Below are 57,671 nucleotides of genomic sequence, written 5' to 3' on the forward strand. Positions count from 1 at the left end.
GTTCATGGACATCAATACCCCGTTCTCGAAACAATCTTACCGCAGCAGGGCGTACTTGCCATTCTACAAACTCCCCTAGACGATTACCTAACTTACCCAGTTGTTGACTTACCTGTTTAATCTGCTTATCAGTTGCTTGAGCTTGCTGTTTAAGAAACCGCTCAGTTTCTTGAGATCGTTCTTTTAATAACCGCTCAGTTTCTTGAAATCGGTGTTCTGTTTCTTGAAAGCGGCGCTCTGTTTCTTGAGCTTGTTGTTTAAGAAACCGCTCAGTTTCTTGAAAACTGCGCTCAGTTTCTTGAAAGCGGCGCTCTGTTTCCTTTTGAGCTACAATCAACTCACCTAATAAGCGCCAAACATCATCAGGTGTGTAAGTCATGGTTTATTCGAGAGGGTATAGCACCATTATAATACCTAAAGCATAATACCTAAAGCGATCGCCCGGGGCTGAAAAATTGCGTTTGATGCTACACGGGTAACCGGGGGTTATAAACCCCCGTCTAATAGCTAAAGTCAGATAAATCTGACTAGAAGATCATCTATTTAATTATCTGGACAAGATGCGATCGCCACCCAGGGAGGCCTGACAAACCCCCCTCTCAAAGCCATCGAAAATAAACCTTTGCGTACCTTTGCGCCAACCTTTGCGCCCCTTTGCGTTTAACAACAGATATAGTCGCCAACCAGGGAGGGATTAAAAACCCCAGCGGCGTAAGATCCCCGACTTCTTCTGGGATAATTTAGTTTCAGAAGTCGGTGATCTGTAAGGCGATCGCCCTTTGGCTGTGCTATTAATTAATATCTTTATTGGGTTTTCTGTTGTCAACGCCAATTACTAAGCTGATTATTGATTCTCATTTCCCGATAACACGCCAAAGTTCTTGATTCTCTTGTGGTAATTGCACAGAATTAATCATAGTTTCTTCTACAGGTTTTAGAAACTTATCATAATCTTTTTCTTCGGCGCTATAAGTCAGTACATAGACTTTTTGATCACCCATGATCCAAATTTCCATAACTTTAAATCCAAAGTTATTCTTGTCATTTTGTCGCATATATAGGACTCGATACGCATCTCTATCAGCAACTTTTATAGTTTCCGGTTGAATATTTTGGTGAATGCGGTTTTTAATGGCAAATTCCCTATAATCCTCTAAGGTTTCATCGGGGGCTAAATGTTCTACACTAAGAATGAACTCTGGGGGTAAGCCAGTTTGGGAGACATTTATAGGGGAAATCCGCACAATGGTATCTGTTGTATTTGCTGGTTGGGGTTGCCAATTTTGGGGATATTGAATCTTGATTTTAGAGGTTGGATCTTCAAAAGATATGGTACGAATGGAAAGAGAGGGAGAAAAGACTTTGACAACACCAATACTCAGCAAAGAAATTACAGTTATGAGTAGAATTAAAGGTATTGGTCTTTTACTACCTTTTATGTAGTTAATAAGTAGAGTGAAAAAGTTTGGCCGTAGGGTTTCACTCAAAGCTTTAATCACATCCTCTGCTGACTGATATCGCCTTTTAGGATTAGGTTGTAGCATCCTATCTAAAATATCAGCTAGATGGTTACTGACAATCCCTGGATATTTTGTTCTCCAATTCCAGCGGTTATCATTGTTACGGATATACTCCAAAGAGTCTCTTGTCAGTAATTGAATACAAGAGGCCGCCAGTGCATATAAATCACTGGATGGATCAACTTCTTTCCCTGCTATTTGTTCTGGGGGCGCATATACTCGTGAACCAAAAACAAGGGAAGTTTGTAGATCGGTTTTTCCTTCCACTACTTGCTTAACAGCGCCAAAGTCGATTAAAAACAGTTTTTCTCCCTCGCAAATTATGTTGCTGGGTTTAATATCCCGATGAATAGCATGGTTTTGATGAATGAATTGTAAAACCGGTAGGATTTTTAATAACAACTCTTTAATCTTCTCTTCAGAAAAGCGCCCCTGTTTCTGAAGTTCTTGATTCAAATCCTGGCCTGCAATATATTGTTGGGCTAAATACTGTAACTCTTGTTGAGGATATAACTGACCCTGGGATTCAAAGGCGGGAGCCGTGAAGGAGAAATAATCATATAATACGGGAATGTTAGCATTTTCACCCAAGGTGAGGAGAATTTTGGCTTCCCGTTGAAAGGCTAGTTGGATTCCTTCAACTAGTTTAGGGTCATGAGTTTGAATGTTTAACCGCTTGATGACACGATAGGTTGTCACACCTTGATTGTGTAAGGGTAAATAAATAGCTTTAAAGGTGGAGCCAAATCCTCCGGTTCCTAAAGGTTCTACAGGTAGATAGTTGTTTAGTAAAATTAATGGCATCCCGCAGGCTTCACAAACCAGTTCTGGGGTGGTGGTGTCTGTCACATGGTTTTCGGGTTTGAGGCAGCCCGGTCTGGTACAATGTATTTTCATTTGTCATCATTTATGGGTGAGAGTTTATTTGTCAGTATTTATGTGTGAGCATATCAAATATGTAGCCACTATACAGCCAAGGAGCGATCGCCTTTTAATTCTCTCATAAAATCTAGGTGATTTGTCATACATTGCTTTGACTATTAACCGAGGGAGAGTGAAATTAACTGTACCTATCGGCAATCACCAAACACAACAAAGGGATTGTTAATATTATCACCAACAGTAATCAGAATGCGTTCGTTGATTTCTTTGCGATCGCCATCATGTTGGAAGCTAATAGTTTTATCCTTAGCAAATACGTCACTAACCGGGGCGTTACCAGCGTCTAAGTCCTCTAGAAATCCCCGAATTTCCAGTGAAGTAGTAACCGTTGGCTGACGACGGAAGACTGATACTAAAACTTGAGTGGCTTCATAGGATAAAACAGCATTGCGATTGACACTCCCCAACCAGTAATTCTTAGTCTCAGCAATAAAGCTTTTTGCTGCACATTGTGGGTGCCAGTCAACAGCCAGAAACAGTTTATTATTGAGATTTGGCAAACCGCCAGAGGGGCTGATAATTGACTGGTCGTAGAGGGGATTGGAACCTAAAACTATTTTTTTACCTGCATTAGATTTAATCACTTCTAGAGAGCGATCAAAAGCTTTCCTATCTTTATTTCTACCATCAGGAATCACAATTAAAGCCGTGGCATTGGCAACTTTTTTTAAAGCTTGTCCGGCGTCGAAATCATCAGCATCTAAATCAAATTCTTGCACAAGTATTGTTTTTGCCTTCAAAGTTTGCTTAAATCGCTTGAATAAATCCAGACTGAACGGGTCTTTTGGCCGGTAAAAAATTGCCACAGTTGAACCAGGATTCCCCAGCCCTAACTGCTGCAAGTGATTGACCAGGGTTTTGGCTTCGACCTTGGTGGATGCAGTTGTTCTAAAGAAGAAAGATGATCCGCAGGCTCCGCGCAGATATGCCTGGGTACTTAGGGGGGAAATGACTACCAACTCAGCCTGATTATAAGCAGATTTGAGAGCTTCGCAGGTGCTATGGCTCAGATAATGACCAACCACAGCCAGAATCTTGCGCCCATTCCCATTAGGTTGAGAGATAGCCTTGGCGACGACTTTAGCTCCTTCAGGATAATTGCGATCATTGGCAATCACCACCTCTAAATTAATCGGCTGTTTGGGGTCATTCACAGCCTTGTCTTGAGCTTGAGCAATACCAAAGAGCATTTGTTGACCAATATTGAATTGTTGCCAGTTACTATTGGTGAGGGGAACAGCAGCAGCAATGGTGTAGATGGGTTCCCCGGACTTGTGTCGCCGTCTGACTTCGGCATTGTTTTTGTAGATTAGTACCGATGGGTCTTGTAATGCGGCAATCGCTTGTTTATAAGCGAGACTTTGGGGATCACGGGCAGAGTCCTCACGCTCCTGTTTAGCCCAGCGACGAATTTGGGCAAATTTGTTTAGCGCCACGTCATATTTTTCATTTTTAAAGGCTTCAATGCCTTTGTTTTTCAGATCTTGATATATGGTATCGAGTTGGGGGCTACCCTTAAGGTCTGTGTCTCCGACGCTGATCAGTTGCTTTACCTGTCCCGGTTCTACATTCTGTTGCTTTATCTGTAAATATCGCCATATACCCCATCCTGCCAGTCCTATCAAAGAAATTACAGTTATGAGTAGAATTAAAGGTTTTGGGGGTGGTGGGGGTGGTGTGGGTTCATTTTCCAAAGCTTTAATCACAGCCTCTGCTGACCGATATCGCCTTTTAGGATTAGGTTCGAGCATCCTATCTAAAATATCAGCTAGATGATGATCACTGACAATCCCTGGATATTTTGTTCTCCAATTCCAGCGGTCATCATTGTTACGGATATACTCCAAAGAGTCTTTTGTCAGTAATTGAATACAAGAGGCGGCCAGTGCATATAAATCACTGGATGGATCAACTGGTTTCCCTTTTATTTGTTCTCGGGGTGCATATGCTGGTGAACCAAAAACAAGGGAAGTTTGTAGATCGGTTTGTCCTTCCACTACTTGCTTAACAGCGCCAAAGTCGATTAAAAACAGTTTTTCTCCCTCGCGAATTATGTTGCTGGGTTTAATATCCCGATGAATAGCATTATTTTCATGAATGAATTGTAAAACCGGTAGGATTTGATCTAACACATCTTTAATCTGCTCTTCAGAAAAGCGCCCCTGTGTCTGAAGTTCTCGACTCAAATCCTGGCCTGCAATATATTGTTGGGCTAAATACTGTAACTCTTGTTGAGGATATGACTTACCCTGGGATTCAAAGGCGGGAGCCTTGAAGAAGAAATAATCATATAATACGGGAATCTGAGGATGTAGACCTAATTGATTGAGTATTTGAGCTTCCCGTTGAAAGGCTTGTTTGATTCCTTCAACTAGTCTAGGCTTCTCATTCTCAGTTTTAATGTTTAACCGCTTGATGACACGATAGGTTGTCATACCTTGATTGTGTAAGGGTACATAAATAGCTTTAAAGGTGGAGCCAAATCCTCCGGTTCCTAAAGGTTCTACAGGTAGACAGTTGTTTGGTAAAATTAATGGCATCCCGCAGGCTTCACAAACCAGTTCTGGGGTGGTGATGTCTGTCACATCGTTTTCAGGGTTGAGGCAGCCCGGTCTGGTACAATGTATTTTCATCTGTAATCATTTATGGGTGAGAGTTTATTTGTCAGTATTTATGTGTGAGCATATCAAATATGTAGCCACTATACAGCCAAGGAGCGATCGCCCTTCAATTCTCTCATAAAATCTAGGTGATTTGTCATACATTACCAGGCAGTACAAGAAAAATGTATATCACCATACATAAGTCACATATTACTATGAAACCTGGAGAGCAGAATTTAAAAAGATGTTCCCCAGGCGATCGCCTGGTAATTATTGTGTCAACTTTACAAAAATATACAGTTATTTTTTATACAAAGAATCTCTGCAAGTATGCTTAAAGGTGAGGCTCGGATTCCGGGTATAAGCTGGTATTTTCAGGATTTACGGATATTTTTCCATTGTTGCAGTGACACAAGATTGGCAACACAGGGAAGAATACTATACTAAACTCTATTATATTTATAGTATATAATCTATCTGTCTTTGACAGTTGCCCATAGTTAATTATTCAGAGATCAGAAAATTTCAGCCCATGTCATAACTAAGTATCTGGTAGTACGGCATCCTGTAGATAAGAGTATCAAATCAATGCAAATCAAACTTATTTCCCAAAATCAGTTGACAGAGGAGCAGGAAGAGCAGATTTTTGATCTTCCAGTAGCTATAGGGCGAGATATCAGCCAACTACCCCAGGGTATGTCTCCTGTAGTTTTATTAGACTCAAGTAAGCAACTTTCCCGGTTCCATGCTGAGATTACCTCAGACAACAATCAAGTTTACCTGCAAGATAAGAGTGCTAATGGTACTAAACTCAACGACGAAAAACTAAGGGGAGAACGTCGCCCTTTAAACAATGGCGATAGAGTAACAATCGGTAACTATACGATTACCGTTCTTCTGATTCCCGATGGTTCTACTGAGCCTACAGTCGTAGCTGAAAGCACATCTACAATTTTTCTTAATCCCCAATCTGAGGTGACCACAACATCAACATCAATTGTTGAAAGTTCCCAATCATCGATTATTTTTAACCCCAATACGGGGATTTTAGAACAGCAACTCACTCCGACGACATCAACTCCCTCATCAGAGTTTCCCCATAATCTGGATTTTTGGCACGGAAAACGGGTTTCTTTAGAAGCCATTGATAGAAGTGGTTTTCCCGTCAGGGAAACAGAATATGTGGCCTGTGGGGGAGGAATGGGCAGTTTTGCTTGGGTGGATATGTTAAGAATTGCGGGAGTTAAAACCGAAAATATTCAGGTTTTGAGCATTCAAAACAAACCTTATCACCGCTATGAAACCTTACTGCGCAATTGTCAAATTCCCCGGTATAAACGCATTCGTTCAGGGTCAGATTCTTGTCCCGATAATATTTGGGGATGGCCAGGATATGCTCTGCGAGATGCTTGGAGAGCCTTATTTTCCGGACAGGTTGGCGCAGCGTTAGGATTTTTATGGCAGGTATTTGCAGAACCCATTCACGCAGATACCTATACCCCCCGCGCTAGAGATGTGTTTGAGTCCATGGACCGAGAAGCCCAACGCATAGGTTGGAATAAAATGCTAGAACCCGGTAGTATTCTCAGTCTGCGTCAAACCGAAGATGGTCGTTATTGTATTGCTTATTGTGCTGACCCGCAAAATAAGAGACATCCCCGATTTGTCATCGCTCAATATGTCCATCTCTGCACAGGTTACCCAGGGATTAAACTACTACCAGATTTAGAAAAATATCGTCAAGACTACCCGGAAGAAATAGGAGATGCTAGAACCGTAGTTCAAGGCTATGAACCCCATGATCATATTTATGAGAAATTAGAGAAACAAGGCGGTACTATTGTCCTGCGCGGTTCGGGAATTGTAGCCTCACAAGTATTAGATCGGTTGTATAAAGCCCGTCAAGTCAACGCTAATATTAAAGTGATTCATTTAAACCGAGAACCCCGCAAAGGCAATGAATTTGATCGCGCGCAACGGTATGTAGAAAATGATTGGGAATTTCAACCTTACAACTGGCCCAAAGGGACTTGGGGCGGTGATCTGCGCAGAATGTTAGAAGCAGCTGACCCTTTGCGAAGACGGGAGTTATTACAAGACTGGGGTGGAACCACAACAGCTAGCCGTAAGCAATGGCGACAGATTATTAAAGAAGGAAAAAAACAAGGATGGTATACAATTACCTATGGTTTAGTCACACAACTAGAACGTAATCCTCGCGGTGGGGTTATGACCCATTTAGTCAGTAGCGAAGGTTTAAAAGAGGTTAGTGCTGATTTTGTCATTGATTGTACAGGGTTAGTTTCAGACCCCTTACAAAGTCCTTTTTTGCAGGATTTAATTACTCATTATCAACTAGAGTTGAACCCCCAAAAGCGGTTCCATGTAGAAAATAACTTTGAAATCAAAAAGTTGAGAAATCAGAGTTCTCGTATATATGCAGCGGGGATTATCACCCTGGGTGGTCCCTATGCACCTGTGGACACATTTTTAGGCTTACAATATTGCGCCCATCGTTCTGTGGAAGCCTTAGCAGCGGCTAAAGCTCCGGGGGTGCGCTATATAGAGGGTATTTATTCTCTCTGGCAATGGTTGAAATGGGCTTTAAATAACAAACCTTAATCTATCCTTAAAATATCATGACTCCAACTTTATTCGGTCGCTGGCAAACGCGAATCTTTCTGTTAGCAACGGTGGGAATTTTAATTTCCCTCCCTTTCCATTGGGGATATTTCGGCCATGAGTCTAATGTTTACTTTTGGGTGGTATTTTATGTGGGCTTATTGGGCATAGGTTGGGATGTCTTGTATGATTTTCTGCAAAAATATATGTGGGATCATGACTGGCCTGGAGTATTCCAATTTTATGCAGGAGTTGTAGAAGGGTTGGTTTTGGCTGTAATTATTGCCAATATCGGTTTACCTCATATTCCCAAGACTGAATTTGATCTAATCACATTTATTCAACATTATGGTTTAGTTTGGTTAGGGGTTTATTTATCCTCTTGGGTGGTGATGCGATTGTTGTTTCCCCGGTGGCGGTTTCGTGGGGGAGAATGGATAGGGAATTGGCCGAGAATTTCTTAAAGATTGACTGATAAAACTGTTGTGGTGTGGGCATCTTGCCCGCCCTTGTACCTACTCAGAGGTAATGTGCTGTATATTCCCACTATAGAGCTTTAAAACTATGAATCACCAAAATTTTAATATATTCATCACATCTTCACTGTTAATAGTGGGATTGGGGGGGTGTTTTAGCCCCAGTGCAAATGTTGAAACGGTTATTCCTAACCTTGAATCTCCAGCTAATGCTCAGAATGTCGCCTGGGTATTTGATGCGGAAAATGCGATCGCCTTGAAAGGGTATGACCCCGTTGCCTATTTTCAACAAGGAAAACCAATTGCAGGTAGTTCTAACTTTACCCATAAATGGGCAAATGTCAATTGGCGATTTTCGACTGCGGGAAATCGAGATTTATTTGCTAAAAATCCCGAAAAATACGCCCCTCAATATGGTGGTTTTTGTGCTTGGGCTGTCAGCAGGGGATATACTGCACCCATTGACCCCAATGCATGGAGAATTGTCGAAGGGAAGTTATACTTAAATGCTGACCAGAGGATTCACAGACGCTGGGAAAGAGATATCCCGGGACATATTCAAAGAGCCAATAGAAATTGGCCTGGAATAGCTCAGAATATCCGCCGCAGAAATTAAACTTAATTAAGAAATCATTGACATAGTGCGGGCATCTTGCCCGCTATAATCAGCAATGAGAGCATACCCAAAGGAAAAAAGGCGAACAAAGTTCGCCCCAACATGATCTGCTATAACTCAGCCAAACACTTAAATTTTTGCCTCTTCCTTAACTAACTTATCCCAACCCAAATCTTTAAGATTATTATTGCGGCGCAGGGGACGGGTCACCAACTCCAGAAGGTCACGGGCGTTAGTAAAACCGTGAATTTGCGCAAAGGTGAACTCTACTGACCACTTAGTATTAATACCACGGGCTTCTAAAGGATTAGCGTGAGCCATACCAGTAATTACCAAATCTGGTTTTAATTCATAAATACGCTGCACCTGATTGTAATTATCTGGTTTCTCGATAATCTTGGGCAGAGGTACACCCATTTCGTGACAAGTTTTTTCTAATAGCGCCAACTCAGCAGCTTGATAACGCTTATCCATATAGGGGATACCGATTTCATGTACGGTCATTCCACAACGTACTAAAAACCGAGCTTGGGAGATTTCTAGTAAGTTATCACCCATAAAGAAGACAGACTTACCGCGGATGATGTTAACATAATCTGCCAAACTTTCCCAAATTTGCGCTTCCCGCTCATCTAAACCCTTGGGAGTAATACCAAACACAGAGCAGATTTTCTCAACCCAAGCGCGAGTACCATCAGGGCCAATGGGGAAAGGTGCACCAATAAGTTTACACTTGCGGCGACGCATTAAGGTAGTGGCGGTGCGACTGAGGAAGGGGTTGACACCAGCCACATAATACCCTTCTTCAATCACCGGTAATTCAGTAAACCGCTTTGCAGGTAGCCAACCAGAAACTTTTATCCCTTGTTTCTTGAGTTCCAAGGTTAACTGGGTGACCACAGGATCAGGTAGAGAACCGAACAGCACCAGGGGAGGATGATCTACATACTCGGATTCTTCTTGAGCGACTTCTTCTTTCTTTTTGCCAAAGTTGAGCAGCTTTTGAATCGCATTACCTTCATTTTTATCAGTTGCTGCTGGTGGTGCTTGAGTGGGACAACGATTAGCCATAGATGCTAATACGGTATCTTCCCCTTGGGTAAAGGCATAATCTAAACCATTAGCACGGGCGACAACAATAGGAATACCAATTTCTGATTCTAACTTGGGTGCTAAACCTTCTAAATCTGTTTTAATAATTTCTGTAGTGCAAGTACCAATCCAGACAATTACACTAGGATTGCGATCGCGCTTAATTTGCAAACACAACCGCTTTAACTCCTCATAATCATTCAGCTGTGCGGAAATATCCCCCTCTTCTAATTCTGCCATGGCATAGCGAGGTTCAGCAAAAATCATCACCCCCATGGCATTTTGCAAGAAATACCCACAAGTCTTAGTACCAATCACCAGAAAGAAGCTATCTTCAATTTTCTGGTATAACCAAGCCACACAACTAATGGGACAGAAGGTGTGGTAATTGCCAGTTTCGCACTCAAATTTTAAAGTGTCTGGTTGTTGAGCGATAGTCATTTGTATTTTTCTCCCCTTAGTATTTAATAGCAGATGAATATAGGGCGGGCATGGGGGGATGATACTTCCCCCTGAGTAACCCATTTTGTGTTATAATCAGTCAATTGTCGGTACTTGATATTCAACAAAAACGGTAACAATTAAGGTTTAGGGAACAGACGCGCAAACTCTGATTCATCAAAAACATCCTCTGAGAGTTCTTCCCCACTTTTTTCTAATCCGCTTTCTTCCTCCCAGACATCTGATAGTATGTCTTTTGTCTGGGAATCATCCAGGATTTCTTGAGATCCAGGTGTTGTTGCAAAGGAAATCCCACCAAAATCATCAGCTACCATAGTGGGTGATGATTTAGACACAGTTTTCAAGTTATTTTGTCCTTTCTGAGATGCGCCCCTCAAGTCATTGACATGAACATCATCTTTCCGGTTCTGATTCACATTCCGCATCTGTTCTGTGGGATTGGGGCGATAACCCAGAACAATATCGGGGTCAAAATCCAACTCCAGCACCTCAATCAGAGTATCAGCGTCAGGATTCAGTTTGGAAAAAGGCATCATTAGCTGTGCTAATTGGGGTTCTAGAGCATTGACAACACCCAAGATGAGGTATGAACTTGGTCGCTTTCCGCCATCTGGAGTAGAAACCGACTCGGCTATCATATGCAGAACAATCCACTCACGGTTTGTCTCAAAGAATTCTAACCACTTTTGTCTGATTTCATCTGTAAAGCTATTAAAGAAAGCCATATTTTTCCCCATCCTGGAACTTGATGATGCTATACAATCATCAAGTCTAGTTCTTCTTCCAAATTCGTCACCTGTGGTTTAGCTGGATTTAGATAAAAATCAGACAACAAAGAGAACAATTCCCGATCTTGAGCATCTTTAGGCACAACACCCTCTGGACGTGCCAGAATCTGGTCAGCGATATTCAGGTAGTAATCGCAAACGTAGCTCAGAGAAGGGTCATTTTCCGCCATTTCAAATAAAGTTTTACCCTTAACACGAGAAACACGAATATCTTCAATTAAAGGTAACACTTCTAACACCGGCATAGGCACTGCTTCTATATATTTCTCGATTAAGTCCCGCTTAGAGGTGCGATTACCAATTAAACCCGCTAAACGCAGGGGATGAGTGCGGGCTTTTTCCCTCACTGAGGCTGCAATGCGATTGGCGGCGAACAGGGCATCAAAGCCATTGTCAGTCACAATCATACAATAATCTGCATAGTTGAGTGGCGCAGCAAAACCACCACATACAACGTCACCCAGGACATCAAACAGAATTACATCGTACTCATCAAAGGCGTTGAGTTCTTTAAGTAATTTTACTGTCTCTCCCACTACGTAACCGCCACATCCAGCACCAGCAGGCGGTCCACCAGCTTCTACACAATCTACACCACCATAGCCTTTATAAATTACATCTTCTGGCCAAACATCTTCATAGTGGTAATCCTTTTCTTGGAGAGTATCAATAATTGTGGGAATTAAAAACCCTGTGAGTGTAAAGGTGCTGTCGTGTTTGGGGTCACAACCGATTTGCAGAACCTTTTTACCCCGTTTGGCTAAGGCGACGGATATATTACAGCTAGTTGTAGATTTACCAATACCACCTTTTCCGTAAACTGCTAGTTTCATTGTTATTTACCTCTAATAATTTTTTATCAAACTCCTGGCGGAAGCTTTTACCTTTACCTAGCCGGGGGATGTCTGAGCTATGTGATTTTGATTATTGACGATATTCCACAGAAAAGAAAGGGGGTGCAAATATGAAAAAAGTATCTATAAGATGTTTTCAGCATTAAAACAGATTATTTATGAATTTTTTAGGCTGTAAATCTTAATATTAGCTTTAAAAGCTCATAAATTGCTGTTTTTTATCCATTTTTTATAAAATAGTTACAAAAGACAAAAATAACTCTATGTACTTTTGTATATAGTTTTTATGGCGGAAAACTAACATCAGCCACACTGATCCCCTGGGAAAGGGGCTGAGTTTGAAACCTCAATAGACAGATTAGCTATGCAATCCCCAAGGGGTATATTCACAAATACACAACACTGGGAAGAATATCTCAACTATGCTTTTCATCCCTTAGTGATTGGTTTGTAATAAATTATTAATTTTAGGTTTTAGCTGATATTTAGGTTTCTCGTGCTTCAATTTCCTGTAAAGATTGCCAGCCAGCTTTCCACTGAGAGTTATCTTGTAACAATTTTGCGTTTAACCAAAAGCGGACATTGGGGTCACAAGCTGCAACCATTTCGGCATATACCCACTTACTCTGATTTTTCCGGTTAACGACCTGGAAGTGTCGCCAACCATCTATTTTTTTCTGTGCTGTCCACTTAGAACCCACTAGGTGAGGAAATTTTTCTTTTTTACGCATTGAACACACCGAACACACCGAAACACACCGAACTTGGTGTATACTTCATTAGCCTCGGAAAGGCCATAACACCATATCAATAATTATACAATAAACACTAAGAAACTTGTTTTAACACCAATGGGAATTAATCTGAATTCCTCGTTTTTCCATAGCCTGCATAAATAAATCTGTTGGTAGTGCTGCTTCTACAGGTGAAACCCCAGGTTTTTTCAGCTTCCCTGCTAATAATAATTCTGCAATGCTACCAGCACCACAGCCAGAAGCTACGGCGGTATTTTCATGTACTACGGTAGAACGGTAAACACCGATTTCACCATTTTTTTGACCTGTGACTTCTGAACGCACTGCTACCCCAATTCCACTAAAATTATTAGTGAAATCTGTCATTAAATGACTCACACGGGCTAAAAATTCAATCATGTAACGACGCTGCATTAACCACTTGGGTAATATATGGGCTGCTGTCCAGGTGAGGTGGTTGTAAAAGTCGGGAATCGAGCCAAATTTGGTAACTACGGTTTTAACTGATGGGAAGGCTTGGGGTATTGTAAAGGTTTCTGGCATATCAAACCAGTAAACCCCATGGAGTCTATAGGGAGCGGGAAAATCAACTACTTCTCTTTGACTGTAAGGCTCGATTATTTGCCATTTTCTATCTATCCAGGCCTCAAAAGGATATTGCAACCCTAAAAATGTGGTGCGCATGACTGTGATTCCCGCGCCTCCAGAACCACATACTAAGTAACTTAAATGTATTTCTTCTGGTTGGTCAAATTGCTCCGCACACTGACGCACCATGCTATTAGAGATACCAGGGAAAATTCCCGTATTAACAATTGCCGTCACACCCGCTGCAACAGCTTGTTGATGATAATTTAGCGCCTTGGTAGTATAAGAACGATGGTCACTGACATCTATATAGTTTACCCCTTCTTGAATACAAATTTTGAGAACATTAGCATCTCGGTAGTGAAACGGTCCCGCACAATGGATAACTAAATTAGAATTAGCGATCGCCTCTCTCAATTTCTCAACTTCTGCCAAGTCTAACACCAAAAACTGAACATTTTCACCCAAAGACAACTGAGAATTACTGTGTGTTTCCGGTGAACGCCCAGTAATGGTAATTTCTGCACGGGTGTGGGTAGCTATATCTAGAGCAACATGGCTACCAATCCGCCCTCTTCCACCCAAAATCAAAACGCGATCTTTCATTACTCCAATATAGACAACACCAATTACTATTTATTGCACCAGTTTTTGGCCTGATTTGTCATCGGTTGTCAGTATGAATTTAATCTGAATGCAGAGTAACTGCAACCCAAAGCCGCCAAAGCTTTACCAGGGTAGGGTTAGAGAGGGTAAACTAAATTGACAGCTTCACAAAAAATTAGTGTGAATCATAACTTGAGTCTTTAATATGATCTGATGCTGTAGAGAGACGTTTTACTAGTTGTATAGAATTACTATCGAATGTAAATACAAGATTCCAGTGCGGTATTACTGAGGGTATCATAGCCAATTAAAAATTGAGAATACTGCCAGATTTTGTATTGATTTCATGGAATTACCGGGCTATTTAACAATTTTGCTGCTGTAAACGCAGGAGATCCAAATGAAAGCAAACAAGAATGTAAGTTTCTTCAAAATGCTTGTTAACCTTGTGGGAGTAGCTGGTATCAGTGCTTTGGTGAGTGTTCCCGCATTTGCATTCACCAATTTAAACACATCTACAACTGGTACCTTACACTCCCAAGTACAACCACCAACAGATGATACTACCACTGAAACACCAGAACAACGACAAGAACGAGAAAGACGAGAACAACAAGAAACAGAAAGACAACAACAACAACAACAAGAACCACAACAACAACAACAAGAACCACAAACTTAGGAAGTTTCTCACTAACAGAAAATGATTTACACCCACAGAATATATTTTTTTTGAGTTTTATAATATATTCTGTGGCTTTTTGCAGTCCAATGATTTATCTACCTGACTTAAAGCAATTAAATCAATCTTGATAACTTTAATTATCAGACTGAGAAATGAGGAAAATATGGTTAATCAAAATCATAAATATGCAGTGGGAGTATTTACCAAACATCAACAAGTAGAAGCAGCAATCAATCAACTGAAAACATCCGACTTCCCCATAGAGCAAATTTCTATCATTGCTAAAGATGTAGAATCAGAAAAGCCCTTGGGTGAGGCGCAGGTCAGCGATCGCATTGGTGAGCAAAATGTTAATGTTACCAAGCCAGTGGGGGAAACACTGACCGCTACTACCTGGGGTAGTCTGTTAGTTGGTTTGAGTAGTTTGGCTATTCCCAGTTTAGGAGTGTTATTAGCCGCTGGTTCCGTCGGTGTAGCCTTAATTGCTAGTATGGCGGGTGTAGCCGTGGGAGCAGTCGCAAATCAAAATTTAGTTCAGGCCTTGACTGATTTAGGTATACCCGAAAACCAAGCCAGAGTTTATAGCGATCGCCTGCAGCAGAGTGATTATTTACTCATCCTCAATGGCACAGATAAACAGATTCATAGTGCTGAAACCATTTTACAAAATCAAGGTATTAAAAATTGGGGTATATATAGCATTTCCCATGCTCCCTCGTGAGGTAAACAGCTTTTTGGTTTTAGGGAATAGGGAACGGGTAACAGGGAATAAATTGCTGTGCACTTCTTAGTTAATTCCTCTGAACTTTCCTTAGCAATTAACTATATTTATCAAGGTCATATGATGAATTTATTACCCGACAACTCAGGAAAGAAAATTACTCATCTCATCGCAACTATGGGGTTTACTAGTGCGATCGCGATCACCGGATATGATCAGATTCATCAAGAAGCGATCGCCCACACAACATTTAGTCAATATACTATACTAGAGGCTCAAACTGCACAGATCAGTCAAATGGACATGATGTATGTGCAAGAAGCATTTCAAGCAGGAATCGGAGAACTGGAACTAGCAAACCTAGCTTTGGAAACATCAAAAAACGAAAATATCAAACAATATGCTCAACAAATGATTCAAGACCATACACGTTTGAATCAGGAATTAATGCAATTAGCTCAACAAAAGGGAATGAATCCACCCACTAATATTAGTCCCAAATATCAAGCCTTAAAAACGCAACTATCAAAACTGTCTGGTGTCAACTTCGACCAAGCATACATCAATGAAGCTGGCATTAATGGACACATGGAAAATTTAGTTATGCATACCCGTCAGATCCAACTAGGTGAAGATCCAGACCTACAAGCCTTTGCGGCTAAAAATTTCCCCATTCTAGAGACACACTTGCAATTAGTGGAATTTATATTAATGGTTAAGATCCCCGACTTCTCACATTATCACAGGTAATCTAGGATAATTTAGCTAGAAGTCGGGGATCTGTGGGGCGATAGCGAAGCGCTGCTGCAAGCAGATCGCCACCCAGAGGAACCGGGGGTTAGAAACCCCCGTCTGAAAGCTAAAGTCAGATAAATCTGACTAGAAAATCATGTATGTGATTATCTTGAGACTAGTTAAAGGCGATAGCGAAGCGCTGCTGCAAGCAGATCGCTCTGACGGTATCTGGGAGGGGTGCAAGATCCCCGACTTCTCTCCCAAATATTCAATAAGTCCCTAGGTTATGGAAGAAGTCGGGGATCTGTGGGAGGGGTGCAAGATCCCCGATTTCTTAGATCATTAGAGATAGTCTAGAATAACTTAGCTAGAAGTCGGGGATCTGTGGGGTATAATTTAGCCAAACCCATTAAAAAATATATGAATTCAACCCCAACTAATCATAGTCACCAGGAAACCATCAACCCAGACCTTACACCTTTAGAATCTTGGGCTTTTGTTGTTCATGACAATAACGTTACCATTGGAGGGCATACTTTTTTATGTATTGATGGTCAACACCTGAAGGACTACAAAAACAAGGGCGTATCTACTAGCAAGATTGTTGATGGTAGACTAGTGTTACAAGTCCTCAAAGGACCTGATGAGAAAAGGGCTAGAACCTTACTCTCTGTAGTCGGTGAACTCACCCCAGAAAACAAGGTAATTAAACTGGATAGACCTAAGAAAATGGTGGAAGTGCATGACCCTGTAAGTTATGCTGCTTACTTACAAGCTAACCCCCAAGAGTTTACCAATGTAGTCCGTATGATTACCGGCTTTATCATCCACACAAATCTAGAATAAAATAGATACATTCACAACTTCTGGAGTTTTACCCGTGGGCTTATTTGATGATTTGAGTCGGTTTCTAGAAGACCGTTTAGAAGAATTCTTGCGTAATAATCCCCATCTGGAATTAGAAGCGCTGTTAGAACAGTTGCGACAGCAAGAAGAGGATACTTTAAAACTGATTGCAGATTTAAAATTACAAGAAAAGCGATCGCAAGATCAAATCCTATCCACCGCCCAAGAAATTCAGCGTTGGCACATCCGGGTACAAAAAGCCCAAAATGCAGGTAGACCGGATTTAGCCGCAGCAGCACAAGCAAGGGAAGCCGCCCTATTACGGGAAGGTAACCAGCGCTGGGGACAAATGCAGGGGTTAAAAGAACGCATCACCCAATCTCAAGAACTACTGCGGAAAATTCAAGCCCGCCGTCAGGAGGTACAAGCCAAAGCCACAGAAGCCCGAACAGCGCGCGATCAAAGCCAGCAGCATTTAAAAAACGACGGCTGGTGGAATTATACTAGTAATTATACCACAGGATTCGACGATTTAGAAGAAAAGTTTCGCCGTTGGGAAATTGAAGACGAGTTAAAAACAATGAAAGATAATTTAAAACATCCATAATTATCAGCGGTTGGGGATAGAACCTTGCCAAGTAATTGTTTGCTTTGTAGAATGTTACCCTAAGAAGCTTCTTATTAAAACCTTGAGCAATCACGGTATACCTCGCTGGTATCACTACGTGATGACGTTTTTTTCTAAATTTCATCTCATCGAATCATAAAAAAGTGGTTCTGTAGATCACAAAACCACAAAATCACAAAAATTTCCCAAACAAAAATTAATTATCTCACCTAACGAACTGCACCATGGGTAGAAACAGTATCAATGGGTTTTATTAAGTACAAACGCAAAAACTGCCACCCATGAGAGATATAAATGGGCATTTTTTGGAAGAATTGTAAGAATTTGGGCGTTTTAGAGTTAGCGATCGCAGTTAATTTTTCATTATTCTGGATACACACATCTAAACGCTGATAAAATTCTGGGTTATCTACATCCAGCATCAGGGGGAAGACTCGACCCGCATTTTCATTAGTCTTTTTAATCACATAGATGTCGTATTCTCTGGCATCCAGACCAATAGAGGCATAAAAGTCTTTACGCTGAATGTCATTCAGATACATAGTAGCAAATACTGACAACAAGAAAAAGCGGCTCCACAGTTTGGCTTTCCAGTCGTTCAACATTTGCGGCTGGGATCTCATAATAGCGTCAAAGAAATCCCCATGACGGTTTTCATCTTGACACCAGTTTTCAAAGAACCGGAAGATTGGGTAGATTCTATCTTCAGGATTTGCTTCTAAATGACGATAAATAGTGATATAACGCCAATAACCAATTTTTTCTGAAAGATAAGTAGCGTAGAATATGAATTTTGGCTTAAAAAAGGTATAAGCGCGGCTCTTAGTCAAAAAGCCCAAATCTAGGGACAGATTGAAGTCTGACATAGCTTTGTTCAAAAACCCTGCATGACGAGCTTCATCTCGCGACATGAGGTTGAAGCACTCAGCTAATACGGGGCTTTTTCCCTTTAAACGGCGACCCAGTTCTTTGTACAGTAAAAATCCCGAAAATTCTGCTGTACAAGAACGTTCTAGGAATTCCACGAATAATCGGCGAGTTTCCCCGTCAATATGCTCCCAGGACTGCTCAAACTCCCCATCTCTAACGAAGTGATGGCGGTTGTAGTCAGCACGGAACTCTTCTAGGATGGCTTGTAACTCGTCTTCATTAACTGAGATGTCCATCTTAGCCATCTCATCAAAATCGGTGGTGTAAAAACGGGGTGTTAATAGGGTTTCTTTAGCCGGGACTTTTACCCCTGGACGGATTTCTTCAAAGCCTGGTTTTTTGAGGGAATCTACCATGTTTTAATTGCTCTTTTGTCTTTAGGATCTTGATTACAAAGCCTATACCAATTTTTTGGTGAAAGTGAGAATACATCTGGGTGTCCAGACGATTATATCTGTTACCCAGTCTGAGTCAATTGGTATCGGGGTCATGCTCTCGCAAGGCGCAGGAGACCAGAATAGTTTATTTGTATAAAGTTCAGTCTACCAATATGCAGCCTAAAATTTAGTATATAAAAAGTTAAGAGTTGCAACAATATTTGCTGCTGGGGGGAACTAATCATCAGCAATTGGTGGTCAAATCAATTAATATTCCCTATCCTGGTGAATGAGTTTGTTAGAGTGTTGTGAGGATAGCACACAGATATGATCATTAGACAAATCTCTGTAATTCAATTAATGCTAGTTATTTTTATTACATTATAATTAAGTATTAATATTTAATGTATCCCCTGCTATATCAATGATTGGATTGAATCAGACCCTGAAATTACCCCGGCTAACCTGGAAGTAAATCAACATCAAATCTCATCTCTAGGGTGGAAAATAAGATGAATCCTGAAAAAAATCAGCATAATGACCGTCTTCTTGTCTCTTATATCTTGAGTGCAGCCTTGGTTTTTGGCTTAGGAGGATTGCATCGTTTATACAACGGTAAAATCGGAACCGGTCTGTTGTGGCTGTTTACTGGGGGTGTATTTGGTGTAGGGCAATTTGTAGATTTGTTCCTCATCCCCAATATGGTTAATGACTATGAACAGAATCTCAGAGCTAAAGCGGGTTTATCTCCCCTGGGTGTACCTATGAATCAACAGGCGATCGCCGCCCAAGTCCATCACCCCACTGGTGAGCAATTAATGATTGCACTGCTTCACGCCGCAGAAGCTAAGGGTGGTACTTTGACCGTTACTCAAGGTGTAAGTGCTACAGGTGCAGGCTTTGCAGAAGTAGAAGCTACCCTGAAGGAAATGTTAACATCAGGCTATGTCAGAATAGGTAACAACCCCACTACTGGAGTTGTCACCTACTACTTTGACGAGCTCAACTAATTTCTACCTAGCCACTTTTGACCGTTTAAACGCTGCACTAAACCAAATACCAAAAGGTCTAATGTAATTTTGCGCTCATCAATTAGGAATGACTCCAGTGTGCTGGGTTTTTTACCTTCGTTACAGGAAAATCCCTTTTTGCCAGTGATGCTTTCTTCTGGGAAGTATACATTAAACTGACGCTGGCCATTTTGCCAACTACCGATAACTTGCCAACACTCTTCGGCTGACTGAAACCCCGCGATGGGAAGTTTCTGTTTGGCAAAGGACAGCTGTAAGTCCTGTACACCTTGCTCGGCGATCGCTTTTTGCAAAGTTGGTAAGTAGTGCTGCTCCATAAACTCCACAAAGGGCTTATCTTCCACAGCTGGGGGTTTTTCCTTTTTCGCTGCCGCAGCGGGTTTTGCGGCTTTGGGGGCTACTTCTCCCCCTTGATTTTGATTCTTTTCTTCTGCCATTGCTCTGGTCAATCCTTTGTTTAGCTTGGGGAGCGATCGCTCGGTTTTTCGTGGTCGGTTAACTTCATTTTGACATAGGACAGCCAGGCGATCGCTGTCAACTCAACCTGCTTATGCACCCCCAATGACTAATCACTAGCTAATCAACCACCAGCTACCGCTGGGACAATACTTACCTCATCCCCATCTTTCAGGGGTGTATTTATCCCATCTAAAAACCGGATATCTTCACTATTAACATAGAAATTGAGGAACCGTCGCGCCTGTCCTTTCTCATCGCACAACCGGGATTTTATCCCTGGACAGTTTTCTTCTAGAGAATCGAACAGCTCGGACACATTACTACCAGTGCAAGTCAGGGTAGCTTGGTTATTAGTAAATTTTTGTAGGGCGGTGGGAACTAAAACTGTAACAGCCATAGAGCTAAAAATTTGCGAGTGAATAATACAGTTAAGAGTGCAGCTAGGAATTGAATGTGAGAAAAAACCCTTAACTCACAACTTCTAACTAAACTAGAACTTGTTGCCATTCCAAGCGGTCAAGTGTACGAGAGCGCTCTAAGGCACGTTCAAAACTATCAAGTTTGGCATCAATTGTCAAAGGTTCACCGACGTAACCTTGAACTGCTTCTTGGGTTTTTAATCCATTACCGGTAATGTAAACCACGGTAGTTTCATCTGGGTCAATCTTGCCAGCTTCGACTAATTTTTTCAGCACAGCCACGGTTGTTCCGCCTGCTGTTTCTGTGAAAATACCTTCAGTTTCTGCTAATAGCTTGATGCCTTCAATAATTTCTGCATCATTAACTGATTCTATATTACCGCCAGTCTTTTGGGCAATTTCTACAGCATAAATCCCATCTGCTGGGTTACCAATGGCGATGGATTTAGCAATTGTATTTGGTTTTACCGGTTTAATAAAGTCGCGACCTTCTTTGAAGGCTTCGGCGATGGGTGAGCAACCTTCGGCTTGAGCGCCACTAAAGCGGACATTCTTACCTTCTACTAAACCGACCTCTACGAACTCTTGGAAACCTTTATAAATTTTTGTAAACAAAGAACCAGAAGCTAGGGGCGCAACAATGTGATCTGGTAGTTCCCAGCCTAATTGTTCTGCTACTTCAAAGCCGAGAGTCTTGGAACCTTCAGAATAGTAAGGACGTAAATTGATATTGACAAAACCCCAACCGTGTGTATTGGCAACTTCCGAGCAGAGACGATTTACCTGATCGTAGTTCCCCTTAACTGCCATCAGTGTGGGACTGTAGATTAAGCTACCTAGGACTTTACCAGCTTCTAAATCTGCAGGGATGAATACACAACAATCTAAACCAGCATAAGCGGCGATCGCGGCTGTAGAATTTGCCAAGTTACCAGTGCTAGCACAGGACACAGTACTAAAACCCAATTCCCGCGCCCGGCTGAGAGCCACCGACACCACCCGATCCTTAAAGCTCAGGGTGGGCATATTTACAGCATCATTTTTAATATAAAGTTTATTCAGACCCAGGCGACGAGCCAACCGGTGGGAACGTACCAGGGGAGTCATACCTGTTCCCACATCTATAACATTGTCAGTTGCGACAGGCAAAAAGGGACGGTAGCGCCAAATAGAGTTAGGTCCAGCGGCGATTTTTTCACGGGTCACACTCAGCCGCAACTCACTGTAGTCATACTTAACTTCCAGTGGACCAAAGCATAACTCACAAACATGACTGGCTTTAAGTTCGTATTCCGCACCACATTCTTTACACTTTAAAGCTTTTAAAGTCGAGGTTGTTGATTGGGTATCTTTGGTGATTGCCTGAGTCATAAATGAAGCCTTCCCTGTTTTGTCAGTCAACTGTGAGTTGATGCTAACACGACTCAAAATACCCGTCAAACATACCCGATAAAAATAGTCGGGTATAATGGTGTAATTTAAATCACAGTATGTTTTAACAGGGAAAAAATCCCTGAGATAGAGCCGTAAATCAGGAATGACACCCCATTAGTCAGAGGAGAAAGAATTGCTGACTAATTAGGATGGACTAAAGGACATAAAAAGCCTTGAAATCCAATAGAGTCGGGAGTTGTGCCCTAAATCCCCACCCTTGCCAAATCAAGGCACTTGACAGGAGCCATCAATATGACAATCACAGGACTGGATATCTTTGATACGACAGTTCAAACTACAATTCCTTGGGTCAATGACCTGTGTAATAAACTAGGCTGGGAAAGTAAACACCAGGTCTTTCAAGCCTTGCGTTCCACATTGCACGCTCTGCGCGATCGCCTAACCGTACCAGAAGCAGCACATTTAGGAGCGCAGTTACCCATCCTCCTAGGGGGGTTTTATTACGAAAACTGGCGACCCGGAGCCACCCCCACCAAAGAAAGGAATAAAGAAGCATTTTTACAGCATATCCGTGATGACTTCCGCAGAACCGAACCAGACATAGACGCAGAAAGTGTAGTCCGTGCCGTATTCCAGCTACTAGCTGAACGGATCACCAGAGGCGAAATTGACGATGTGATTAATATGATGCCCCCAGCATTACGAGAACTCTGGCCTGAAGAAGTCCGAGTTTAATTGATTTACCAAAGAATTATTATACAAATTCAACGAGGGACACAATGGAATATGAACAATTTCTCGATGCTGCGGGTAAACTCTCCTTCATCCCAGATAGAGAAACAGCTGATGCAGCCGTCAAAGCAGTTCTGGGAATTTTAGCCAGCAAACTAGACGAAGAACAAGCACACCAACTCACCGACAACCTTCCTGAGCCTCTTAACTATCAAAGACTGCACTCCCACCAAGTCAGAAAGCTGCCTATTTCCGCTGATGAGTATATTGCTGTGATTTGCGAACAATTCAAGTTAGATGATATTCAAGCTAGTGAGCTAATTCAGGAAACTCTGCGAGTCACCAAAGAAGCTGTCAAAGACAAAATCCAGGAATTAACATCCCGCCTACCTGCTGACTGGAGCGCCTTAATTGAAGCCGCTTAGGAATGCTGCATAAAATACACAACCTCACTCCCAAGACTCTAATCACAGGTAAACAGGGGTGAGGTAAAAAACTTTTCTTCACCTACCCTCAACTCCCACAAGTGTAAAACCTTAGCGCCATGAGATAGGGGTTTTAACCTCCGGCTCCTTTCTGGGCTGAAATATCCAGCAAAAAACTCTGGATTGTCAATATGATAATTTTGTGATTATATATACAATATATTCTACTTATATGAGATATAGATATTAATTGTAAAAATATTGTGATATATGCATCCTGCCCCCACTGGTGTAACTCAATCAAATCAAATATCCTGTATAATATACAGGCTGTTTCTCTAAGTATAAATGGGCATAAATAATATTAATGATTAACTAATTTCCTACTACCATGACCACAGTTAGTGAATATTTATTTCATCGATTACACAGCCTCGGTGTTCAACATATATTTGGCGTGCCAGGAGATTATGTTTTAGACTTGATGGATGTTTTAACCCAAACTCCTATAAATTTAATTTGTAACTGTAATGAACTCAATGCCGGTTATGCAGCAGATGCCTACGCACGGGTTAAAGGTTTAGGTGCTGTTTGTATTACCTACGGTGTGGGTGGCTTTAGCTTAGTTAATGCGGTAGTTGGCGCTTATGCGGAAAGGGTTCCTCTGGTAGTCATTAGTGGTGCGCCTAATAGTTCGGTGAAGAAAACTAACTTGCTTCTACACCACACCACGGGAGACTATAACCTGCAACTGTCCATTATGGAAAAAATCACAGTTGCTGCTGTCAGTCTGACTATAGCCAGTCAAGCCGCAAATCAAATTGACCAAGCTCTGGCGGCTTGTCTCCACTACAAACGACCTGTTTATATTGAAATTCCCCTGGATTTAGTACATCAACCTTGCCATGTTCCCCAGGGTAAGCTCTATTCTTCATTGAAGTTAACAACCCCAGAAACATTACCAGAAGCTTTAGAAGAAGCCGTAGAAGAAGCAGTAGAATTATTGAACAAAGCACACCTCCCCGTAATTTTAGCCGGTGTGGAGTTTCATAGATTTAATCTGGAAAAGCAACTGTTGCAACTTTTAGCAACTACTGGTTACCCGGTAGCTACAACCATGCTGGGTAAATCTTGCATTTCTGAGATGCACCCCCAATTTATTGGCAATTATGTAGGTGCTTTGAGTCGAGATAATGTGCGTCAACGCATCGAAACCGCTGACTGTGTATTGTGTCTGGGTGCAATTATGTCTGATATGAATTTGGGCATATATACAGCTGACCTGAATGCCCACAAGTTAATTAATGCTAACTCAGAGAAGGTCAAGATTAAGCATCATTTTTACCAACCTGTTTATCTGGGAGATTTCATTGATGGTTTAATTAACAAGCTACACAAAAAAGATGCTCAAACTTTAGACTTTACCCCTGCTGCGGATGTCATCGCCACCAGTTTTACACCCCAACCTGAAAACAAACTGACTAATGGGCGGTTTTATGAACGCATCAACCATTTTCTAGAAGATGCTTGTATTGTCATTTCTGATACTGGAGATGCAATTATCTCTACAATGGATTTATTAATGCCTGAAGAGACAGATTTTATTGGCCAAGCCTTTTATTTATCGATTGGTTATTCTATCCCTGCTTGTTTGGGTGCCGCTATGGCCGATCGCGATCGCCGCCCGATAATTTTTGTGGGAGATGGAGCTTTTCAAATGACTGCTCAAGAACTATCCACCATTATCCGCCATCGGCTGAACCCGATTATTTTCCTCATTAATAATGATGGTTATACCATTGAGCGCGTCATTAAAGATGGCCTTTATAATGATATCCAACCATGGAAGTATCATCAAATACCACAAATATTTGGCGAAAGTTGGAGTTGTGAAGTGTCTACAGAAGGGGAATTAGAGATAGCTTTAGCTCAAGCCAAGGTGAATACTGAATGTGTTTCTTTAATTGAAATTCACCTAGACAGGTTTGATTGTTCCCCAGGACTAATGCGGCTAGGTGAAGCTATGAGTAAAAAATGATAAATGTCACTCTATCATAACAGTGTAATTACTGAATTATCTGCCATAAATCCACATAGGGGATTAAAAACAAAGCTGCTCTAATTTTTGGAAGTCTTGTTGGACTTCCCGCCAGAGAGTCTGATTATTATGATCTGTATTCAGAGCTTTTTTGAGATAAATTCTCGCTTTTAACAATTGATTTTGGGAGATTAAAACCCGTCCCCAGATTTGATAAGCGACGGCTTGCCATTGGCGAACTTCTTTATCTGTGGGTAACCGTGCTGCTAAAGCTTCCACTAGGGCGATCGCTTGGGAAAATCTTTTTTCCTTGAGAAATCGTTGCAGCTGTTCATAAGTCTTCCACTTCAGGCGCTGTTCTATTTCGGCAATATTAGGCGGCTTTGCTCTTGGGGGCTTTTCTAATCTAACGCTTGTGGTGGGCGGTTTTTGGGCAGGTCTGGATTTGATATGATTACGCCCGGACTCAGAAGAATTACTTGACGGTGGGGAGATATCCTCAGCAGGAACTACCGTTAAGAGGAACTTGTAAGCTTCTGTTAAGGCAATAAACTTATCTTTAGTTTTGATGTCATTGGGATTAACATCGGGATGATATTGCTGTGCCAATCGTCTGTAAGACGCTTTGATGTCAGCCAAAGAGGCTCCTGACTTTAAACCCAAGAAATTGTAGCAATTTTCAAGATCCATCGTGATCTATCAGCTATTAGCTTCCAATCTTAAAATTCTCACTATAGCATTTCCCATGATCGTGAGGTACATTTTTTTTAGTTTGAGGGAACAGGGAATTGGTGTGTACTTCAAGAGCCTGAAAAAGGCTATATAAACACTAATTATAGATTTATTAGTTCATATTGGGCTGTTTTCCCGGAATTTTAACCCCTGGAGTTAACCCCAGGGTCTTTAGTCATCACGAGCCGTAAAATTAGCATGAGTGCCTCCATGTATCCTAAACTGAGTTAAAGATTAAGGTGTGAGTCTCATAGCTCCCCCAAACGCCCTGACAAAGATAAAAACCAGAAATCAGGCTTGTCTGATTTTTTCCCCCGACTACAGGAATCTTAACAAATGTGGAAAAGAATTGTATTTATTTTGCTATTAGTTTTGAGTATCAGCCTCAGTAATCCTGGTGTAGCTGCCGCAGCCGGACTGAAAAGTTTTGTAGACTCTTATGATGGTTATGAGTTTTTATACCCTAATGGCTGGTTACAAGTTAAAGTTGACAATGGCCCTGATGTAGTGTTCCACGATTTGATAGAAATATCTGAAAATGTTTCTGTAGTTATTAGCCCGGTTCCTGATGATCAAGATTTGACAGAACTGGGAACACCCACAGAAATAGGATACAAATTAGGAAAAGCGGTTCTTGCTCCCCCAGAGTCTGGTCGTTCGGCGGAATTAGTCAACGCTTTGCAACGAGAATCTAATGGGAAAACATACTATATTCTAGAGTATGAGGTAAAACTTCCTAATCTGGAAGACAGACATAATGTCGCCAGTGTTGCTGTCAGCCGTGGTAAATTGTTTACCTTTAATGCATCAATTCCCGAAAGGCGTTGGCAGAGGGTTAAAGGCTTGATGGCAAATGTTGTAAATTCTTTCTCGGTGTATTAACAAGGTAATTTCTCCCCTGGACTAAATACAACTGACTATAGTATGGGGAGCTGTAATACACGCAAGTCATGCTCCCCGCCAGCATTTCTTTTAGTTTCTGTGGTTTTGACTGCCATATTTTAGCAAAAGTCTTATGACAACACCTCAATTTGTACTCGCTTCAGCTTCCCAAGCCCGCCACCGCTTGCTGCAAACTGTTGGGATGAAAGTGATAGTTAGACCTAGTGATTTTGATGAGTCGCAAATTCAAGTCAATGAACCAGCAGAATTAGTCCAACTTCTCGCACAACGCAAGGCGGAAACTGTAGTTCCACAGTTTGAATCAGCTTTGATTATGGGTTGTGATTCGGTTTTGGCTGTGGATGGTAAAATTTATGGTAAGCCAGCCGATGATGCTGAAGCTATGGCCCGTTGGCAATTAATGCAAGGTAAATTCGGCGACCTGTATACTGGTCATGTGTTAATTGACCTCTACCAACATCGGACTTTAGTTAGGTGTCAGGTAACAAGAGTATATTTCGCTAAAATGAGCGATCGCACAATTCAAGCCTATGTCGCTACAGGAGAACCTCTCAGGTGTGCGGGGGCTTTCGCCCTGGAGGGGTTTGGTAGTTTATTCGTGGAAAAAATCGCCGGTTGTCACAGCAATGTCATTGGACTGAGTTTACCTCTGCTGCGGCAGATGCTAGAAGATTTGGGATACGAAGTTACTGATTTCTGGCATTAACCGCTGCTAAATTAAAATTTTGTGCCTCCCTGGACTGGTGCGTCTGGGGGAGAAACCAAAAAATACTGGCTCAAATTCCCAGAACCCAAGTGTGACAGCAGAAGGTAGACTGACAATTAACCCTAGGATTGAATTTGCTCAAAAAAAATGTCATTTACTCCTACTACTTCGCTGCGAGAACAACAACATCCCTTAATTCATCAACTAGCGGATTGTATTGAGGCTGTTTGGCATAAACACTTAGAACTATCACCTTACCAATTACCTGCTGAACTGGGTTATGTAGAAGGTAGATTAGAAGGCGAAAAACTAATCATAGAAAATCGCTGTTATCAAACAACTCAATTCCGCAAAATGCACTTAGAACTAGCAAGGGTGGGAACTATGCTAGATATTTTGCATTGTGTAATGTTTCCCCGTCCAGAATATGACTTACCAATGTTTGGTTGTGACTTAGTTGGGGGTCGAGGTCAAATTAGTGCGGCGATCGCAGACCTATCTCCCGTAGACTTAAAAGGTAAGTTACCAGAATCATACAATACCAAACTAACAGCACTCACAGATGTGAAGTTTTCCCAACCCCGTCAATTACCCGAGTGGGGTCATATATTCTCGGAATTTTGCATTTTTGTTCGTCCTGTTTCCCCAGGAGAAGAGAAAATGTTTCTGTCTCGTGTCCAAGACCTTTTAGAGATTCATTGTACCCAAGCCATAGATTCCAGTCCAGTTTCACCAGAAAAATCACTGCAAATCCTAGCAGGACAACGGGAATACTGCACCCAACAGCAACAAAACGATAAAACCCGCCGGGTACTAGAAAAAGCCTTTGGTTCAGACTGGGCCGAAAATTATATGACCACAGTCTTATTTGACTTACAAGAATAGTTATTGTAGCAGAGGGGAGATACTATGTCAAGTGTTGTTAATCTCCCCATCTGTAGGTTCCGTTACCTTTTCTCATAACTGATGAATGTAGAATTTATGCAAAGAAACTTGAATGGAGTTAGACAAAAGTAGCAAAGTCTAGAAATATTCGCCATATCAAGGAACAGGTAAAAAACCTACTAATTAGTTGAAAGAAAATTTAAGGAAACCGTAATGTTAGGAATTGTGTTTTTGATATATCTTGGTAGCAGATCATTGACTAACATTTTTGAATCAAGGTGTGCCTAATTAACCTGTATATATAGCCTTGGTTTGTGAGCCTGTGGTATTGGTGTTTATGGTGGAATCAAGGGCAATGGCTGGCAATAATCATCGCTTATTCCCAAAAATTCACAGAGAATTGGTATTAAAAAATGCTCACTTTGTTAGCAGAAAATTTCTTTGATAAACTGTGAGTATAGGGGCGAAAAAGCCAAAAAATAGGGATATTTTCCGGGTAAATAGGCGATGGCGAATTTCATTTAATAAATTTATACCAGGCTGCAATCATCCTGAGAGTTGGCAGATGTAACTTGCAATAACACTGCATCATGTTAGACATATCTAGGGTTGAGGGTGCATCAGATAGGAGATTTTTAGCAATTATCAGCGTGCTAGTGAGTAAAAACTATGGGATTGAATTTACAGCACTTTTATTTTTGTTGATAGCATTTCCCATGGTCGTGAGGTACAAAGTTTTTTAGTTTCAGGGAACACCGGAACAAATTGGTGTGTATTTCATTAGCCTGAAAAAGGCTGGAAGTAAATGAACTACACATCTTAATACCATCAATATTTTCGATTAGGCATCTTCCCTACCCTGGGTAGCTCATGCACATGAAATGGGCTGTCATCCCAATTTGAAAAAAGAGTGTAATGCATAGAAACCGAGAAACAAAACATAGGTAAAGTCTCACGCATCTTCAGGTATAGCAACCGCTGATTCGGTTTTTTTATTTCTATAAGCACAATTCAACAAACAGGCAACAACCATGTCAAGGGTGACTGAGAAGCCAAGCTCAACAGAGCTGCTACTGGAATCGGAACAACCTAAGATTTGGTGGGGTATTGCTGTAGCCTTACCAATTCTCATCGCTGCTGGGCTACTAACTACAGCTAAAGTGGAGCAGCTAAAAAAACTAGGCTCCTCTGTACCCATCAAGCCAATGACTAACAGCATTAGCGCTGTGGGGCGTTTAGAACCAAAAGGACAGGTTTTAAAACTCTCTGCGCCTGCAGCTGGATTGCAATCTTCCTCACGGGTGCGGCAGATCTTTGTGAGAGAAGGTGAGCGGGTAAGAAAAGGTCAAATGGTGGCAATTTTAGACAACCATGACACCCAACTAGCAGCAGTGGAGGAAGCAAAAGCCAGACTGCAAGAAGCGCGGGCTAATTTAGCCCAAGTCAGAGTTGGCTCCCCCAGAGATCTGGAAGCTCAAACAGCAGTGATTGCTCGTTTACAAGCTGAGTTAAACGGAGAAAGCGATGCTCAACAAGCGATGATTGCTCGCATAGCAGCCCAGTTGAGTGGAGAAAAACTGGCTCTACAAGCAACAGTGAATCGTCTAGAAGCTGAACTGAGAGGACAACAAGACAGTTTAAGAGCAAGTATCCAACGCATTCAAGCTGAACAGCGCAATGCTGCGGTTGATGCTTCCAGATATGAGATGTTATACCGTGAAGGTGCTATTTCCCAGCAGGAGAGGGATAGAAGAACATTGGCTGCGGTAACTTCCAATCAGCAAGTTATTGAAACCCAAGCTACCCTGCGACAGGTAGAGGCGACTTTACGACAACAACTGGCTGAGGCCAGAGCCAACCAGGTAAAAACTATCACCACCTTGCAACAGCAGCTGGTGGAAGCCAAAGTCAACCGCGATAAAACCATCATGGCTTTGCAAAGTCAAATTGACGAACAAAAAGCCAGACTCAGGAGAATTCAAGAATTCGGCCCTACTGATGTTCAAAGGGGAGAAGCTCAAGTTAGTAATGCTCTGGCTAATCTCAAAAGAGCAGAAGCAGAACTGAAATTAAGTTATGTTCAAGCGCCCATTGCTGGAGAGATTTTAGCAGTGCATACAAAATCAGGAGAAGCTATCAGCGCCAATGGTATTGCTGAGATAGGAGAAACTAATGAGATGACTGTTGTTGCTGAGGTCTCAGAAGACAGTATTGCTCAAGTGCGGATAGGTCAAACTGCTAGTATCACCAGCGAAAATGGAGCATTTATTGGGGAATTAAAAGGAACTGTCACAGAAATTGGCAGAAAAATCGGCAAAAAAGACATCTTGAGTACAGACCCGGTAGCAGATGTAGACGCTAGAGTTGTGGAAGTGAGAATTTCCCTGACTCCAGAACATAGTGAGCGAGTTTCTGGTTTTACCAATGCTAAAGTAATTACCCAAATTAATAAAGGAATCAGTTCTGATTGAGCATTAACACCAATGCGAAAAGAAGAATTTAACCTATCAAAGATTTCAGGTTTTTGCTGGAATCTTGCCATCCCTAATTCCTTGAACAGCTTTCTTAATTAAGCATAATGGCTCGTAAAATACCCCTGTCTTGGCTGCAACTGACCAGAGACAAAAGTCGCCTAGCTGTCGCTTTGGCAGGAATTGCCTTTGCTGATATTTTGATGTTTATGCAAATTGGTTTCCGGGATGCTCTCTATTATAGTAATGTGCGGTTACATAGTAGCTTAAATGGGGACATTGTTTTAATTAACCAACAATCTAATGCTTTATTAGCCATGGAACAATTTTCTCAAAGGAGATTGTATAAAGCCTTAGAATTACAAGCGGTAGAGTCGGTGCATCCGATATATTTGGATTATACAACCTGGAGGAATCCTATTACAGGTCGTCCTCGGAGTATTCTCATATTTGGCATGAATCCAGAATCTAATCTGTTTGATTTACCTGGTGTTCAAAGTCACTTGGAGCAATTGAAACAGCCTGATGTAGTTTTATTTGACCGTTCTTCGCGGGAGGAATATGGCCCCATTGCTTCCCAATTCAAGGGAGGAAATACTTTAATCGCCGAAGTACAAAGAAGACGAGTTAAAGTAGGTGGATTATTTACTTTAGGTACATCTTTTGGGGCAGATGGTAATTTAATTACCAGTGATGTTAATTTTCTGCGGATATTTAGAAACCGCCAAAGAGGATTGATTGATATTGGTCTGATTAGATTAAGAGCAGGACAAAATCCTAATGTTGTCGCTCAACAATTGCGTAATCATTTACCTCAAGATGTTAATGTCTTAACGAAACAAGAGTTTATTGATTTTGAGCGCAATTACTGGGCAACTAGTACTGCTATTGGATTTATATTCAGTTTAGGTACGATAATGGGCTTCATTGTCGGTACTGTAATTGTTTATCAAATCCTTTATACTGAGGTTTCCGATCATTTGTCAGAATATGCAACTTTAAAGGCAATAGGTTATACACAGAAATACTTGTTGATGGTCATACTCCAAGAAGCATTTTTATTAGCTTGTTTAGGATATGCTCCAGGATGGATTTTTGCTATGTTCCTCTACTCTAGGGCTAGAGAAGCTACACTACTACCCATCTTTATGAGTTATAGTCGGGCAATAACTGTGTTAATTTTAACTATACTTATGTGTTTTATCTCTGGTGCGATCGCTGTACGTAAATTACGTTCTGCTGATCCAGCAGACATCTTTTAATTTCAAAATAAATCGAAATTCTCGATCTAGATGCAGAATTTCGATTTATAATTGGTACTTGATATATATTCAGTATTTACAGGCACTACAGTTCTGAGACGGAAATCCTAACACCTACTCACCCACCTAAATATGAGACAAGAACCTGTAATTGCTATAAAAAATCTCAATCACTACTATGGCAAAGGCGCGCTCAGGAAACAAATTTTATTCGACATTAACCTAGAGATTTACCCGGGGGAAATTGTGATTATGACTGGTCCATCAGGTTCAGGTAAAACAACCTTACTAAGCTTGATTGGTGGTTTGCGGTCTGTACAACAGGGAAGCCTCAAGTTTTTAGATGTAGAAATGTCTGGCGCTAGTCAAAATCAACTAGTAAAAATTCGCCGTAATATCGGTTATATTTTTCAAGCTCACAATTTGTTGGGTTTCTTAAGTGCTAGACAAAATGTACAGATGGCGGTGGAATTGAGTGATCATGTCACTCCCCATGAGGCAATTTCTAAGTCAGAAGCTATGCTGAGTGCAGTGGGTTTAAAGGACAAAGTGAGTTACTACCCAGAGAGCCTTTCTGGAGGACAAAAACAAAGAATAGCGATCGCCCGGGCTCTTGTCAATAATCCTCCATTGGTGCTAGCAGACGAACCAACGGCGGCTTTAGACAAACAATCAGGACGGGATGTGGTGGAAATCATGCAGGGTCTGGCTAAAGAACAAGGAACTTCTATCTTGCTAGTGACTCATGATAACCGCATCTTAGATATAGCCGATCGCATTGTGGAAATGGAAGATGGTCTTTTAGCTCGTGATTCTCAAACAGTAATTAACAGTGACAAGCATTAATTTGGTTTCCATCAGCTGTATGATAGTTATTTTTTACCGCTGATGGAAAACGCACTATGTATAGTCGGCTCAAACCACTGTCTGAGGCTTCATTCACTAATATTGCCCTTGTTGCCACAGATATGGATGGTACTCTCACTCAAGGAGGCAAATTTTCCACTACAATACTGCAAGCTTTAGAAAAGCTAGCATCTGCGGACGTAAAAGTATTAATTGTGACTGGGCGTTCCGCAGGATGGATGAGTGGAGTAAGCCACTTGATGCCTGTTATCGGTGCGATCGCCGAAAACGGTGGTTTATTTTATCCATCTGGGAAGGAGGAACCAGTAACCTTAACAGCCATTCAGGACTTAAAAGCCCATCGCCACAGTTTAGCTGTCACTTTTGAGTTCTTAAAAACAATCTTTCCTCAAATTGAGGAATCAGCGGACAATCGTTTCCGGGTCACAGATTGGACTTTTAACATCGGGGCTTTGACTCCAGAGGAATTACAAAGACTGGGTAATCTTTGTCAACAAAGGGGCTGGGGATTTACTTATAGTACTGTGCAGTGTCACATTAAACCTCAAGAACAAGATAAAGCTATAGGATTATTGCAAGTTTTGCAAGTATACTTACCTGAAATTTCACCCAAGCAAGTGGTCACTGTTGGTGATAGTCCCAATGATCAAAGTTTATTCAATCAAAGTCAGTTTCCTATTTCCGTGGGTGTAGCCAATGTCATGCAATATGCACACCAGCTAGAACATCAACCTAGTTATATTACCCAGTCTGCTGAAGGAGAAGGATTTTGCGAATTATGTAATTATATCTTACATAGGAAGGCAACTTAGTTTGATCCATTACGGTAAATTAAGCTGCGGGTATTTTCCCCGACTTGAGTGTAGGTTACGGGGAGAAACTAATAAACAATTGAATTTTTGTTGTATTAACAAAAATTCATATTATTTATTAATACGACAAAAAGATAAAAATCATTACTTTTTGAAGTTATCAAGCTATTTGTAACAGATAATTTATAACTGTAGTGAGAACTACTTTTTCAGTTAAACTCTGAAAATAGAAGGACAGCAATTATTATTTTTTATGAATACCATATCTACAGTTGAATTCAAGCGCCCAACTTGGGAAACGGCTATCATCTTGGCTTTGGGCTTTTGGTTGAGTTCTAGTCTAGTTCTAGACTGGGTAATCATGCCTAGCCTCTACCTTTCTGGTATGATGAGTCAAACAGACTTTGCCACAGCAGGTTATGCGATTTTTTGGAACTTTAATCGCATGGAATTATTATCGGCTGCTGTAGTATTAACTGGCGTACTGGCTTTGAGTCAAGCCAAATCGCGCTGGAATCCTAGGGTGATTGTATTTGCGGTCATGTTACTTGCTGTCACCTTAGTGGATACCTATTTCTTGACTCCGCAAATGTGCGCTGTGGGTGTTAATCTCAACTTGTTTGCCACAACCGCCACAATTCCAGGGGAAATGAATTTACTACACGGTGGTTATTTTTTCCTAGAAATGCTCAAAGTATTAGCTGCAGGAGCACTTTTAAAGGGCTACTGGCAACAGCAAGTTTAGTAGGTTCTGTGTAATCTGAAATTGCCTTATTCAGCATCGGTTGAGGCTTCGCTAAACAATAGCAAACGCGCAGCCAGAACTGCAAACCCTACAGCCGCGATCGCCTTTAATAAGCGCGTCGGTAATAATTCCGCCACAGCGCCCCCGGCTATTGCTCCCAAAAAGCTGGTGAGCAATAGCGCGCCAGCAGTACCAAAAAATACCGCTTGCCGAGATTGGGAACGCCCAGAAAGTGCGATCGCAGCTAATTGACTTTTATCACCTAATTCTGAGAGAAATACAGTAATAAAGCTCAGTCCTAAAAGATGCCAGTCCATAAGTTTGTGGATAGTTAGAGAGTGGGGGGGTGAGTTAGTTAATTATGAAATACATCCCAAAACAGCATGACAGAAATCAGCAATAACATCATCCCGGCTGATTTTTCTACGACTTTGGGACTGAGGCGATTAGCAATCCAACCCCCTAAAAGCACGCCTAATAGACTAGTAGTAATTAGGGCTACTCCAGCACCAATAAAAACTACCCAGGGCGCATGAGATTCTGCACTCATTAATAAGGTGGATAGCTGGGTTTTATCTCCAATTTCTGCCAAAAATATAGTCAGGAAGGTAGTAGCAAAAGTTGCCACCACCGACTCCTGCTGTTTGGGACTATCTGTAACTACAGTTAGGTCAGATGAATCCCTGTCTTTGATTTCTGGCTGGTTGTCAGTCTCAGCAGTGACAGAATTTATCGGTACAGAGTCAAGTTTCACGGGCGGTAGTTTTCTGAAGGTCTTTCATAATTCTCTCATCTTCTCAGATGATCTTGATAAATTGCAAGGCCATTGCAGAAAGTGACATAAATTCAGAATCCCACGGCTTGATTAAACCGGATAATTTCCAAACTGCGATCGCCATAGACTCCCTCTATTTGCTCACGACAGCAGTCAATAGCAAAATCATTGAGTTCTTCGGGTTCAATTCCATACATATCCTCAAATATATCTGCCTCTACACGGCAAAAACGGGGACGATTGGCATATATACTGCATTCTCGGCTGTCATGGTCAAAGTTAACGCACCATCCCCCCTCGCCCACCATACTCAGGTATAGCTCTAATTCTGCCGGTGTAAGATACTCCTCTAAATCTGGACGATCTGCGGGTTCAAGATTACAGCAGGCGCCACATTGTTTCACACATTGCCAGTTTGCCATTTTATGGACTTTCCTATAGTTTTGTTAAGTAAATTAAATGTAACAGCCCCAAGCCAGATATGATAAATTGCGAGTTTTGCAATTGAGTGACTGTGTTTTTCAAAAGTTAAGGGGATCAGGGAAAAATGTTTGACGCTTTGAGCAGTATCAATTGGGAAGTTATCTTCCAGTTAGTTTCTGTAGGACTAATCCTCATTGCTGGTCCGGTGGTAATCTTTGTACTGGCATTTCGCAACGGCGACCTGTAGGACTGTGATATCCGGAGTTATCAGTTTTGAAACTTATAACTCCGAAATCATGACCACCAGAGGCTGAAAGACAGCTTGGATAAGCTTTTCATACCTTGGTTGAGCTCATCCTAAGCTGACGATGGTCTGACACCGACTAACTCCAACTCAATGGTAGTAGTACCATTAAAGTAATTTTCTCGTAACTTGTAGGCAATATCTAATCGTGGCGGTAGGGGGAAGTAGTCTCCCCACCTCCAGGCGATCGCTTTGATTTTATACTCTTGATGATTAATAGTTTGACTGAGTGTTAATTTAATGTGACCTTTACCAACAATTTGCTGGGAAATCACTTGTACATTCCCTGTCGAGAATAAGGGGTCTGGGTTTTCCATCCCACAAGGATGAAGAGCATTTAGTTCTTGGTAGAGCTGCTGATTGATTTGACTCAGGTCAACTTCAGCATCAATTTTAACTAGTGGCTTGAGGTGGTGTAGTTCTAGACAGTGATTAGCAAACTCAGATAATCGTGATCGCAATAAGTCTAAATTATCTGCTGCCAAAGAAAAACCCCCGGCTGCCTTATGTCCGCCAAACTTACCCAGTAAACCCTGACAATATTGTAACGCTTCAAACACGTTAAACTCAGGAATACCACGAGCGGAACCGCGAATATGTCCACCAGCTTCATAAGTGCCAATAAACACAGGCACACCGTAGCGCTCCACCAAGCGAGAGGCGACAATACCAATTACACCATGATGCCAATCAGGTTGTACAACCACTAATACCCGGTATTTTGGGAGAGTAGAAACAAACCACTCCTCTACATAAGCGATCGCTTGTTGTTCAATTACCTCGCACATCTGCTGACGACTAGTGTTAGTTAGCTCACACTGCTGCGCACATTCTAAGGCTACCGTCATATCATCGGTAGTTAGTAATGAAATCACCGTCTGAGGGTCACCAATACGACCAATAGCATTAATTCGTGGTCCCAAGCGAAAGCCGATATCTTCTGGTTTTAAAGATTTAGAAGAAGTATTTCCCCCTGGGAATAGTTCCCCTTGTCCCTCTTCCCTGACCTGCAAACCAGCCACCTGAATTAGGGCTTTAATCCCTGGTAAATTAGACTGAGGTAAATGTTTTAATCCACGTTTTACCCAGCGACGATTTACACCTATTAAAGGTGCTAAATCAGCGATTGTACCTAGGGTAAATAAAGCCAACATGGGCTGCACTAAGCCTTTAATCGCTCCCAACCGTTGCCCTAGAGATACTGCTAAAATATAAGCAACACCCACACCCGCCACACCCCGATAAGGTGAAGACTCTGCAATTAGTTTGGGGTTCAGGATGGCGTTAGCTGGAGGTAATTTGGGGGGGATGTCGTGGTGGTCGGTGACAATCACATTCATACCAAGTTCTCTGGCTCTGGCTATGGGTTCATAAGCGGAAATCCCATTATCCACAGTCAGAATTAGGTTTATACCTTCATCGTGAAACTCTTCAACAATGCGTTGATTAATCCCATAACCATCACGCATCCGACTAGGGATGGCGTAATTCACATCAGCCCCAAAACTCCGCAGACTACGCAACAGTAAAGCCGTGCTAGTCATACCATCGGCATCATAGTCACCACAGATGGATATTTTACCATGGGATGCGATCGCTTGCTGCAATAAATCCAAACTAATCGCCAAGTCAGGAAATTCTTCTAAAGGCGAAGGTAAATTTAAGGACTCAGGATTTAAGAACCCTTGTGCTGCTTCTGGGGTAGTAATGCCACGATTAATTAGTATTTGGGCGATAATAGGTGCAACATTAGTTACCCCCGCCAGACTAGCGGCGCATTCTGGTTGCTGGCGATAAATTTGCCAACGCTGAGGTGCTAGGCGCTGTTGAGATATGGTTGATTTTGGTAAGGCTTCCTCTAGCACAATTATTCAAGCACTCTTTTCTCATCATTAAAGCACACAGCGATCGCCCCAGCATTAAAAGACTACCACATCATCAGCGAGTAAATTTTCTGCTGCTTCCAACATAGATGCAGCAATATCCTTTAAATCTTCACGATTATTTAGGTAAGTTTGCAAGGCCGACCTGGGGTCAATACTGCTACTAGCGGTTAATTCTGGAATTCTCGGACGCGCCAATTGGCTGACTAATTCTGCTTTAATTGTGTAATTGTGAGCTAAACTTAAAGCTCCATGAATAGCCGCAGTATCAATGACATCCATCTGTTCCGAGCGGATTTGATAAATTAACCGCACCACAGCATCTTCAATATTATATTTAGCGATCGCCTTGATTAAAGCAGCTTGAGGATCATCTGCTTGTGATATATCCACCTCAATAGTGCGGAAACTCCGCACAGGTAAAGGGCAAAATTCCCAATTAGCTCTTCCCCGCTCCAACTCTATAATTACATAGCCCTTATCTTCTTTTTCCTCACTAAAATCGACCCGTTCAATACTTCCCGGATAAATGACAGGTGGGTTATTAGACTTATTTAAATTCTGGTGACAGTGAACATGTCCTAAAGCCACGTAATCAAAACAAGGTCGCGTCAGTAAAGATAGGGGTAAAGTAAAACCCTTCCCCACCGCTAAAAGGCGTTCAGCGCCCAAAGTAGCATTATCAGCCATCAAATGAGCCAAAAGCACAGTAGGAACATCAGGGTCAAGGCGGCGAATTTCTCCCTCCAAAACCACTTGTAGACGTTGTGTTAACATTTCGTTTACCTCAGCCAAAGAAGCATTTTTAGTTTCCTGACGGGTCATCAACGTAGAACGAGTCAGCCAAGGTAAAGTAATCACCTGCACCTTACCACTAGGGGTATTAATACAGTGAGTGGTTAAAGTATCACCCACCAAAAACCCCCGCACCCCTAAAGTGCGATAAATATTTAAACTTGCGCCTCCGGTTCCTTGAGAATGTTGGTCATGGTTCCCCACCAACAGCACTGTAGGAATATCTGCATCAACCAGGCGGCGAAACTGACTTGCAAAGGCTTCTTGTACATATGGCGGTGGGGTAGCATCCGGGAACGCATCACCGCCAAATAAGACTAGATCTACCGGGTCTTGTAGCGCCCGGTCAATACATCCGGATAAAGTCTTGACAAAATCCTCTAACCGTGTATTTAGTCCTGTGTCTGGATTCATGCGCCCATGGGAGAAACCGCTCCCCATGTGGATATCCGCAAGATGCAAGATTTTAATCATCTTTGTCAAGTGTCATAGTCATCACACCGTTGGTTAATTTGAATATTAAGATGCCATTAATTAACCAGTGCCTGCAACTGATTTGCTTTGATTATTCATATTTGATTCTGATATGGCTGCAATAATTATACATTGTTTTGCAGCGCCAGCGATCGCTATAAACTTTTATAAGTTGCATAACAATTGCTAATGCGATCGCCAGGAATCAATCAATTTTTGTATAGAGTAATATAAATATCTTTACAAATCCAGTCAAGAGCAACAATTCCCCTCACTCTAGTTGCAATCACTCACGTCATCCTGTGTTTATCGCAACTTCTGATGTACACAAGCTAGATACCACATATAATCATCAATCTTGTTACTAACCGCTTGATTAATATATTGCTGTGCTAACTCCAGTTGCTTTTCCGCCTGAAAATATAATCCCACATAGAGATAACTGTAAAATTTAGTACGCTTATCTGCGTTTTTACCCAATTGAATTAAAACATTGGGAGAACAGCGCCCCGCATACAAATCATATACCCGCCGCATCACCAATCGCGGGTCATTTTTTACTTCTAATAAACACTCACGCGCCGCGGTGACACCATCAGCTTCAGCAGTACAAAGATAGCGCCAAACCGTTTCTTCCACATCTTGAAAATTCACAGTTAAATCTGTCTCAAACTGTTTAGCGCCTTCTGCAAATCTACCAGCATAATAATATGCTAGTCCCCTTTGCCACAAATATGGTGTTAACCGGGGATCAAGTTTTTCTGCTATGTCAAAATCAGCAATAGAAGCATTAATATTTACTAGCTGAAAATGAACCATACCCCTCTGTACATAGGCTTGAGGCTCATGGGGATGATTGGCGATCACATCATCCCAACGCCTCAGTTTTTGTTCTAGCATATTATTGGAATTCATGATTGTAACATTTAATCATCCAATAAACTCATTAATGCTGTAATTTCCGGGTTCTCTGAATCGGATAATTCTTTCCGTAACTCTAATATTTGATTTTGTAATACTTCAGATGTATACAGCAGATTAGATGTTTTAGCAAGTCTTAATTGACTTTCTTTAATTCTAATTTTCCTCAATAGTTCATTTACCGCATCAACTGCGTTATAATCTTCATACATCATCCTTTTACACCCATTCAACTATCAATCTATTAACTGCCGACAGAAGAAATATATATAGCACCCTCTAACTTATCCAAGCATACATCTGAATATGATACAGCAAATTGTAGGTAAAAACGTAATATATAAATGTATAAATGGTAAAATTCTTCTGACGCCAGTATCCTGTCCCCTATTGGCATACCCCACAAGAAGATGAAATATGATGAAATATACTGTCAATGTGGCTGCGTAGACACTCCCCCCCCACTACAATAACCGTAACTTTTGGCTCATCCTTACCCAGACATCACCCGGAAGGACTTGTTTAATTCTTACTACAACTCATATTGTGTAATATAAAACAGCCGCTGAGAGTATAAACATCATGGGCGCAAATCTCATGGAACACCTGCGATAGATATTCGTTCATAGAAGTCAGTAATTTCATAGTTGTGAATATTCCCTCAATAATATTTATTCTGCTGATATTTTTTTTATTTTTAACTGTTTAAATAAGCATCCGGTTAAGAATTGTTTAACTCAGTAGAATTAATCCATGCACAGTATTAAATAATCTGGTACTCAGGAAAAATATGATGATAACTTTTATCAATATCTGCCATTTAGATTGTTTTATGTTATAAAGCTCACAGAAATTGATGCGACATGGAAAGAATTTCTATGGAAATGGAACAATTAGATTGTTTTAAAGCATACGGACAATTTATCTTGGAAAAACTAGACTCAGTACCCCAATACCCTTCTAAACAAGAAGATTGGATACCCACTAGGCTAGATGATTGTCTTGTGCGCCTCCGAGAAGCTGCACAGAAAACTGTAGAACTTGCCACATCTCCAGTTAGAATTGGGGTCATGGGAGAATTCAGCAGCGGTAAAACTTTGCTTTTAGGTAGCTTGATTGGATATGCTGACGCTTTGCCAATTAGTGAGAACCCAACTACAGGTAATGTCACAGCCATCCATATTGTACCACAATCAGGCTTTGTCACTACTCAGGCTAATAATTATACGGTAGAGTATCTTTCTCATCAAGGGGTGAATGAGTGCCTGCAATTCATGTTGCAGGAAGCAAGTCGCCGCAGTGCTGCATCTGGACTACCGCCTATACCCCTGTCAACATTAAAGACTGGCAAAGATATTATTAACTGGTGCGAAGAAGCATGGAACAGTAGCAAAAATTTAGAATTACGTTATTTATTACGAGAGTTGGTATTATTCCTTCGCACTTATCAAGCATATGGCCAAGCAATGTGTGGTATCCACTATCAAATTGATGGTAACATCGCCCGTGAAGGGCTACAGCTACCTGAACAGCCATTAGCTATCCAAACTCTTCGGTTTGAGGACTTACCCTCATCTCATATTCGATTACCCAGCCCACCCCAGAACCTCACAACTAAATTATTACATAACAGCTTCTCACTCATCCACCGTGTCAACATTGAAGTGAAAATATCACGGGAAATCTGGGATTTTAGCGGTGCTTCCCAATTTATTCTCTTAGACTTCCCTGGGTTAGGTGCTGCTAATTCTGGAGCTAGGGATACCTTTTTATCACTGCGGGAACTAGCAGAAGTACAGACAATTTTAATCCTTTTAAATGGGAAAACCCCTGGTAGCGATCGCGCCAATAAAATCTTTACTATGATGCAGCAGCAACGCCCAGGACAAGACCTCAAAGATTTAATTTTGGTGGGGGTGGGTCGTTTTGATCAGTTACCTTTAGATAGTCAAGGTCATGAAAGAGAACTTGACCAATTCATCACAGATACTGAACCTGTAAAAGAAGACGATGTTTTAAGTAAATTGAAAGTTCTGCAAACAACCCTTGATGCTGCTAGTGCATTCATCATTGAACAAGAACGGATGGTTTTGTTATCCCCACTACTAGGACTGGCTGAGTTGGCAAAACGTTCTAGTAAAGTTAAAGCAGGTTCACCGGAATTTCTCACTAACTTAGATTATCCAGATTATCTGGAACGGTCTAGGCGATCGCAACAAAAATGGCAACTATTAAGCACACGTCTGCTAGAATCTGATCCGCGGAGCCATTTAGGTAGACAACTGAGTTACTTCGCCCAAGATGGTGGTATTGCCAAACTACGCGAATTAATTCAAAATCATGTAGCCAATCACGGAGTAAAACAGCTGTATGAAGATACCCATAGGGCTGCTGATAATTTAATGCTACAACAAGAATACCTCAATAATATTATTACCGAAATCCACGAGCAAGGTATTCCCACATCCGATACTCACAACCTCATTGAGTTGCGGTCTGCTATTGAAAGTTTAGATAAAACCTATCGCAACTTCCAGAAAGATTTAGGTAAAGAACCACTCAAAGACCGGTGGGGAAATATTGTCAGTGATGTAGTTAAAGACGAACTCACATTTAAAATACTCAACTGGAACGAGTGGACATTACTATTTAACAAAGCCAACAATGGTAATATCACCATTGCGGAATTTAAAGGGGCAGCGGGTAAACTATTTGACAGAGGTAATAGAGTTAATAGCAGCCTACCTACAAAGAGTGAAGATTTTTATGCAGCTTTTGTGAAAACTGTCAAGGAATTAGAAGAATTTGCCCGAGAGCGCATTCATCAAGCATTAGCCGACTTATTAAATAAATTATCCCAGCAGATAGCCCCACAGCGGGATTATTTGCAGACTAATCTCAATCCAGAAATGGAACAAGATATTGAAACAGAATTTGGTATAGAAGAAGCCGATATTTTTTACAAGTTGCTGTTAGGATGTGACCCTAATCACTGGCTAGAAGCAATTATCGCCGAAATTAATAGCAAAGAACAATCAATTTCACCCCAAATCATATTCCCCTTAGCCCGTAGAGATGAAAAACACAATATTGGTCAAATCTTTGACTGGTCTCCTGAAAAAAGTCCAGACTTACCCAGAACAGGTAATCACCAACTTTTTGTATTGCGACTACGAGATGAAATCATTACAACTGCTAGCCTGCATCTGGTGCAATATGTCAGCCAAGTCAATCAGCAGATAAATGCTGAACTAGAAGGTATTTTAGATCAAATTATTCCCAGCATGCAAAATATTTCTAAAAAAGAGGCTTTACTCAGATATATTGCGGCAGAAAGCTCCCCAGCTAAAGTTAATATTCCCCATTGGTTGCAGATTCTCGCAGAAGTTGCCACAATTTCTTATCAAGAGGATAATTTTCTAGTTACAAAAAATTCTTGATTGTTTAGGGTTCAAAGCCTTAATTGTTTACTATTTTCGATATTTCTAGTTAGTTCGGTACATTTTCGGTAACTTTAACCACAGATACTAGATTTTAATTGGCAATTTATTATTAATTTCAGGAGAAATAAATGCCTGTAGAGATTCGGCTCGCACCTAATTTTCAAGTGCATATTAAAGAAAAAGAATATTTGGAACTACCCACCATCCAACTGCTAGCAGCAGGGGATAATGTCCCTCACATTGCTAGAATTAATTGCATTGTCACCGGTACGCCGGAGGAATTAGCATTACAAATTAAAAAAGCATATAAACCATTTGATTCTGTAACTCCTAAAATTTCCCAAATCGGGCAATTAGAGCAATATCCTTGTAAGTTAACTCGCCCTTTTCGAGAACCAATTAATTGTACTTTGTCCGTAAGTGTTGAGTATTTCGATTCTGACGCTTTAGGAGATCCCGTACTTTCTGAACCCCGGGAAACTGAAGCTTCATGTTATCTCTGGTCACCATTAATGGATGATGAAGAAATCATTGAGGCCGAAGCCGTGACCATCCCCATAGAAACCAGTCCCTATATTGAAAACCAACCAAAAAAAAGATTTCCCGGATGGTTAGCATTGGATTTTGGTACATCCAACTCTACAGTCACACTCTTTGATCCCATTGAGGTTCCCATCGCCGAAATTTTACCCAGGGAACAAGAAATCAGGTTACGCCATCGCATGGCCGAGTGGTTGAGTTCCCCCCCATCGGTAGCTTTACCCGATGTCAACCCCCATGACTGGGAGAAATTTATTGCTGATGTGAGCAAAAACCTAGAAATGGAACCCTATAATCTAGCATCAGTTTTTGAAACTGACCAAAAAGAGCGATTCTTAGAAGCAATTCGCCAAATAGAGTTATGTCTAGGTAACAGCGAGAAATTCCGGCGGGCCGCTAGCAAAAAACTTTACCAAATATACCATGAAGTTTTTCGTGTACCTACTTTAGAATCGCAAAACTTAATCCCCGTCGTCTTAGATATTAATCGCCGTGATACAGAAATACCCAGCGAATTGGAAATCTTTACCTTGACAGATTTACAACTACGCATGGGTAGAGAAGCCAGGGATAATAGAAAAAAAGCCATCGCCCAAGGTAGCAGCGTCTCTTTAAAAGAAATTATCAGCAGATTTCACCACTCACCCAAGCGCTACTTTGGACAAGATCGCACTTTCCCAGTGATTTTAAATACTCAGCAAGAAATAATTCATGTTAACCAACTTATCCAAGCAGCTTGGGCTCATTTAATCGATTTAACCGAAGATTACCGCCAACGCGCTAGGCGCAAGTTTTCTGATGGAGATTTCGTTACAGCTGTTGTAACTTACCCTACTGTCGCCCCCCCATTAGTCCGTAAGGAAGTTAAAGAATTAGTGGAACAGTTGGGTATTGATGATGTCCAAACCGCCTATGATGAGGCTGTTTCAGTGGCAATCTTCTTTTTATGGCGAGAATTTGGTGGTAATCTCAATATTGGCATTGAATCATTTAAAACCCGTTGTCGTCAAGTCGAAAACAAATGGTCGCAAAATGTCCTCGTCTTGGATATCGGGGGGGGAACCACAGACTTAGCTTTGATTGAATTGACTTTAGATGATAATACCCCAACCTTTGCAGACTATGAAGATAGAGGATTAGGAGGACGTTACTATAAACTTACTCCCAAACTGTTAGGCTCATCAGGGCATTTACAGTTGGGCGGTGAATTAATTACCCTGCGAATATTTAGGTTATTAAAAGTAGCGATCGCAGACTTTTTGTTAACGGCAATAACTACAGGGGACATCGAAAGCGAAAAGCTAGAAGATTTAATTAACACAGAATTAAATGAACGTTTTATTGAAGAAGGAAAATTTAAAAGTGGCAGTTTATTAAAATGTATAGATAAAGAAAACCCTGATGGTGATGCTGCTTATAAAGATTCCCTAGATACTGCCGAGAAAGTATTACCCACGAGATGGCAACAAGTACCCCAGCGGCTACAAACCTTTTATACTCTCTGGGAGCATGCTGAATCAGCTAAACTCAAACTGGGGCAAAAATCAGAGCATCATCTTTTAACTTTCACTATTTCCGAAACTCACATTTGTGAACTTCTCACTCAAAGTGGAATTAAATTTCAAGTCAGAACCACTGATAATATTGGCGTTATCATCGACAGCGAACAATTTGAACGCGCCGCCGCTTCCACTATTAAGGAGGGAATTGGTATCGCTAAAGGACTCATGGAAAGTCGCCTGGGTTTCCATGGGCAAAATATAGATGCTTGGAATACTCATAAAGTTGACTGGTTGATTTTATCTGGTAAAACTTGCAACCTGGAATTAGTACAGCGCTACATCTACGAAGAATTTAGTAAATCCCCTTACTTCGTCTGGAACCCAGAAAGAATTACCTTTGTCTTGGAATTTACAAAACTCGCTACTTCCGCCGGTGCTTGCTACGCTGAGAAACTCCGCCGACTGAGATTTGACCCCGAAGAGTCTAAGGAATTGTTGCGCAAAGGAGCAAATCAGTTAGAAATAGACGTGAAAAATCTCTTTTATTATCTACCTTGTAACTTCAAACGCAAAACCCAAAGCAACGAACTTTTAACCATATTCAAAGCTGGACAGGAACTTTATCAAATCAGTCCCACAGAAACAGCCGCCAAAGTACGCACAGAATGGCAAGGGACACAATTAATTAATATTATTTACCGCCAAGACTACGAGGAGGGAGACTTACGACTGTGGGGGAGCTTTGACGGTAAAAACCTGATGCAAAAACTAGGAATGTCAGAAACTGAGTTTCTTAAAAAAATCAAAGTTCAATTTGAAATTGACCAGACTCTAGAATTTAGGGTTTTACTTTGTCAAGGGAACCCCCATTATTTAATTGACCTTCCTGGTATTGATGTGGGTGCTGCACTATTAGCAGCTTCCGAAACAGCAGCCCTATTTGCTGATGGTAAGTTAAAGTGGAATATTGCCTTAGAAAGTCCCAAGCACAACTTAAATGATGGTGATATTGCAGTCAATGTGATTGAGTCAGCAACTGTTGACCAGCCCAACGCCTATCATTTAGTTTTTGAAGCAGGAAAAGATAATAGTCAATTTTTGCGAGAATTTCACTATGTCCATCATGGGGAACAGCAGTCACAAACCGGTTTAGTCAGTCACCCTTTACCTCCCTTTCCCCAAAGCCGTCAGCACACATTTTATATTTATCAAACAGATACCACCACTAACACCAAAAAATGGATCCGCATCGGTGCATTAAGTAAACCAGATGTCGCCACCAATTACCCTTGTAAATATTACGTGACTCTAGATAACAAAGGTTTTCTGAGAATACACGCAGGGGAGGTTCCCTATTGGACCTCCACTAGTCAAGAATGTCTTAAACAGCCAGGATGTGTTTATCAGGCCGAATTAGAACTACAACCTAACGAAGTGGATAAGGAACGCGACCCTTTTTGTGGTGTACATTAAACTTCCTCGGTTGAGTAGGTACTTTGACGGGAGCATCTGAGTTTGATAATATTTCACCTCTTGCTCCCTCTGCTTGATAACCAGAGGGTTGGGGTGGGGTTTGAAACGCTATCATCAGTTTTAGTATTAATACTCATGCAGCAATTACGCCAGTTATTAGCAATACAAGGGTCAGAGTTGGCTAAATTACTTAAATGTAGTTTACGTGGACTAGAGGCGACTTTAACTCAAGCTATCTCAGAATTTCCCCTCGACCCCGGTACTCAAATATGTGAGGAGTTATTACGGGAAATCTCCGGGTTATTGCAACCACGGACAGATTCTCCCCCAGAAGATGCGATCGCCATGATATTGCTCCCAACTGAGTTAAAATTGACTCATCTGCGGTCGGTTTTTAATGCTGATGCCGAACTAAAGTTATATTTAGGTACTGCTGAACTACAAAGCCAAACCGATGCTGACCTATGGAACGAAATTCACCGCCAACTGCTGCGAGTTCCGGAAAATATCGCCACAGCTTGGCGATCGCGCGTCTTAGATTTAGCTGAACAAGTAGGCGCACTACCAGATAATTTACACGTTGCTGAACTTCCTTTTAGCCGTGATCAAATAATTTATCCCGGACTGAAGGGGAGTGTAACAGCGCCGGGGTTATCTTTATCTGAGAAAGCCTTATTAAATACGGGAGTTAATCCAACTGACCAATATGGTAATTTATACTGTATCGCTGGCTTTGTGCAGCTGTTCCTGAGATTTACTGAAATAGACCCAGACTTACATCATGCTTTAAAGACTGTGTTTACCTTTGATATTATGCCCTTGCACTCCCAGCCAGAACAACGCACTCAATATATAAATACTTTAAGCGATCGCTGGCAGCGTTTGCAACAAGCCGAGTCAAATTCTGATGAGTTGTTAAGTCTGCGTGCCTGGATAGATATAGATGAGGCCATACACTCCTTAGTATTTGTCCCACCCGCAGAGCGTTATTCCTGGTGGGGTAATTTACAGCAAGAATCACGACGGATTTTAAAAAAAAAGGCTCAAACGGCGGTGAATATGGGTTATGATGTGCGGATTCGGCAGTTATCTGGACTTTATGCCGATGTCTGTTCTTTCTCTAAAGATGACCTCCAACTCAACTGTGGCGGTGTTCCTGGGGAAGTGTTAACTTGTCTGCGGGTATATGCGAGCATTAATCAAGAAGAAACCCCAGGAAGGGTTATATTTCGCTCTTTGCGTTAGTCTTCTATTTTTTACCCTTACAGTTCCCCCCAGAAAGCTTTTCCTACTAAGGCGTTGAATAGGGTATTACTTTTTTCGTTCTCAAAAGCAAAAAACCTCACTAATACTAGACCCGCTTTTAGGCGTAGGGAGTGTCAAAACCCCATACAGATGACAAGGGTTATATAAATTTACTTTGAACAAAAAATAAAGATTAATCTAACATTTTTCATCTAAATAAATTACAAATTTATCTGTGTTAGTCTGTCTAAATCTATGAACCTGTAGCTTATCTACTAAACGCGACGCTAACGCTCAGGGCTGGTTCATCATGTCTTTGTGATCACAAACAAAGCAATATGCTGTAAATATCTCACCAATATTGTGATGTATAAGATACAAAAAACCAGCCATAGTAATGACATCTGTAAATTTATTAGACTTGACTATGTTTTTTGTAACTTAGGGACAGTCTTACTAAGTTGTCTTCTGATTTTGACCGCTATTACCATAAAGTCTGTATCTGCTGCGGATAATGCACAGAAGAATATGATTTTACCAAATCAAATAAATCAGGTTTTTTATGGTGAAAATAGCCATAAATCATCAATATACCCAGGTAACAAGAAGTCATATATCACCGTCACTGAAAGATTATTAACATCAAGAAAAAGTAATAATCCTGTTAAATTACACACAAGTAACAGTGAGGATTTAGCTGTTAACATTGAACTTGAAAAAATCAGGAATTATTCTGTTGCTCATCTGGGTTTTTCATCTAAGAATGTACTAAACAGCAAAATAAACACCAGTCAAATTTTATTGACATCCCACCACAATAATATTGATGGAGAATCACCAGAAGAAATCCCACAGCCAACTAATTTAGTTAATTTACTGTCGCAAAAACAACCGGAATTGAGCACAGATGTAGAACTTTCATCACCTGAGGAGGATATCCCTAGCAATAGTGATACATTACGCCAAGAACTATTAATTGATCCCATCATCAACACCCAAGAAAGCATCATCAAAACTGAACCGCCAAGGGCTTTCCCTGGTTCAACAGCTGGTACTCCTTCTGGTTATGGTGCAAGTGGTGGTCAAGTCTATGTTGGTGTTGGTTTACTTTTCCCTTTAGAGGAAGATTCCGATGGCTTTCGAGATGGCTCTTACTCCGCTGGTTTTGGGTTAGGAGATCCGTTGAAATCTGTAGGGTTGGAAGTTAATGTTAACTTTGCTAGTTCCGGGGGTACTTACTTTAAAGGTGGAGAGTTTGATGTGGGGACTAGCGGCTATATGGGGTTAAAACTCCACAAATACTTACGTAACCGTACATCTGTAGCCGTGGGTTGGTCAAATGCTCTCAAATGGGGAGAATCTTCCGATAATAAAGACACTATTTATGGAGTCGTTACTAGGGCGTTTCTACTGCAACCAGATAACCCACATCATCAATTACCTTTGACTATTTCTGTGGGTTTTGGTAACGGCGGTTTTCGTTCTCTAGGCGCAAGAGCCGCGGGGGGAAATAATGCTAATATTTTCGGGAGTCTAGGTTTAAGAGTCATACCTGAAGCATCCCTAGTCAGTAGCTGGACGGGAAATCGTGTGAATGTAGGTACCTCTATTGCTCCTTTCAGAAATAGACCTATAGTTATCAATGCTATTCTGACAGACATTAGTCGTAATTTTGATACTGGCTTAGGTTTTGCGCTGAGTGCAGGGTACAGTTTCAAGTTTTAAGCAATTTCATCAATCATAAAAATCATGAAGAAACAAACATTCTTGCTAAATTTGGCGGTAGCATTGGCTTGTTTTACTTATCTGGCGGCTGCGCCTCATAGAGCCTATGCTGGTAAGGAGATTGTACCGGGTAGTTCTCCAGATTCTGCCTCTTTAATTGGAGATAAGGAGATTGTACCGGGAACTGGTATAGATTCTACTTCCTCAATGGGTGATATTGTACCGGCAACCGGGGTTAATGTTCAAGTTGTTAATGATGGTAATTTTTCGGCGGGAGTTTTGAGGGTCTCCCCGGAAGTTCAGAATGATTTAAATGCAGTTCTCGATCATCTACTCAGTACAAGTCTGGCTAAAAATAAGCCATCTGATTCCATTGAATATATCTTACAGGGTGGAGATAATGTAGATCAGGTCAAATCTTCTATAGTGAGTTTAGAAGTGTCACCATCACCAGTAACATCACTGGTAAATGCTTTAAGTGAACTGACAGGACCAGACCAAAATGTGGATATTAATAAGTTTAATGATGCTCTGACTGCATATAATCAAATTGTGCAGGAAAGTAGCCCCGTAGTTCTGCAAGCATTGGCGAAAAACCCAAGTTTTACCGCCGTTAATCATCTGCTGAGTCAGTTAAGAGTTGCTCTCAATCAAAAGTAAAATTTTAGACATGGTTATTTACCTTCCTCTGGCTTTAGTCAGAGGATTCTTTGGCGAATCTGCTCAATAGTAAATATTTTTTCGATAATATTTATTATTCACCAGAGAAAAACAGTGGCAACACAAATGCCGCTATAATTCCAAGCAACACAACACCCTCAATAATTCTCAGGGAAAAATTCCTCTGTATTAACTGGTTAATTTGGTTACTGAAATTATTAGTGGTAAAATTACGCAACCAACTACGCAAACGACTATACCAGTTTTTCGGACTATCTCCTGGGCGGAATTTCCATGACCACATTGATAGTAACAATGGCGCACCACCTACTTTAGCAGACATCAAAAGATGAATCGCTAAAGAACAAACCATAATTACCCAAGTTATCAGATGGCAGTAATACCATAAGTGATCAAGTTCTCTTGTAGGTAGCCATTCCTCTTTCATCATTCTGCCAGATATTACCGCCAAAACCGAGGACAGCAACATCAGAGTATTGATAATGCGTTGTGAACTTACCCACCAAATGGGTTTACCAACCTGTGTTAAATTTTGTATGGAGTCGGGTTGTAATAGCCGCCTTTGTCCCGCATGAAAGCTATAAAGTACAAAAGCTGGTAATAACAGTAAAAAGAATAAAGCTACAGTTCCATGAATATCTTGAATTGGATCAATTCTAGGAATGAGGACTTTGCCAAATCTGCCATCGAATGTATTGTAAACTAGGAAGCCAGTAATGATGGAAGTAATGACTAAAATTCCGTTAATACCATGGAGAACTCGCAACAACAAAGGTTGATAAGGGGCTGAACGACTCATAGATAATGCCAAGCTGTTTATGGTAGAATTATAAGCTTATTACTCGGTAGTTCTGACTCAAAACACTACATCAGCCTCGATAAACTACATTAGAACTTAAAATGGTTACAATAAATAAATGATATAATAGCCTATTACTCTCACTCACCCTGGTTTTATGGGACTGCCAATTGTTGCTATTATCGGTCGCCCGAATGTGGGCAAGTCTACCCTGGTTAATCGTCTCGCCGGGGTGCAAACGGCGATTGTCCACGATGAACCGGGTGTAACACGCGATCGCACTTATATGCCATCTTACTGGCGCGATCGGGATTTTATCGTTGTAGATACAGGGGGCTTAGTATTTAACGATGATACGGAATTTCTGCCGCTAATTCGCCAACAGGCACTCACCGCGATCTCACAAGCCAGTGCGGCAATTTTTGTTGTAGACGGTCAAACTGGGCTGACAGGTTCAGATCAAGAAATTGCTACATGGTTACGTCAGCAACCAGTACCGGCGTTACTGGCTGTGAACAAATGTGAATCCCCAGAACAAGGCGCAATTCAAGCATCTGAATTTTGGTCTTTAGGCTTGGGGGAACCTTTTCCTATCTCGGCAATTCATGGTAGTGGTACTGGGGAACTACTCGATGAGTTAATTACTCACATCCCCATGGTCACGGAAGTAGAAGAAACTAACGAGATTAAGGTGGCGATTATCGGCCGACCCAATGTGGGTAAATCCAGTTTATTAAATGCTTTTGTGGGAGAAGAAAGATCAATTGTTAGCCCTATTTCCGGCACAACCCGCGATGCTATTGATACCGTGGTTGAACGCAATGGGCAAATTTATCGCTTGATTGACACCGCCGGCATTCGCAGAAAAAAACAAATAGAATACGGTACAGAGTTCTTTAGTATTAACCGTGCTTTTAAGGCCATTCGCCGCGCCGATGTGGTTTTATTAGTGGTTGATGCTTTAGATGGAGTCACAGACCAAGACCAAAAATTAGCCGGGCGGATTATAGACGAGGGTCGAGCTTGTATAATTGTCGTGAACAAATGGGATGCCATCGAAAAAGATTCATACACCATTTACGACTACGAAAAGAGTCTGGAAGCCCGGTTACATTTTACAGAATGGGCAGAAACCATTTTTGTTAGTGCTTCCACAGGACAACGGGTAAATAAGATTTTAGACTTGGTGAATGAAGCTGCTGAGTCACACAAACGCCGTGTAACTACCTCTGTAATTAACGAAGTGCTCACAGATGCTGTAAGTTGGCATTCACCCCCGGCTACGCGTGGCGGTCGTCAAGGTAAAATCTATTATGGGACTCAAGTGGCGGTGCAACCACCAACTATCGCCCTATTCGTCAACGAAGCTAAACGCTTTAATGACAATTACCGCCGCTACATTGAACGGCAATTCCGCCAACAATTAGGATTTAAAGGTACACCTATCCGGTTAATTTGGCGCAGTAAAAAAGTCCGAGAGATGGAACTAGGTAGCGTCAACAGAGCAACTCGTGTCAAATAAGTTTAACTTCTCAGGGTTATATTTCGCCTATGTCAGGCCAAAATAGTCAATATCAAGCCTGACTCTCTACTACTTAGCACTGATAAATGGACTTATTGCGATCGCTACCCCTTGGACTGTACCTAGAACAGCCGCAAACTTGGCTACACAAACTTGATGCACGGGTGAAAATTGCTTGGTTGATGAGTTTTCTCACTAGCTACACCTTTGCTAATAACGAGTGGCGAATACTACTAGTTGCACTGTTAATTATTTTGACTGTAATGGCCAGAATACCCCAGCGAGTCTGGAAACAGCAAATGGTATGGCTGTTAACATTGTCTGTGTTTGTCTTTGGGATTATTAGTATTAGTCCCGATGGTCTGGGTGTAAGGTATCAGCAGCGTTTACCCGCTAGCGAACAGATATTAATTCCTCCAGGAAGTACCAGTAATAACGCCGAGATTGTTTCAGTACCAACACGGGAAAACAAAAACTACAGCTACATTCTATTTCATCAAGGGCCGGTTAAGGTAACTCGTCGCTCAATTGATTTGGCTATTAGAGTCAGTACAATTATATTTACTGTGATTTATAGCAGTAACCTGTATCTGCTGACAACCGCACCCGAAGAAATCACCACTGCTATAGAAAGTTTAATGCAGCCCTTGGCAAGGTTGAAAGTGCCGGTAACTGAAATTACCCTCACCTTAACTTTGTCGTTGCGATTTATCCCCCTAGTTCTGGAAGAGGTGCAAAATTTAATTCGCTCTGTGATGACTAGGGCGATTAATTGGAAAAAACTGGGCTGGAAAAGAGCAGCTCAGGTTTGGATGATTGTAGCACAGAGACTGTTAAAAAATCTCCTACTACGAGCCGAACAAATGGCTAACGCTATGATGGTAAGGGGGTTTACTAGTCCTAGTGAGCATCAAGTCAAATGGCATGAATTACGTCTGAGGGCTAGAGATTGGCTGGCGATCGCTATGCTTACCCTATTTTGGGTTGCTAGGCTAGTTATAGGAAATATGGCTTAGTCGCTGATCCTCTGAGCTATTTTGTGCCACAGGCGAATAATTATGGCAATATGGAAAGAGACTAAAGTAATTACCTTAGTGGTTTGTTGTGCATTTCTACTTTCCTGTTACCAACCTCATCTGCCAATTACACACAGGACGCAGGTTTTGATAACTGCCATTCAAAGGCCAGAATCACTAATTTTCTTATAAGCTCACGAAAGATGCTGGCAAAAGGGGTGTATTATCTTGTGAACATTTGTACTGAACTACGAAGAGATATATACTCCCAACTTGACTGTTAAATGAATCCAGAAAACTTAGAAACCTACATCAATCATCCAACTTGGGGTTTGCTTTATCGGATCTGTATGGTCGATGACAACCAGGATCTATTCACTACACTTTATGCCCAACGTTTATTTTTTGTGGTGTCCAACGATATTAAAGGTCTCAAATTTCAGTCCATAGGACGTACTGAAGCCCGAATGTTGTTGGAAAATCGCTTGCGTACTCTGCGTCGCAGTGGTCCATCCCAGGAGTACGATCAACTTCAGAGTGTTTTCCAGCGCACATTCCAATGACCAGTTCCATGAGCGAACGTATTACTAACATTTGTGGTTCACTACCTGCTTCAGTGCGATTGGTGGCTGTGAGTAAGACATTTCCCCCTGAAGCAATTCGCGCTGCTTATCATGCCGGAATTCGTAATTTTGCCGAGAACCGCATCCAAGAAGCAGCCAGTAAACAAGCCCAGTTACAAGACTTATCGGATATTACATGGCACTTTATTGGCAGTTTGCAAAGCAATAAAGCTAAAAAAGCCATGGAATTATTTGACTGGATTCACTCAGTGGATAGTTTAAAACTGGCAGAACGTTTAAATCAATTGGCAGCACAGTTAGGAGTCAGTCCTCAGGTTTGCCTACAAGTGAAAATCCTCCCTGACCCTAATAAGTCAGGTTGGAGCGTTCCCCAACTACTAGCCGACTTACCGGCTCTGAACAAATGTGAGGATTTACAAATTCAGGGTTTAATGACAATTCCCCCTTTAGGATTGAATGAAGCGGAAACAATGGATGTATTTAAAAATACATATAAATTAGCTAAAGAAATCGAGCAGCAAAACTGGTCGCACCTAAAAATGCGGGAAGTTTCCATGGGTATGTCGGGGGACTACCAACTGGCAGTACAGGCTGGGGCAACTATGGTAAGATTAGGTACTATCTTATTTGGTGAGAGAAGTTAGGATATGAACCATTAATTTTTTGCTTCTGGTATTAATATTACTAGGGATAAAATACACAGATATGTTCATCCCTGGTTATGTATGAGCATACAAAAAATAAAATTCAGTCAAGATGAGTAGCAAAAAAATCCGGGAAAGAAAATTTTTACCCGGAACAATAATTACGCTGTAATCTTGACGCGTTATTTTGTGTAAGTTAATCTACAGGCGTTCCCTCAAATTTCAATTGACTAACCCTATTTGCAATAAAAGCTATAAACGGCAAGAAAATTATTCAATCTTAGCTGTGTACTGAGCTACTATGGCTACATTAATTACTGGCCAAATCAATAAGGGTAACTTTTATCAGGAGCATAAAAATGAATAACATTTTTACTAAACTTCGAGACTTTGTAGGTCTCAATGAACAGGTGGAATACGAATATTACGAAGAGGAACCGGAAACAGATCCTGGTCGCTACCAGAACCTGTATCAAGAGGAAAATCCCCAAGCACCACCACCAGCACCGGCTAGTGTTCAAAATCGACGCTGGCAGGAACCCATGACTACAATGGGTAATGATATAGCCTCAGGATCGAAGCCTACCATGGGGAATGTGATTAACATGCCAGGAGCAATTAACGGAATTTCAGAAGTGTTAGTACTTGAGCCTCGAACATTTGAAGAAATGCCCGAAGCTATTAAAGCACTCAGAGAGCGTAAGTCAGTTGTTTTAAACTTGACGATCATGGATCCTGATCAAGCACAACGAGCTGTAGATTTCGTAGCTGGGGGAACCTACGCCCTGGACGGACATCAAGAGCGCATTGGAGAAAGTATCTTTTTGTTTACCCCCAGTTGTGTGCAAGTTAGTACCCCGGGGACAGTTCTGCATGAAGTACCACAAGCGCCCCCTCGTCCTTCACGTCCCTCAAATACTTCTAGTCAATGGGGTACAGACCTTAACAGAATGGTGCAATGAAGTTCCATTAGTTCAACTCAAATTTTTGATGATTGTAGGAGCAGGTTTAACCAAAATGGTATTATGCCATCAATGAAGGGTTTAAATCTGCTCTGATTGACTATATAACTTAATGACTATTAAATTGGGCTTAATTGGTGGCGGAGTAATGGGAGAAGCGCTATTATCCCGCTTGATTGACCGGGGAATCTATCAACCATCGGAAGTGATGGTGAGTGAACCCCAACCGACACGCCAAAATTATTTAAGGCAAACATATAATGTAAATGTAAATACAGATAATTGTGTTGTATTCACGGAATCGAGAGAAGTAGTATTATTAGCGGTAAAGCCCCAGGTGTTCAGTGCGATCGCTCAAGAATTAGCAGATGTCCTGACTACAAAAATATCGCCCCTGGTAATTTCGATTTTGGCAGGAGTGTCTTTAAGCCAACTAGAATCAGCATTCCCTGAACTACCAGTAATTAGAGCTATGCCCAACACCCCCGCCACAGTGGGGGAGGGAATTACAGCTTTGTGTTTAGGAGCATATACTAATGGTAAGCATCACAAACTAGCACAGCAAGTTTTTTCGGCAGTGGGGCAAGTGGTAGATGTATCAGAAATGCTCATGGATGCAGTGACAGGACTGTCTGGTAGTGGTCCGGCTTACGTAGCTTTAATGGTGGAATCATTGGCTGATGGAGGAGTAGCCGCAGGTTTACCCAGGGGTCTGGCTAATCAGCTGGCTGTGCAAACTGTATTGGGCACAGCAAAACTCCTGCAAGAACACAAAATCCACCCCGGAGAACTCAAAGACAGGGTAACCAGTCCCGGTGGAACCACTATTGCTGGTATTGCCCAACTGGAAAGGGCAGGATTTCGCTCGGCTTTAATTGAAGCAGTCAAAGCGTCGGCACTGCGATCGCAAGAGTTGGGGCAGTGAGGAAAAATCGCCTCATGACCAAGGGCAAATACCCGTTAATATAGTAAAAAAGTCCGGTTGCAAATTTGATTGAGTGAATTATCCCGCACCATCTCCAGAACTAGACTTAGGGTTAATATTTCCCTTTGCACTGGATCAGTTCCAAAAAGATGCGATCGCGTCCCTAAATTCTGGACGCTCCGTAGTCGTATGTGCCCCTACAGGTTCGGGCAAAACGTTAGTTGGGGAATATGCCATCTATAGAGCCTTATCCCGGGGTAAGCGTGTATTTTACACCACGCCCCTGAAAGCTCTGTCCAATCAAAAA

Annotated in this window: 53 protein-coding genes and 1 pseudogene (1 of these 54 running past the window's edge); 33 read left to right on the forward strand and 21 right to left on the reverse strand. The window is 41.4% G+C overall.

The window, feature by feature from the left end:
- From NWP22_RS00270 to NWP22_RS00280, 3 genes and pseudogenes are all read right to left on the reverse strand, one after another.
- Positions 1-379: pseudogene (locus NWP22_RS00270) on the reverse strand (hypothetical protein); the annotation flags it as partial.
- A gap of 475 nt (positions 380-854) precedes the next feature.
- On the reverse strand, positions 855-2,417 hold the full coding sequence (locus tag NWP22_RS00275; RefSeq protein ID WP_280801383.1) for a protein kinase domain-containing protein: 1,563 nt from the start codon (positions 2,415-2,417) through the stop codon (positions 855-857).
- Positions 2,418-2,590: 173 nt separating this feature from the next.
- On the reverse strand, positions 2,591-5,095 hold the full coding sequence (locus NWP22_RS00280; RefSeq protein WP_334310759.1) for a bifunctional serine/threonine-protein kinase/ABC transporter substrate-binding protein: 2,505 nt from the start codon (positions 5,093-5,095) through the stop codon (positions 2,591-2,593).
- A 558-nt stretch (positions 5,096-5,653) separates the two neighbouring features.
- On the opposite strand from NWP22_RS00280, the gene NWP22_RS00285 reads away from it, so the two are divergent.
- From NWP22_RS00285 to NWP22_RS00295, 3 genes are all read left to right on the forward strand, one after another.
- On the forward strand, positions 5,654-7,687 hold the full coding sequence (locus NWP22_RS00285) for an FHA domain-containing protein (RefSeq protein ID WP_280801384.1): 2,034 nt from the start codon (positions 5,654-5,656) through the stop codon (positions 7,685-7,687).
- Between the two features lie 17 nt (positions 7,688-7,704).
- Positions 7,705-8,151, forward strand: a complete 447-nt coding sequence (locus NWP22_RS00290; protein ID WP_280792604.1) for a hypothetical protein — start codon at positions 7,705-7,707, stop codon at positions 8,149-8,151.
- Positions 8,152-8,251: 100 nt separating this feature from the next.
- Positions 8,252-8,779 carry a YHS domain-containing (seleno)protein gene (locus NWP22_RS00295; protein ID WP_271733260.1) on the forward strand — a complete coding sequence of 176 codons (528 nt, stop codon included), beginning with the start codon at positions 8,252-8,254 and terminating at the stop codon, positions 8,777-8,779.
- A gap of 129 nt (positions 8,780-8,908) precedes the next feature.
- On the opposite strand, the gene NWP22_RS00300 is transcribed toward NWP22_RS00295, so the two are convergent.
- From NWP22_RS00300 to NWP22_RS00320, 5 genes are all read right to left on the reverse strand, one after another.
- Entirely contained in the window at positions 8,909-10,312 is a 1,404-nt protein-coding gene (locus NWP22_RS00300) for a ferredoxin:protochlorophyllide reductase (ATP-dependent) subunit N (protein WP_280792605.1), read from the reverse strand.
- 140 nt (positions 10,313-10,452) lie between these two features.
- The gene (locus tag NWP22_RS00305) at positions 10,453-11,058 is read right to left on the reverse strand and encodes a DUF5331 domain-containing protein (RefSeq protein WP_271733257.1); all 606 of its coding nucleotides are present in this window, start codon (positions 11,056-11,058) and stop codon (positions 10,453-10,455) included.
- Between the two features lie 29 nt (positions 11,059-11,087).
- The gene (gene bchL, locus NWP22_RS00310) at positions 11,088-11,954 is read right to left on the reverse strand and encodes a ferredoxin:protochlorophyllide reductase (ATP-dependent) iron-sulfur ATP-binding protein (protein WP_271733256.1); all 867 of its coding nucleotides are present in this window, start codon (positions 11,952-11,954) and stop codon (positions 11,088-11,090) included.
- 506 nt (positions 11,955-12,460) lie between these two features.
- Positions 12,461-12,706: a TIGR02450 family Trp-rich protein gene (locus tag NWP22_RS00315; RefSeq protein ID WP_271733255.1), complete on the reverse strand. Its 246-nt coding sequence runs from the start codon at positions 12,704-12,706 to the stop codon at positions 12,461-12,463.
- Positions 12,707-12,817: 111 nt separating this feature from the next.
- Positions 12,818-13,924: a saccharopine dehydrogenase family protein gene (locus tag NWP22_RS00320; RefSeq protein ID WP_280801385.1), complete on the reverse strand. Its 1,107-nt coding sequence runs from the start codon at positions 13,922-13,924 to the stop codon at positions 12,818-12,820.
- A gap of 400 nt (positions 13,925-14,324) precedes the next feature.
- Between NWP22_RS00320 and NWP22_RS00325 the strand changes: the two genes are divergently transcribed.
- The 5 genes from NWP22_RS00325 to NWP22_RS00345 all read left to right on the forward strand — a co-directional run bounded on the left by NWP22_RS00325 (position 14,325) and on the right by NWP22_RS00345 (position 17,518).
- A complete protein-coding gene (locus NWP22_RS00325) occupies positions 14,325-14,606 on the forward strand; it encodes a hypothetical protein (protein ID WP_271733252.1) in 282 nt (93 codons plus the stop codon).
- Between the two features lie 166 nt (positions 14,607-14,772).
- Positions 14,773-15,330: a general stress protein gene (locus NWP22_RS00330; protein ID WP_280801386.1), complete on the forward strand. Its 558-nt coding sequence runs from the start codon at positions 14,773-14,775 to the stop codon at positions 15,328-15,330.
- Between the two features lie 57 nt (positions 15,331-15,387).
- Complete coding sequence (locus NWP22_RS00335; RefSeq protein ID WP_280801387.1) at positions 15,388-16,080, forward strand: DUF4142 domain-containing protein; 693 nt, start codon at positions 15,388-15,390, stop codon at positions 16,078-16,080.
- A gap of 405 nt (positions 16,081-16,485) precedes the next feature.
- A complete protein-coding gene (locus NWP22_RS00340) occupies positions 16,486-16,911 on the forward strand; it encodes a hypothetical protein (RefSeq protein ID WP_271731171.1) in 426 nt (141 codons plus the stop codon).
- Between the two features lie 34 nt (positions 16,912-16,945).
- On the forward strand, positions 16,946-17,518 hold the full coding sequence (locus NWP22_RS00345; protein ID WP_271731170.1) for a TIGR04376 family protein: 573 nt from the start codon (positions 16,946-16,948) through the stop codon (positions 17,516-17,518).
- 230 nt (positions 17,519-17,748) lie between these two features.
- Here NWP22_RS00345 and acsF read toward each other — a convergent pair whose 3' ends face one another.
- Complete coding sequence (gene acsF, locus NWP22_RS00350; RefSeq protein ID WP_280801388.1) at positions 17,749-18,825, reverse strand: magnesium-protoporphyrin IX monomethyl ester (oxidative) cyclase; 1,077 nt, start codon at positions 18,823-18,825, stop codon at positions 17,749-17,751.
- A gap of 533 nt (positions 18,826-19,358) precedes the next feature.
- Here acsF and NWP22_RS00355 point away from each other — a divergent pair.
- Complete coding sequence (locus tag NWP22_RS00355; protein ID WP_271731168.1) at positions 19,359-19,856, forward strand: TM2 domain-containing protein; 498 nt, start codon at positions 19,359-19,361, stop codon at positions 19,854-19,856.
- Here the strand turns inward: NWP22_RS00355 and NWP22_RS00360 are convergent.
- The 3 genes from NWP22_RS00360 to thrC all read right to left on the reverse strand — a co-directional run bounded on the left by NWP22_RS00360 (position 19,853) and on the right by thrC (position 22,126).
- Entirely contained in the window at positions 19,853-20,401 is a 549-nt protein-coding gene (locus NWP22_RS00360) for a DUF2996 domain-containing protein (protein WP_417006586.1), read from the reverse strand. The two genes, NWP22_RS00355 and NWP22_RS00360, sit on opposite strands and share 4 nt — an antisense overlap.
- A 56-nt stretch (positions 20,402-20,457) precedes the next feature.
- A complete protein-coding gene (locus NWP22_RS00365; RefSeq protein ID WP_271731166.1) occupies positions 20,458-20,733 on the reverse strand; it encodes a MoaD/ThiS family protein in 276 nt (91 codons plus the stop codon).
- A gap of 88 nt (positions 20,734-20,821) precedes the next feature.
- On the reverse strand, positions 20,822-22,126 hold the full coding sequence (gene thrC, locus NWP22_RS00370; RefSeq protein ID WP_271731165.1) for a threonine synthase: 1,305 nt from the start codon (positions 22,124-22,126) through the stop codon (positions 20,822-20,824).
- A 315-nt stretch (positions 22,127-22,441) separates the two neighbouring features.
- Between thrC and NWP22_RS00375 the strand changes: the two genes are divergently transcribed.
- The 3 genes from NWP22_RS00375 to NWP22_RS00385 all read left to right on the forward strand — a co-directional run bounded on the left by NWP22_RS00375 (position 22,442) and on the right by NWP22_RS00385 (position 25,345).
- Positions 22,442-22,885: a DUF2267 domain-containing protein gene (locus tag NWP22_RS00375; protein ID WP_271731164.1), complete on the forward strand. Its 444-nt coding sequence runs from the start codon at positions 22,442-22,444 to the stop codon at positions 22,883-22,885.
- 44 nt (positions 22,886-22,929) lie between these two features.
- Entirely contained in the window at positions 22,930-23,307 is a 378-nt protein-coding gene (locus NWP22_RS00380; RefSeq protein WP_271731163.1) for a DUF2267 domain-containing protein, read from the forward strand.
- Between the two features lie 391 nt (positions 23,308-23,698).
- The gene (locus NWP22_RS00385; protein WP_271731161.1) at positions 23,699-25,345 is read left to right on the forward strand and encodes an alpha-keto acid decarboxylase family protein; all 1,647 of its coding nucleotides are present in this window, start codon (positions 23,699-23,701) and stop codon (positions 25,343-25,345) included.
- 63 nt (positions 25,346-25,408) lie between these two features.
- Here the strand turns inward: NWP22_RS00385 and NWP22_RS00390 are convergent, their stop codons facing one another.
- Positions 25,409-26,035 carry a J domain-containing protein gene (locus NWP22_RS00390; protein ID WP_271731160.1) on the reverse strand — a complete coding sequence of 209 codons (627 nt, stop codon included), beginning with the start codon at positions 26,033-26,035 and terminating at the stop codon, positions 25,409-25,411.
- 378 nt (positions 26,036-26,413) lie between these two features.
- Here NWP22_RS00390 and psbP point away from each other — a divergent pair, with 378 nt between their 5' ends.
- From psbP to NWP22_RS00430, 8 genes are all read left to right on the forward strand, one after another.
- Positions 26,414-26,959, forward strand: a complete 546-nt coding sequence (gene psbP, locus NWP22_RS00395) for a photosystem II reaction center PsbP (RefSeq protein WP_271731158.1) — start codon at positions 26,414-26,416, stop codon at positions 26,957-26,959.
- Positions 26,960-27,092: 133 nt separating this feature from the next.
- Positions 27,093-27,686, forward strand: a complete 594-nt coding sequence (locus NWP22_RS00400) for a Maf family protein (protein ID WP_271731157.1) — start codon at positions 27,093-27,095, stop codon at positions 27,684-27,686.
- 147 nt (positions 27,687-27,833) lie between these two features.
- Positions 27,834-28,571 (forward strand): phycocyanobilin:ferredoxin oxidoreductase, encoded by a 738-nt coding sequence (locus tag NWP22_RS00405; RefSeq protein ID WP_271731156.1) that lies wholly within the window; start codon positions 27,834-27,836, stop codon positions 28,569-28,571.
- Positions 28,572-29,602: 1,031 nt separating this feature from the next.
- Positions 29,603-31,042: an HlyD family efflux transporter periplasmic adaptor subunit gene (locus tag NWP22_RS00410; RefSeq protein ID WP_271731155.1), complete on the forward strand. Its 1,440-nt coding sequence runs from the start codon at positions 29,603-29,605 to the stop codon at positions 31,040-31,042.
- Positions 31,043-31,149: 107 nt separating this feature from the next.
- Entirely contained in the window at positions 31,150-32,304 is a 1,155-nt protein-coding gene (devC, locus tag NWP22_RS00415) for an ABC transporter permease DevC (protein WP_271731154.1), read from the forward strand.
- 132 nt (positions 32,305-32,436) lie between these two features.
- On the forward strand, positions 32,437-33,150 hold the full coding sequence (locus tag NWP22_RS00420) for a DevA family ABC transporter ATP-binding protein (RefSeq protein WP_271731153.1): 714 nt from the start codon (positions 32,437-32,439) through the stop codon (positions 33,148-33,150).
- 56 nt (positions 33,151-33,206) lie between these two features.
- Entirely contained in the window at positions 33,207-33,983 is a 777-nt protein-coding gene (locus NWP22_RS00425) for an HAD family hydrolase (RefSeq protein WP_280801389.1), read from the forward strand.
- 253 nt (positions 33,984-34,236) lie between these two features.
- Positions 34,237-34,728 carry a hypothetical protein gene (locus tag NWP22_RS00430; RefSeq protein WP_271731150.1) on the forward strand — a complete coding sequence of 164 codons (492 nt, stop codon included), beginning with the start codon at positions 34,237-34,239 and terminating at the stop codon, positions 34,726-34,728.
- Between the two features lie 26 nt (positions 34,729-34,754).
- Here NWP22_RS00430 and NWP22_RS00435 read toward each other — a convergent pair whose 3' ends face one another.
- The 3 genes from NWP22_RS00435 to NWP22_RS00445 all read right to left on the reverse strand — a co-directional run bounded on the left by NWP22_RS00435 (position 34,755) and on the right by NWP22_RS00445 (position 35,925).
- Positions 34,755-35,045, reverse strand: coding sequence for a TMEM165/GDT1 family protein (locus tag NWP22_RS00435; RefSeq protein WP_271731149.1), 291 nt, complete (start codon positions 35,043-35,045; stop codon positions 34,755-34,757).
- 38 nt (positions 35,046-35,083) lie between these two features.
- The gene (locus NWP22_RS00440) at positions 35,084-35,482 is read right to left on the reverse strand and encodes a TMEM165/GDT1 family protein (RefSeq protein ID WP_271731148.1); all 399 of its coding nucleotides are present in this window, start codon (positions 35,480-35,482) and stop codon (positions 35,084-35,086) included.
- Positions 35,483-35,574: 92 nt separating this feature from the next.
- The gene (locus NWP22_RS00445) at positions 35,575-35,925 is read right to left on the reverse strand and encodes a YkgJ family cysteine cluster protein (RefSeq protein ID WP_271731147.1); all 351 of its coding nucleotides are present in this window, start codon (positions 35,923-35,925) and stop codon (positions 35,575-35,577) included.
- A 125-nt stretch (positions 35,926-36,050) separates the two neighbouring features.
- Here NWP22_RS00445 and psb30 point away from each other — a divergent pair, with 125 nt between their 5' ends.
- Positions 36,051-36,173 (forward strand): photosystem II reaction center protein Ycf12/Psb30, encoded by a 123-nt coding sequence (psb30, locus tag NWP22_RS00450; protein WP_200987685.1) that lies wholly within the window; start codon positions 36,051-36,053, stop codon positions 36,171-36,173.
- 110 nt (positions 36,174-36,283) lie between these two features.
- On the opposite strand, the gene recJ is transcribed toward psb30, so the two are convergent.
- The 4 genes from recJ to NWP22_RS00470 form a co-directional block, all read right to left on the reverse strand.
- The gene (gene recJ, locus NWP22_RS00455) at positions 36,284-38,095 is read right to left on the reverse strand and encodes a single-stranded-DNA-specific exonuclease RecJ (protein WP_280801390.1); all 1,812 of its coding nucleotides are present in this window, start codon (positions 38,093-38,095) and stop codon (positions 36,284-36,286) included.
- 54 nt (positions 38,096-38,149) lie between these two features.
- A complete protein-coding gene (locus tag NWP22_RS00460; protein ID WP_271731145.1) occupies positions 38,150-39,382 on the reverse strand; it encodes an exonuclease SbcCD subunit D in 1,233 nt (410 codons plus the stop codon).
- Between the two features lie 306 nt (positions 39,383-39,688).
- Positions 39,689-40,297: a tetratricopeptide repeat protein gene (locus tag NWP22_RS00465; protein ID WP_271731143.1), complete on the reverse strand. Its 609-nt coding sequence runs from the start codon at positions 40,295-40,297 to the stop codon at positions 39,689-39,691.
- Positions 40,298-40,308: 11 nt separating this feature from the next.
- The gene (locus NWP22_RS00470; RefSeq protein ID WP_271731142.1) at positions 40,309-40,518 is read right to left on the reverse strand and encodes a hypothetical protein; all 210 of its coding nucleotides are present in this window, start codon (positions 40,516-40,518) and stop codon (positions 40,309-40,311) included.
- Between the two features lie 663 nt (positions 40,519-41,181).
- Between NWP22_RS00470 and NWP22_RS00475 the strand changes: the two genes are divergently transcribed.
- From NWP22_RS00475 to NWP22_RS00495, 5 genes are all read left to right on the forward strand, one after another.
- Positions 41,182-43,743, forward strand: coding sequence for a P-loop NTPase family protein (locus NWP22_RS00475; RefSeq protein ID WP_271731177.1), 2,562 nt, complete (start codon positions 41,182-41,184; stop codon positions 43,741-43,743).
- 131 nt (positions 43,744-43,874) lie between these two features.
- Complete coding sequence (locus NWP22_RS00480; protein ID WP_271731141.1) at positions 43,875-47,261, forward strand: acetate and sugar kinases/Hsc70/actin family protein; 3,387 nt, start codon at positions 43,875-43,877, stop codon at positions 47,259-47,261.
- 135 nt (positions 47,262-47,396) lie between these two features.
- On the forward strand, positions 47,397-48,506 hold the full coding sequence (locus tag NWP22_RS00485) for a hypothetical protein (RefSeq protein WP_271731175.1): 1,110 nt from the start codon (positions 47,397-47,399) through the stop codon (positions 48,504-48,506).
- Between the two features lie 474 nt (positions 48,507-48,980).
- Complete coding sequence (locus NWP22_RS00490; RefSeq protein WP_280801391.1) at positions 48,981-50,231, forward strand: hypothetical protein; 1,251 nt, start codon at positions 48,981-48,983, stop codon at positions 50,229-50,231.
- Positions 50,232-50,255: 24 nt separating this feature from the next.
- Complete coding sequence (locus NWP22_RS00495) at positions 50,256-50,891, forward strand: hypothetical protein (RefSeq protein ID WP_280801392.1); 636 nt, start codon at positions 50,256-50,258, stop codon at positions 50,889-50,891.
- A 94-nt stretch (positions 50,892-50,985) separates the two neighbouring features.
- On the opposite strand, the gene NWP22_RS00500 is transcribed toward NWP22_RS00495, so the two are convergent.
- Entirely contained in the window at positions 50,986-51,711 is a 726-nt protein-coding gene (locus NWP22_RS00500) for a cytochrome b/b6 domain-containing protein (RefSeq protein WP_280801393.1), read from the reverse strand.
- 157 nt (positions 51,712-51,868) lie between these two features.
- On the opposite strand from NWP22_RS00500, the gene der reads away from it, so the two are divergent.
- The 7 genes from der to NWP22_RS00535 all read left to right on the forward strand — a co-directional run.
- Positions 51,869-53,233 (forward strand): ribosome biogenesis GTPase Der, encoded by a 1,365-nt coding sequence (der, locus tag NWP22_RS00505; RefSeq protein ID WP_280801394.1) that lies wholly within the window; start codon positions 51,869-51,871, stop codon positions 53,231-53,233.
- An 86-nt stretch (positions 53,234-53,319) separates the two neighbouring features.
- Positions 53,320-54,249 (forward strand): energy-coupling factor transporter transmembrane component T family protein, encoded by a 930-nt coding sequence (locus NWP22_RS00510; protein WP_271731135.1) that lies wholly within the window; start codon positions 53,320-53,322, stop codon positions 54,247-54,249.
- Positions 54,250-54,533: 284 nt separating this feature from the next.
- Entirely contained in the window at positions 54,534-54,812 is a 279-nt protein-coding gene (gene pipX, locus NWP22_RS00515; RefSeq protein WP_271731134.1) for a transcriptional coactivator PipX, read from the forward strand.
- The gene (locus NWP22_RS00520) at positions 54,809-55,477 is read left to right on the forward strand and encodes a YggS family pyridoxal phosphate-dependent enzyme (protein WP_271731133.1); all 669 of its coding nucleotides are present in this window, start codon (positions 54,809-54,811) and stop codon (positions 55,475-55,477) included. The genes pipX and NWP22_RS00520 overlap by 4 nt, the downstream gene beginning before the upstream one ends.
- 359 nt (positions 55,478-55,836) lie before the next feature.
- Entirely contained in the window at positions 55,837-56,439 is a 603-nt protein-coding gene (locus NWP22_RS00525) for a cell division protein SepF (RefSeq protein WP_271731132.1), read from the forward strand.
- Positions 56,440-56,551: 112 nt separating this feature from the next.
- On the forward strand, positions 56,552-57,364 hold the full coding sequence (proC, locus tag NWP22_RS00530) for a pyrroline-5-carboxylate reductase (protein ID WP_271731130.1): 813 nt from the start codon (positions 56,552-56,554) through the stop codon (positions 57,362-57,364).
- Positions 57,365-57,437: 73 nt separating this feature from the next.
- Positions 57,438-57,671: the 5' portion of a DEAD/DEAH box helicase gene (locus NWP22_RS00535; protein WP_271731129.1), read on the forward strand. Its footprint extends 2,442 nt past the window's final position; the window shows 234 of its 2,676 coding nt (coding positions 1-234); its start codon is at positions 57,438-57,440; its stop codon lies off the right edge, out of view.

Origin of the sequence: Anabaenopsis tanganyikae CS-531, from assembly GCF_029891675.1 — a bacterium.
Taxonomy (GTDB): domain Bacteria; phylum Cyanobacteriota; class Cyanobacteriia; order Cyanobacteriales; family Nostocaceae; genus Anabaenopsis; species Anabaenopsis arnoldii.

Excerpts from the sequence above, each read along its gene's own strand:
- NWP22_RS00275 (WP_280801383.1), bottom strand. The coding sequence starts at position 2,417 with ATGAAAATACATTGTACCAGACCGGGCTGCCTCAAACCCGAAAACCAT.
- NWP22_RS00280 (WP_334310759.1), bottom strand. The coding sequence starts at position 5,095 with ATGAAAATACATTGTACCAGACCGGGCTGCCTCAACCCTGAAAACGAT.
- NWP22_RS00285 (WP_280801384.1), top strand. The coding sequence starts at position 5,654 with ATGCAAATCAAACTTATTTCCCAAAATCAGTTGACAGAGGAGCAGGAA.
- NWP22_RS00290 (WP_280792604.1), top strand. The coding sequence starts at position 7,705 with ATGACTCCAACTTTATTCGGTCGCTGGCAAACGCGAATCTTTCTGTTA.
- NWP22_RS00295 (WP_271733260.1), top strand. The coding sequence starts at position 8,252 with ATGAATCACCAAAATTTTAATATATTCATCACATCTTCACTGTTAATA.
- NWP22_RS00300 (WP_280792605.1), bottom strand. The coding sequence starts at position 10,312 with ATGACTATCGCTCAACAACCAGACACTTTAAAATTTGAGTGCGAAACT.
- NWP22_RS00305 (WP_271733257.1), bottom strand. The coding sequence starts at position 11,058 with ATGGCTTTCTTTAATAGCTTTACAGATGAAATCAGACAAAAGTGGTTA.
- bchL (WP_271733256.1), bottom strand. The coding sequence starts at position 11,954 with ATGAAACTAGCAGTTTACGGAAAAGGTGGTATTGGTAAATCTACAACT.
- NWP22_RS00315 (WP_271733255.1), bottom strand. The coding sequence starts at position 12,706 with ATGCGTAAAAAAGAAAAATTTCCTCACCTAGTGGGTTCTAAGTGGACA.
- NWP22_RS00320 (WP_280801385.1), bottom strand. The coding sequence starts at position 13,924 with ATGAAAGATCGCGTTTTGATTTTGGGTGGAAGAGGGCGGATTGGTAGC.
- NWP22_RS00325 (WP_271733252.1), top strand. The coding sequence starts at position 14,325 with ATGAAAGCAAACAAGAATGTAAGTTTCTTCAAAATGCTTGTTAACCTT.
- NWP22_RS00330 (WP_280801386.1), top strand. The coding sequence starts at position 14,773 with ATGGTTAATCAAAATCATAAATATGCAGTGGGAGTATTTACCAAACAT.
- NWP22_RS00340 (WP_271731171.1), top strand. The coding sequence starts at position 16,486 with ATGAATTCAACCCCAACTAATCATAGTCACCAGGAAACCATCAACCCA.
- acsF (WP_280801388.1), bottom strand. The coding sequence starts at position 18,825 with ATGGTAGATTCCCTCAAAAAACCAGGCTTTGAAGAAATCCGTCCAGGG.
- NWP22_RS00355 (WP_271731168.1), top strand. The coding sequence starts at position 19,359 with ATGAATCCTGAAAAAAATCAGCATAATGACCGTCTTCTTGTCTCTTAT.
- NWP22_RS00365 (WP_271731166.1), bottom strand. The coding sequence starts at position 20,733 with ATGGCTGTTACAGTTTTAGTTCCCACCGCCCTACAAAAATTTACTAAT.
- thrC (WP_271731165.1), bottom strand. The coding sequence starts at position 22,126 with ATGACTCAGGCAATCACCAAAGATACCCAATCAACAACCTCGACTTTA.
- NWP22_RS00375 (WP_271731164.1), top strand. The coding sequence starts at position 22,442 with ATGACAATCACAGGACTGGATATCTTTGATACGACAGTTCAAACTACA.
- NWP22_RS00380 (WP_271731163.1), top strand. The coding sequence starts at position 22,930 with ATGGAATATGAACAATTTCTCGATGCTGCGGGTAAACTCTCCTTCATC.
- NWP22_RS00385 (WP_271731161.1), top strand. The coding sequence starts at position 23,699 with ATGACCACAGTTAGTGAATATTTATTTCATCGATTACACAGCCTCGGT.
- NWP22_RS00390 (WP_271731160.1), bottom strand. The coding sequence starts at position 26,035 with ATGGATCTTGAAAATTGCTACAATTTCTTGGGTTTAAAGTCAGGAGCC.
- psbP (WP_271731158.1), top strand. The coding sequence starts at position 26,414 with ATGTGGAAAAGAATTGTATTTATTTTGCTATTAGTTTTGAGTATCAGC.
- NWP22_RS00400 (WP_271731157.1), top strand. The coding sequence starts at position 27,093 with ATGACAACACCTCAATTTGTACTCGCTTCAGCTTCCCAAGCCCGCCAC.
- NWP22_RS00405 (WP_271731156.1), top strand. The coding sequence starts at position 27,834 with ATGTCATTTACTCCTACTACTTCGCTGCGAGAACAACAACATCCCTTA.
- NWP22_RS00410 (WP_271731155.1), top strand. The coding sequence starts at position 29,603 with ATGTCAAGGGTGACTGAGAAGCCAAGCTCAACAGAGCTGCTACTGGAA.
- devC (WP_271731154.1), top strand. The coding sequence starts at position 31,150 with ATGGCTCGTAAAATACCCCTGTCTTGGCTGCAACTGACCAGAGACAAA.
- NWP22_RS00420 (WP_271731153.1), top strand. The coding sequence starts at position 32,437 with ATGAGACAAGAACCTGTAATTGCTATAAAAAATCTCAATCACTACTAT.
- NWP22_RS00425 (WP_280801389.1), top strand. The coding sequence starts at position 33,207 with ATGTATAGTCGGCTCAAACCACTGTCTGAGGCTTCATTCACTAATATT.
- NWP22_RS00430 (WP_271731150.1), top strand. The coding sequence starts at position 34,237 with ATGAATACCATATCTACAGTTGAATTCAAGCGCCCAACTTGGGAAACG.
- NWP22_RS00435 (WP_271731149.1), bottom strand. The coding sequence starts at position 35,045 with ATGGACTGGCATCTTTTAGGACTGAGCTTTATTACTGTATTTCTCTCA.
- NWP22_RS00445 (WP_271731147.1), bottom strand. The coding sequence starts at position 35,925 with ATGGCAAACTGGCAATGTGTGAAACAATGTGGCGCCTGCTGTAATCTT.
- psb30 (WP_200987685.1), top strand. The coding sequence starts at position 36,051 with ATGTTTGACGCTTTGAGCAGTATCAATTGGGAAGTTATCTTCCAGTTA.
- NWP22_RS00460 (WP_271731145.1), bottom strand. The coding sequence starts at position 39,382 with ATGATTAAAATCTTGCATCTTGCGGATATCCACATGGGGAGCGGTTTC.
- NWP22_RS00465 (WP_271731143.1), bottom strand. The coding sequence starts at position 40,297 with ATGAATTCCAATAATATGCTAGAACAAAAACTGAGGCGTTGGGATGAT.
- NWP22_RS00470 (WP_271731142.1), bottom strand. The coding sequence starts at position 40,518 with ATGATGTATGAAGATTATAACGCAGTTGATGCGGTAAATGAACTATTG.
- NWP22_RS00475 (WP_271731177.1), top strand. The coding sequence starts at position 41,182 with ATGGAAATGGAACAATTAGATTGTTTTAAAGCATACGGACAATTTATC.
- NWP22_RS00480 (WP_271731141.1), top strand. The coding sequence starts at position 43,875 with ATGCCTGTAGAGATTCGGCTCGCACCTAATTTTCAAGTGCATATTAAA.
- NWP22_RS00485 (WP_271731175.1), top strand. The coding sequence starts at position 47,397 with ATGCAGCAATTACGCCAGTTATTAGCAATACAAGGGTCAGAGTTGGCT.
- NWP22_RS00495 (WP_280801392.1), top strand. The coding sequence starts at position 50,256 with ATGAAGAAACAAACATTCTTGCTAAATTTGGCGGTAGCATTGGCTTGT.
- NWP22_RS00500 (WP_280801393.1), bottom strand. The coding sequence starts at position 51,711 with ATGAGTCGTTCAGCCCCTTATCAACCTTTGTTGTTGCGAGTTCTCCAT.
- der (WP_280801394.1), top strand. The coding sequence starts at position 51,869 with ATGGGACTGCCAATTGTTGCTATTATCGGTCGCCCGAATGTGGGCAAG.
- NWP22_RS00510 (WP_271731135.1), top strand. The coding sequence starts at position 53,320 with ATGGACTTATTGCGATCGCTACCCCTTGGACTGTACCTAGAACAGCCG.
- pipX (WP_271731134.1), top strand. The coding sequence starts at position 54,534 with ATGAATCCAGAAAACTTAGAAACCTACATCAATCATCCAACTTGGGGT.
- NWP22_RS00520 (WP_271731133.1), top strand. The coding sequence starts at position 54,809 with ATGACCAGTTCCATGAGCGAACGTATTACTAACATTTGTGGTTCACTA.
- NWP22_RS00525 (WP_271731132.1), top strand. The coding sequence starts at position 55,837 with ATGAATAACATTTTTACTAAACTTCGAGACTTTGTAGGTCTCAATGAA.
- proC (WP_271731130.1), top strand. The coding sequence starts at position 56,552 with ATGACTATTAAATTGGGCTTAATTGGTGGCGGAGTAATGGGAGAAGCG.